Source organism: Streptomyces sp. DH41 (genome assembly GCF_029813785.1).
Classification (GTDB): Bacteria; Actinomycetota; Actinomycetes; order Streptomycetales; family Streptomycetaceae; genus Streptomyces.
Map to the genome: position 1 here is coordinate 1 of NZ_JARVKY010000038.1, position 57,671 is coordinate 57,671.

The 57,671-nt window shown below is 71.6% G+C and carries 28 protein-coding genes and 1 pseudogene (1 of these 29 running past the window's edge); 12 read left to right on the top strand and 17 right to left on the bottom strand.

What is annotated here, in order from left to right; all coding sequences use genetic code 11:
• Window positions 1–123: 123 nt before the first annotated feature.
• From QC283_RS36805 to QC283_RS36820, 4 genes are all read right to left on the bottom strand, one after another.
• Window positions 124–1,038 (bottom strand): class I SAM-dependent methyltransferase, encoded by a 915-nt coding sequence (locus QC283_RS36805; RefSeq protein ID WP_279566143.1) that lies wholly within the window; start codon window positions 1,036–1,038, stop codon window positions 124–126.
• 81 nt (window positions 1,039–1,119) lie between these two features.
• Window positions 1,120–2,223, bottom strand: a complete 1,104-nt coding sequence (locus QC283_RS36810) for an NAD(P)-dependent alcohol dehydrogenase (RefSeq protein ID WP_279566144.1) — start codon at window positions 2,221–2,223, stop codon at window positions 1,120–1,122.
• Window position 2,224: 1 nt separating this feature from the next.
• Window positions 2,225–3,625, bottom strand: coding sequence for an aldehyde dehydrogenase family protein (locus QC283_RS36815; RefSeq protein WP_443032744.1), 1,401 nt, complete (start codon window positions 3,623–3,625; stop codon window positions 2,225–2,227).
• An 11-nt stretch (window positions 3,626–3,636) separates the two neighbouring features.
• Window positions 3,637–4,389 (bottom strand): (5-formylfuran-3-yl)methyl phosphate synthase, encoded by a 753-nt coding sequence (locus QC283_RS36820; protein ID WP_279566146.1) that lies wholly within the window; start codon window positions 4,387–4,389, stop codon window positions 3,637–3,639.
• A gap of 661 nt (window positions 4,390–5,050) precedes the next feature.
• Between QC283_RS36820 and QC283_RS36825 the strand changes: the two genes are divergently transcribed.
• The gene (locus QC283_RS36825) at window positions 5,051–5,209 is read left to right on the top strand and encodes a DUF6003 family protein (RefSeq protein ID WP_279566147.1); all 159 of its coding nucleotides are present in this window, start codon (window positions 5,051–5,053) and stop codon (window positions 5,207–5,209) included.
• 51 nt (window positions 5,210–5,260) lie between these two features.
• Here the strand turns inward: QC283_RS36825 and QC283_RS36830 are convergent, their stop codons facing one another.
• From QC283_RS36830 to QC283_RS36850, 5 genes are all read right to left on the bottom strand, one after another.
• Window positions 5,261–5,770 (bottom strand): SRPBCC family protein, encoded by a 510-nt coding sequence (locus QC283_RS36830; RefSeq protein ID WP_279566148.1) that lies wholly within the window; start codon window positions 5,768–5,770, stop codon window positions 5,261–5,263.
• Between the two features lie 482 nt (window positions 5,771–6,252).
• Window positions 6,253–6,666, bottom strand: coding sequence for a DUF4190 domain-containing protein (locus QC283_RS36835; RefSeq protein ID WP_279566149.1), 414 nt, complete (start codon window positions 6,664–6,666; stop codon window positions 6,253–6,255).
• 271 nt (window positions 6,667–6,937) lie between these two features.
• On the bottom strand, window positions 6,938–8,482 hold the full coding sequence (locus QC283_RS36840) for a fused MFS/spermidine synthase (RefSeq protein ID WP_398017733.1): 1,545 nt from the start codon (window positions 8,480–8,482) through the stop codon (window positions 6,938–6,940).
• A gap of 339 nt (window positions 8,483–8,821) precedes the next feature.
• Complete coding sequence (locus QC283_RS36845) at window positions 8,822–9,955, bottom strand: hypothetical protein (protein WP_279566150.1); 1,134 nt, start codon at window positions 9,953–9,955, stop codon at window positions 8,822–8,824.
• A 155-nt stretch (window positions 9,956–10,110) separates the two neighbouring features.
• On the bottom strand, window positions 10,111–11,943 hold the full coding sequence (locus QC283_RS36850; RefSeq protein WP_279566169.1) for a thiamine pyrophosphate-requiring protein: 1,833 nt from the start codon (window positions 11,941–11,943) through the stop codon (window positions 10,111–10,113).
• A 567-nt stretch (window positions 11,944–12,510) separates the two neighbouring features.
• Here QC283_RS36850 and QC283_RS36855 point away from each other — a divergent pair.
• The 4 genes from QC283_RS36855 (at window position 12,511) to QC283_RS36870 (ending at window position 20,762) form a co-directional block, all read left to right on the top strand.
• Window positions 12,511–14,706, top strand: a complete 2,196-nt coding sequence (locus QC283_RS36855; RefSeq protein WP_279566151.1) for a discoidin domain-containing protein — start codon at window positions 12,511–12,513, stop codon at window positions 14,704–14,706.
• Between the two features lie 130 nt (window positions 14,707–14,836).
• The gene (locus QC283_RS36860; protein ID WP_279566152.1) at window positions 14,837–17,002 is read left to right on the top strand and encodes a discoidin domain-containing protein; all 2,166 of its coding nucleotides are present in this window, start codon (window positions 14,837–14,839) and stop codon (window positions 17,000–17,002) included.
• A 69-nt stretch (window positions 17,003–17,071) separates the two neighbouring features.
• Window positions 17,072–18,151: a DUF1996 domain-containing protein gene (locus tag QC283_RS36865; RefSeq protein ID WP_279566153.1), complete on the top strand. Its 1,080-nt coding sequence runs from the start codon at window positions 17,072–17,074 to the stop codon at window positions 18,149–18,151.
• Between the two features lie 178 nt (window positions 18,152–18,329).
• Window positions 18,330–20,762 carry a glycoside hydrolase family 3 protein gene (locus QC283_RS36870; RefSeq protein ID WP_279566154.1) on the top strand — a complete coding sequence of 811 codons (2,433 nt, stop codon included), beginning with the start codon at window positions 18,330–18,332 and terminating at the stop codon, window positions 20,760–20,762.
• 277 nt (window positions 20,763–21,039) lie between these two features.
• Here the strand turns inward: QC283_RS36870 and QC283_RS36875 are convergent, their stop codons facing one another.
• Window positions 21,040–22,362 carry an ROK family protein gene (locus QC283_RS36875; protein WP_279566155.1) on the bottom strand — a complete coding sequence of 441 codons (1,323 nt, stop codon included), beginning with the start codon at window positions 22,360–22,362 and terminating at the stop codon, window positions 21,040–21,042.
• A gap of 181 nt (window positions 22,363–22,543) precedes the next feature.
• On the opposite strand from QC283_RS36875, the gene QC283_RS36880 reads away from it, so the two are divergent.
• Genes QC283_RS36880 through QC283_RS36895 form a run of 4 tightly spaced genes read left to right on the top strand, consistent with a single transcriptional unit; the run spans window position 22,544 to window position 27,148 of the window.
• Window positions 22,544–23,860, top strand: coding sequence for an ABC transporter substrate-binding protein (locus tag QC283_RS36880; protein ID WP_279566156.1), 1,317 nt, complete (start codon window positions 22,544–22,546; stop codon window positions 23,858–23,860).
• Between the two features lie 14 nt (window positions 23,861–23,874).
• Entirely contained in the window at window positions 23,875–24,870 is a 996-nt protein-coding gene (locus tag QC283_RS36885; RefSeq protein WP_279566157.1) for a carbohydrate ABC transporter permease, read from the top strand.
• A gap of 28 nt (window positions 24,871–24,898) precedes the next feature.
• Window positions 24,899–25,738: a carbohydrate ABC transporter permease gene (locus QC283_RS36890; protein WP_279566170.1), complete on the top strand. Its 840-nt coding sequence runs from the start codon at window positions 24,899–24,901 to the stop codon at window positions 25,736–25,738.
• A gap of 54 nt (window positions 25,739–25,792) precedes the next feature.
• Window positions 25,793–27,148: a GH1 family beta-glucosidase gene (locus tag QC283_RS36895; RefSeq protein WP_279566158.1), complete on the top strand. Its 1,356-nt coding sequence runs from the start codon at window positions 25,793–25,795 to the stop codon at window positions 27,146–27,148.
• Window positions 27,149–27,260: 112 nt separating this feature from the next.
• On the opposite strand, the gene QC283_RS36900 is transcribed toward QC283_RS36895, so the two are convergent.
• Entirely contained in the window at window positions 27,261–28,286 is a 1,026-nt protein-coding gene (locus QC283_RS36900) for a LacI family DNA-binding transcriptional regulator (RefSeq protein WP_279566159.1), read from the bottom strand.
• A 399-nt stretch (window positions 28,287–28,685) separates the two neighbouring features.
• Here QC283_RS36900 and QC283_RS36905 point away from each other — a divergent pair, with 399 nt between their 5' ends.
• Complete coding sequence (locus tag QC283_RS36905) at window positions 28,686–29,306, top strand: SRPBCC family protein (protein WP_279566160.1); 621 nt, start codon at window positions 28,686–28,688, stop codon at window positions 29,304–29,306.
• A gap of 37 nt (window positions 29,307–29,343) precedes the next feature.
• Window positions 29,344–31,656, top strand: a complete 2,313-nt coding sequence (locus QC283_RS36910; RefSeq protein WP_279566161.1) for an FdhF/YdeP family oxidoreductase — start codon at window positions 29,344–29,346, stop codon at window positions 31,654–31,656.
• Window positions 31,657–31,806: 150 nt separating this feature from the next.
• Here QC283_RS36910 and QC283_RS36915 read toward each other — a convergent pair whose 3' ends face one another.
• Entirely contained in the window at window positions 31,807–32,274 is a 468-nt protein-coding gene (locus QC283_RS36915; RefSeq protein ID WP_279566162.1) for a MarR family winged helix-turn-helix transcriptional regulator, read from the bottom strand.
• Between the two features lie 207 nt (window positions 32,275–32,481).
• On the opposite strand from QC283_RS36915, the gene QC283_RS36920 reads away from it, so the two are divergent.
• The gene (locus tag QC283_RS36920; RefSeq protein WP_279566163.1) at window positions 32,482–33,768 is read left to right on the top strand and encodes an MFS transporter; all 1,287 of its coding nucleotides are present in this window, start codon (window positions 32,482–32,484) and stop codon (window positions 33,766–33,768) included.
• 539 nt (window positions 33,769–34,307) lie between these two features.
• On the opposite strand, the gene QC283_RS36925 is transcribed toward QC283_RS36920, so the two are convergent.
• From QC283_RS36925 to QC283_RS36945, 5 genes and pseudogenes are all read right to left on the bottom strand, one after another.
• A complete protein-coding gene (locus QC283_RS36925) occupies window positions 34,308–34,973 on the bottom strand; it encodes a type VII secretion system-associated protein (protein WP_279566164.1) in 666 nt (221 codons plus the stop codon).
• Window positions 34,970–55,888 carry a lonely Cys domain-containing protein gene (locus QC283_RS36930; RefSeq protein WP_279566165.1) on the bottom strand — a complete coding sequence of 6,973 codons (20,919 nt, stop codon included), beginning with the start codon at window positions 55,886–55,888 and terminating at the stop codon, window positions 34,970–34,972. Before QC283_RS36930 ends, QC283_RS36925 begins: the two co-directional genes overlap by 4 nt.
• The gene (locus tag QC283_RS36935; RefSeq protein ID WP_279566166.1) at window positions 55,889–56,236 is read right to left on the bottom strand and encodes a hypothetical protein; all 348 of its coding nucleotides are present in this window, start codon (window positions 56,234–56,236) and stop codon (window positions 55,889–55,891) included.
• Between the two features lie 2 nt (window positions 56,237–56,238).
• The gene (locus tag QC283_RS36940) at window positions 56,239–56,748 is read right to left on the bottom strand and encodes a YbaB/EbfC family nucleoid-associated protein (RefSeq protein ID WP_279566167.1); all 510 of its coding nucleotides are present in this window, start codon (window positions 56,746–56,748) and stop codon (window positions 56,239–56,241) included.
• Between the two features lie 28 nt (window positions 56,749–56,776).
• Window positions 56,777–57,671: pseudogene (locus QC283_RS36945) on the bottom strand (hypothetical protein); its annotated part runs 1,171 nt beyond the window's last position; the annotation flags it as partial.

Consider the following 57,671-nt stretch of genomic DNA (forward strand, 5'->3'; position numbering starts at 1 on the left):
CGTCGAACGACGCCGCATCCAGCCCTCCAGCACCACCCGCTGGGCATCGGTCACCGACAACGGCGGAATCTTCGGACCCGGACGACTCATGCCCAACCAACGACAAATCTCCGACTCAGGTCACTAGTACGTCGGCCGGGGCTTGTCCGCGAAGACCCAGCGGTTGCCCGCGAGGGCGTCGTTCTCCTCGGGCAGCGGGCCGCGGCCGTGCCGGTGGGTGAAGTCGAAGGGGGTGCGGACCGATGTGGACCAGCCGCTGTTCGCCAGATGGGCCGCGGAGTCGGGCCTCGGCTCTCTGCTGAACAGCGTGAGCAGGTCGATGCCGAGTTGTTGGTGTGTCGACCTGTACAGCGGGCTGTCGCGGTATTCCAGCAAGTCCTTCTCCAGCTTGACCTCGAACGCCAGCGCGCTGCCTGCCGCACTCAGCCTGTCCACTGTGCTGATCAGGTAGGTCTCCGCCGCATTGGGCAGGTAGAACAGCAGTCCCTCGGCCAGCCAAACGGTGGGCGCCGTCGGGTCGAAGTCGGCTGCCGTCAGCGCGCCGACCCAGTCGGCGCGCAGATCGACCGCGATCGGTACGCGCGTCGTCACCGGTGCCGCCGACAGTGCGCCCAGCACCTTGTGCTTGAAGGCGAGGACACCGTCCCTGTCGATCTCGAAGACCACGCAGTCGGGCGGCCAGTCGAGGCGGAAGGCCCGTGTGTCCAGCCCCGCCCCGAGCAGGACCACTTGGCGGGCGCCGCCGGCCCGGACCGACCGGAGGACGAAGTCGTCGAGCACGCGGGTCCGCAGCCCGAAGTAGCGGGCGAAGCGTCCCCACAGCGGGCTCGCGTCCCCGTCCGGAGCCTGGCCCAGGCGGACCGGCCAGTGTGCGGACGCCGGGGCGGAGAGCACGAAGTGCTCCGCGTAGTCGTCCTGTACGAGGCTGTCGGGGCGATGGGTCTCGATCGCCCGTGCCGCGGCGACCAGGAGGGCGGTGAGGCCGACACCTCCCTCCACGCCGTCCACGCCGGTGCTGCGATGTGCCGTATCGGCCATGCGTTCTCCCCTGGTTCGAGTGGAGGCCGGCGTCGCTCGGGGACGGCAGGCTCAGGTGGGTGGCGTCGTGCGAGGCCTCGTTCACCGCTCTCGGCCTTCCGGGATCAGGACGGGTTTGACGACCCGGCCCGTCTCACAGTCGTGTTCGGCCTCGTTGATTCCGGCAAGCGGATAGGTGCGGATCAGTCGGTCGAAGGGGAACCGTTCGGCCTGCCAGAGGGCGGTCAGCCGTGGGATCAGCAGTCCTGGGACCGCGTCACCCTCGCAGATGTGGGAGATCCTGCGCCCGCGGTCCAGTGTTCCCGGTTCCAGCGGCAGCGCGGTGTGGAGACGTGCCACCAGGCCGAGGTGGCCGTTCGGACGCAGCGACCGGAGCGCATCGTTGATCAGTTTCGCGGATCCCGTGGTGTCCAGCGCGTACCGCGCTCCCCCGCCGGTCATCCGCTGGATACGGTCGGGAAGTCCGGCCGATGCGGCGTGCAGTGGAAGGGCGTGGAATCGCTCGGCCAGGGCCAGGCGTCCGGGGTGCCGGTCGACGGCCACGGTCACCGCGCCGGCGGCGTGCGCCGCCATCACCGCGGCCAGGCCCACCGCTCCCGCGCCGAAGACCGCGAGTGTGTCACCCGGCCCGACGCCGAAGGAGTTGAAGACCGCTCCGGCGCCGGTGAGGAAGCCGCAGCCCAGCGGTCCGAGCAGTTCGAGGGGCAGTGAGGGATCGACCCGGACGGCATTGCGGGCAGGCACCATCGCGTACTCGGCGAACGAGGACTGGCCGAACCACCGGGGAGCCATTCGCGTGCCGGCCGCGTCGGTGAACCGGCCGGCGTTCTCCCTGCGCCCTCCGAAGAGGTTCAGCGAGGAGAAGGAGTCGCAGTAGGCGGGGGACGCGCCCATGCAGCTGCGGCAGTGGCCGCAGGAGTCGAAGCTCAGTACTACGTGGTCGTCGACGTTCAGGCCGGCGCAGGCGCCTCCCGTCTCCACGACGACTCCGGACCCCTCGTGGCCGAGCACGGCCGGGAGCGGTGAGCGGCCCGCCGAACCACGGACCGCGAGGTCCGTCCGGCACATCCCGCAGCCCGCGATCCGGACCAGGAGCTCGCCCTCGGCCGGTCCTTCCTTCAGCATCACCTCCTCGACGGTGAACGGGTCCTCGTACGAGCGCAGTACGGCCGCACCGAACTTCACTTCATGCCTCCTCGGGCCGGTGCACGACGAACGGGCTGAGGTTCCCGTAGAGACCCCACGGTCCGCCCGCGACGCCGACACCGCTCTCCCCGACACCGGCGAAGGGCTGTGCGAGGGACAGTTCGGCGTGGTGGTTGATCCACGCGGTTCCGCACTCCAGGCGGTCGGCCACCGCCGCGGCCCGGTCGAGGTCGGTCCCCCACACCGAACCGCCCAGACCGAAGGCGGTGCCGTTGGCCGCCTCGACGGCCTCGTCGAGGGTGTCGTACGGCAGCACCGGCAGGACGGGGCCGAACTGCTCCTCCGTCACCACCGGGCTGTCGGCCGGTACGTCGGTGAGGATCGTCGGGGCGAAGAAGTACCCCGGCCGGTCCAAGCGGTGCCCGCCGGCAGCGGCACGGGCGCCGTCTGCCAGGGCCCGGGCCGTGTAGTTCTCGACTCGGGCCAGTTGAGGGGCGTTGTTGACCGGTCCGAGCTGCGAGTGGGGGTCGAGGCCGGGCCCGACGACGGCCGTCTTCGCCCGGTCCGCCAGCACCTCCACCACTCGTGCGCGGAGACGGACCGGGGCGTAGACGCGCTTGACCGCCATGCAGACCTGCCCGCAGTTGCGGAACGCCGCCCAGAACAGCCGGTCCGCGCTCGCCTCGACATCGACGTCGTCCAGGAGGATGGCGGCGTCGTTGCCACCGAGCTCCAGGGTGACCCGCGCGAGTGAGGCCGCCGCGCTCGCGGCGACGGCCCGGCCCGTGGCCGTCGAACCGGTGAAGGTCACGTGCCGGATCCCCGGATGTGACGCGAGCCGGGCGCCGAGTGACTCTCGCCCGGTGACGATTGTCAGTACCCCCTCGGGCAGGGAGCTGGAGAGGACGGACCCCAGCAGCCGGGTGGCGAGGGGCGTGAACGGGGAGGGCTTGAGCAGCATGGTGTTGCCCGCGGCGAGCGCCGGCGCGAACTTCGCCGACGCGAGCTGCAGGGGGAAGTTCCACGGAACGATGGCGGCGACGGGCCCGAGCGGTCTCCACCGGAGCTCGCTGCGTACGGGGCGGCCGTCCGTGATCGGCCGGGACCTGGCGTCCAGCTCGGCGAAATAGCGGAGCCGAGCGGCCGTACGGGCTACCTCCGCGTACGACTCCGTCAGCGGTTTGCCCTGTTCACGGGTGAGCAGTGGGGCGAGCTCGGCCGCTGCCTCCTCGACGGCGTCCGCCGCCGCGAGCAACGCGGTTCTGCGGGTGTCTGGCTCGGCCCGCCAGCCGCGCCAGGCCTCGTGGGCCCGGTTGACGAGCGCGTCCAGGTCGTCCGGCCGGCGGTCGGGAGCCTCGTCGAAGGCCTCACCCGTAGCCGGATCGACGACGGTGAGGTGCCCGCTCCGGCCACCGGGCGTTCGGAGGGACTGTCCCGTCACCACGGCGAGGGTCAGTTCGCCGTGGAGGCGGCCGCGTGCTCCCGGACATGCCGGTCCATCTCCGCCCGGAACGCCGCCACCAGGTGTGGCTGGATCCGGCCGGCGTTGCGGTCGCCGCCCTCGCAGACGGCACCGCGCACCCCGACGATGTCCGTCTCGATACGGGCCAGTTCTCCCAGGTCGCCGACCTTGACGCTGCCCGCGAGAGCGGCGCGGAGCCCGGCGTCGTGGGCGCGGCGCACGAACTGCGCGCAGACGTCGGGCGGAAGATGGTCGAAGAGCCGGGTACCGTCCTTGACCGCGGTGTCGAGCATGGCGGCGTCGCAGCCGGAACGGCGCGCGATGTCGGGCAGCGCGAGCGGGTTGACGCAGCCGATGCGGTGGGCGTCGGCGTAGCCCGAGGCGACGACGAACGCGTCCGCCCGGTAGTCCTTCACCGCACGGACGACCCCTCGCATGACGTCGACGGCCTGTTCGGTTGTCGTGCACCCGTAGAGGCCGACCTTGATGTAGGTGGCTCCGGAGACGGCCGCCCCGAGCGCCGCCTGGGCCACCGTGCCGGGCTTGTACGGTACGTCCCCCACGGTGGCGGAGACCGGCTTGTCCGCCGGCACCGCCGTGCGGATCTCCCTGATGACCCAGGGGAAGTTCGCGCCGAGGGAGCCCTCGTCGGGCTTCTTGACGTCGACGATGTCGAGGTGCTCGGCCGCCTTGGCGCAGTCGAGGGCCTCGTCGACACCGTCGGGAGAGATGAGCAGCAACAAGGTGGAATCCTTTCCCCTGCCTGTCCACCTGCCGAGGGCAGGTGTGCGGATTCGCCTGGCTCACGTGCGGTCCGCACATCATTTCCGGGGGTGCCTGGCCTTGGCAGGGCGCGCGGAGTGACGAATGGGTCGCTGCCACGACGTGCCCGCGCCCCGCGCAACGCGCCGTCTGCGCCGGACCGGCGGCGCGCGGGCGGGCCGCCGGTCCGGCGGGGCCGACGATGCGCTACTGACACCCACGCCCGCCACCCGGCTGGTGCGGGCCGGGGATCCGCCGGTCCTTCCCGGGTTCGTCGCGCGTTTCCGCCCCTCGGGTCGTGTCCACGGCGCCGGCGCGGGCCCGGGTCGCTCATGGTCGCCGCCGACGCCGAAACCCGCGGGCTGTTGTCGTCGGCGGTCCGCGGCTGGAGCTGCAGGCTGCCGGTCTTCGCGCCCGGTGGTGGGCCGACGGGCCCGGGTCTCGGTGCGGTGTGAGGCGAGGCGGAAAGGGCAGGGCCCGGCAAGCCTGTTGGCGACCGTGCGACGCGCCGTCGGCTCCTTGCCGACGGGGCCGGGTCCGGCGTCCGGCATGCTCGTGATCCGGACTCAGGCCGGCATGGGCTGCTGTCCGTTCCGGGTCTGCGCCTGCTACCACCCGAGGAGACGCCTGGCATCCCGGAGTATGCCGGGTGGGCTGCCCCCCGCCGAGCGAGGAGGAACTCAGCCGCGCGAGGCGCTCCTGACACGTGTACTCGCGGCCGGTGTCCCGGCGCACCGCGTCGCGGAGCTGACCGGCGAGGAGTTGACGACCTTGACGACCGTCAAGGCGATCACCCGCTGAAGGAGACCGGGCACGGAGACGAACGAGTGCCGCAGTGCCGGTCAGGGTCTGTCACAGGGTGTGGGCCTGCTCCAGCTCACGCTTGAGGTTGCGCAGGGTCGTCTCGACGTTGCGGACCTGGAACTCGGCGAACGTCTTGCCCGAGGTGACGAGCCGGTCAAAGGCGTTCGCCGCGAACGCGGGCCACGCACGCCGGTCGTCGGTCCACGTCTCCGTCACGCGCGTACTGTCGCCCACTGGCTCGAATCGGTACTCCCAGGTGGCGATCGGGCCGGACAGGCGCGGGCGGCTCAACCCGATCGCGTGGACGCGGAAGGCGAAACGCCTCCCCGGCTCCGCTGCCGTGACCGTGCACCGCGTCACCCACTTGAAGGCGCCGCGCCTGTTGCGCCCGACGAACGTCGCACCCACGGCGGCACTCCCTTCCGTCGAGCCCGTCGTCACGCCCAGATTCTCCGGGCTCCAGCGGCCCATGTCTCCTGGGCGGCTCACGGCCAGGTAGGCGGCGTCCGGCGAGACATCGATGACGATGCTGCCGCTCACGGTGAATGTACGAGCCACTGCTTTGCCTCCGGCCGGGAACAGAGAAGGTTACTGTCGAGTAGGTGCATGCTACGCGCCGAGGAGGCTGCAAGAGGGCCGGCTTCCGTTCTCCGCGTGAGGGCAATCGCCCCGGACGGGTCCTGGTCGACGCGACCGGTTACGGCCACCGCCGCGCGTGAGCGTCAGGGAGGAGGCCCTGCACGAAGGTGGCTGATTCGAGGAGGCACTCCTCTGCTCCTCCCGCCACCGGAGGCGCACAGCGGGACCGGCCTGGCCCTGACACTGCGCCACGGGAACCCCACCCGTCCCGAGATCCTGCAACCTCTGGACGTCCACTCCTACGACAGCATGATCAGGCTCGGCCGTCTGCTTCCGCGCCAGCTGGAAGAAGCCGGCAGCCGTGTTCGAGGAACTGACTACGAGCGGCGCTGCTGGACGGACGACGCCGAGGCGGCCGATCGGCTTCCCAGGAGGTGATCCGGACGCGACAGCTACTTCGGTCAGTTGTTGACATCCTTGTTGAAGTCTTCGGCGCACGCGTTCCGTTCGCTCTGCGTATCGGCGTGTTGGACGCAGTCGTCGAAATCCTTGAACTCGTCCGAGTTGAGGATCGACGCACCGATCGCGATGATCACGACGGACGCGATGGCTCCCAGCACACCGAGCACCGCGCCGACGATGGACATCTTGCCGTGCGGCGCTCTTGCGCCTCGTGCCTTGCGAGCTCCGACGATGCCGAGTATCAGGGCCAGGAGTCCGAGCACCGCACCGCCGACGACGGTCCAGAAGAGAAGGACAGCCAGGATGCCGAGAACCAGTGCGGCGACAGCCGGCCCGTTACTCCGTCTGACGCCGGTGTCACGATGCGTCTGTGAGGTCTCGGCCGGGGTCGCGGGATGTTCCGGGAAGGACACGTCGTCACGCTCATCTCTTGTCTGGTTTCAGGGAGTTGCCGTACCAGCCAAGTGCCCCGGAGCGGACTACGGATGCCTTCTTCTCGTCCAGACACTCAGGAGCTCCCAGGGCGATGTCCGACGGTCGCTTCGTGAGGCTGTGCGGTAACGGGGAGCACCGCCACGCCTGCCGCAGGACGAGTCCCGGAGTCAGTCGTACGGGTGCTGATGGTTCGGGGGCTACGACCTTGCGATGCTCGGCATCGACCTACGCAGTACCAGGCCGGCTTGGTCAGTGGCTGCTCGGTGGGCTGTAAGGCTGGAGAAGCTGGTCGACGGGCGCGTAATCGTCGGTGAGCGGTCGGGCGTCGCCGATCCAGGAGGTCAGGTCGTCGCCGGTGGTGATCTTCCAGCCGGTTTGCCGGGCATCCAGCGCTTCCTGGGCCGCGCGTAGGCCGACCGGTCGGTCGGAAGCGAGCACCACCATGTTGCCGCCCTGGGAGGTCGTGGTCTTGGCGAAGCCGATATCGGTCGGTTCACCGACCAGGGCCACATACTCGAAGATCTCGCCGAGGGTGGCCACCTCGGCCCGCGCGAAGGCCAGAGCACCGTGATCGATGAGGTTGGCAACGTACAGGCCGTCCTCGTCGAGCACCCGCCGTACGTCCGTCATCGCCTCCACCGTAGTGAGGTGCCACGGGACGCTGACGCCCCCGAAGGCGTCGCCGACGACGAGGTCACGACTGCCGGCGTCCAGTCGCCGCAGGGCGAGCCTGCCGTCCTCGGCGCGTACGTCGATTCCGGCTTCCGCTCGCAGACCGAGTTGGTCGCGGTTGATGCGCAGGACCCCGCTGTCGATCTCGGACACGAGACTGCGCGTACCGGGCCGCGTGGCCGCGAGGTAGCGGGGGTAGGTGAGCCCGCCGCCGCCCAGGTGGTGGGCGGCGAGCGGCTCACCTTCCGGAAAAGCGGCGTCGACCACCGACGCGATCGCGCGTACGTAGGTGAACTCCAGGAAGGTCGGGTCGTCGAGGTCGACGTAGGAGTGCCGCAAGCCGTCCAGCACGAGCGTGCGGCCGCTGGGACGGTCGGGATCCGCGACGACCCGTGCGCAGTGGTACCGGGTCTCCGCGTCGCAGGCACCGGGCGCGACCCTGGTGGCGAGGCCGCCGGCGGTGATCACGAGGACGAGGACAGCGGTACTGATCCATCGACGCGTTCGCCACTCGATCAGCGCGGAGCCGACCACGAGAAGTGCGCCGAGCCCGATCAGGATGCCGCTGACAGGCAATCGCGACACGAGGACGAACCCGGTGAGAACGGTGCCGACGATGGCGCCCAGGGTGCCGACGCCGGACAGCCGTCCGACAACCGTTCCGGTCTCGGCGAGGCTGGTGAGGCGCAGCTTGGTGACGATGGGCGTCACCGCGGAGAGCAGCGCTCCCGGCAGGAGAATCGTCAGCGACGCGATCAGCAACAGCAGCGCTGGGGCCCACTCCGCGGTGGAGCGCAGCACAGCGGGGGTGAGCGCCACGACCGCTCCGGACACCCCGAGCGAGGGGCCCAGCAGCCGGCGTGGATCGACGTGGTCGGCGATGCGCCCGCCCAGCCAGGAACCGAGGGCGATCGCGGTGAGGGCGATACCGATCACCGTGGTGCTGGTCTCGAGGGTGAGGCCGAGGTAAGGAGCCAGTAGCCGCAAAGCGACGATCTCGACCACCAGGACCGCCGACGACGACCCGAACACGAGCACGGCAGCCGCACGGGGGCCCAGGCCGTGGTGGCGGGGCATGTCTTCGGCGGGAGGCGAGGAAGACGGTCCTGTCACGGGCGACATCCTTGCACGCGGCTCACCTGCTGACAGGAGTTGAGGAAAACCGGTCGCCTTGCCTCCCGGCTCGCCGGAGGCGGCCTCGCTGGACGCCCGGTCCTGCGGTTGTGCTCGCCCAGCGGACTGCGCCACGTTTCCGGAGTGCGACGTGATGGTCACCGCCCAGACGGCCGCCCTCGGCCCGGAGGGTGAACACCGGCGTTCTCCCGACCGCTCATGCGCCGACCCACGTGCGGCGAGAGCGCACTGGTCCGCCAGTGCCGGCCCCGAGGCCTGACGGACAGCCGGGGCCCTCCTCAACAGAGGTTGGCCACGGCTCCTGTACGCCCCCGCCCCTACGTGCGCCTACGCCGCGTCCGCGGGCAAGCCCTCTTCCGGGAGAACCTCCTCTCCGAAGTCCTCCTCGCTGAATCCCTCCTCTTCCATCATCGCGGCGCCGAACCCGCCCAGGATCTCCTCGATGTCCATCTCGGTGGCGCCGGACGGGGCCGTGACCGTCTGGCCCTCGGTCATCCGCACCACCAGGCCCAGCTTCTTCACCTCGGCGTTCTCGGCGAGCGCTGCGAGGTCGACGTACACCTCGCTCAGCTCGCCGTTCTCGAGCGTGAAGTCTGCCGTGACCTTGGCGTCGGGGACCTCCTTGAGGTCCTTGTCCGTGGGCAGTTCCATGCCCGGTGGCAGCTTCTTCGCGAGCGGACGGATCTCGCCGAAGAGCTCTCCGATCAACGTACGGAACGGAGCGGTGGCGGTGATGCGCTCGGCACCGTCCTCACCGTCGGCGGTCTCGAAGTCGACTTCGCGGGCGACGGTCTTGCGGAGCGCCTCCAGCAGTTGCTTCTGCGTCCTGGCGTCGAGCGTGGGCTCCGGCACGGGCTCCGCCCCTGGCTCGGCGGTGGTCTCCGCCATCTCCTTGGTGTTGATCTTCACCCATTCGCCGTCGAGCGCCTTCTTGAACCCGAGCGCCCCCGGGGGCAGGTCCTTTGCCGACGGCAGGGGGGCGCCCATCGCCTTGCCGAGGAGCTCCGCGTCGGAACGGATGTACGTGTAGTCACCGACCATCCGGTACTCGACGATGTCGCCACCGTGAGTGCGGACCTTCATGGCCATTCCGACGAGGTCCTTCTCGCCGGACTCGTCGATCGGTTTCCTCGACTGCGCTGTCACACTGATCTTCGCGCCACTGATCAGGTCGGCGACCTCGTCGGGAATCTCCTCACCGGGCTCCGGGTTCGACGAGGCGTCCAGTGCCTTCAGGCTCTGGGCGTCGGTGTCGAGGTCGAGCTCGAAGGAGATCGTCTTCTCCTTGCCGAACTTGTCGAATGCCTGGTTGAGCTTCTGCCCTGCGGAGAGCTGCTCCACGGTGCCGCAGGCGGCCGAACCCGCGAGGACGGTGCCGACGACTGCGGTAGCGGTCAGGGTCTTGCGTATGGCGGTGATGATGGTCTCCTCGTCAATACGATCACGCGTGATCGTCGACAAGACTCCTGACGGCGCCCAATGGTTGCCCTGTACACGACCGAGCCAGGAGCGTCCCAGTCATCCGGTCTCCTCCTCATCGCCAGGAGCACTGTTCGCCAGTTCAGGCCAACGGCTGACGCCGGTGAGAGAGGGCCGCGCCCGGTCTGCGGTCGCTGTCAGTCGCCGGGGCGACTGCTGTCGTCGGTGGCACCGGGCCGGTCGCCGCGGTGCCGGTTGCCGGGCAGCATTTCCTGCACCTTGGCCTTGAACCCCTGCTTGATCATGGAGCCGCGATCGCTGTCGCCTCGCAGGATCGCGGTGGCGGCGGCCTCGATCTGGTCCAGTTCGGCGTGCGGCGGGATCGGTGGCACGGCCGGGTCGGTGCGGAAGTCGATGACGAACGGGCGGTCCGCGGCCAGGGCCTGTTCCCAGGCCGCCTCGACGTGCTTGGGCTTCTCCACCCGGACGCCGTCCAGGCCGATACTGCGGGCGATCTCGGCGTAGGGCAGGTCGGGGATGTGCTGTGACTCCTCGAACTGCGGGGCGCCGGACATGGCCCGCATCTCCCACGTGACCTGGTTGAGGTCGCCGTTGTTCAGCACTGCCACAATCAGCCGCGGGTCGGACCACTCACGGTGGTATTTCGCCGCGGTGACCATCTCCATCATGCCGTTCATCTGCATCGCGCCGTCACCGACCAGGGCGATCGCCGGACGGCCGGGGTGGGCGAACTTGGCGCCGATCGCGTAGGGCACGCCCGGGCCCATCGTCGCCAGCGTGCCGGACAGGGAGCCGCGCATGTGGCCGCGGAAGCGCAGATGGCGGGCGTACCAGTTGGCGGCGGAGCCGGAGTCGGCGGTGACGATCGCGTCTTCGGGCAGCCTGCCGTCCAGGGCGTGGACCACATACTCCGGGTTGATCGGGTCGGCATCCACGGCTGCACGGCGCTGCATGACCTCCCACCAGCGGGAGACGTTCTTCTCGACCTCCTCCCGCCAGGCCCGGTCCTCCTTGCGGTGCAGTCGCGGCAGCAACCGCCGCAGCGTCTCGCGCGCGTCACCGACGAGGTTCACCTCGAAGGGGTAGCGCAGGCCGATCATGTGCGGGTCGATGTCGATCTGCACCGCCCTGGCCTGGTCCAGCTCCGGCATGAACTGCGTGTACGGGAAGCTGGAGCCGATCATCAGCAGGGTGTCGCAGTCCTGCATCAGCTCATAGGAGGGGCGGGTGCCCAGCAGGCCGATGGCGCCTGTCACGTACGGCAGGTCGTCCGCCAGCACGTCCTTGCCGAGGAGGGCCTTGGCCACGCCGGCGCCGAGCACCTCCGCCAGCCGCTCCACCTCCTCACGGGCTCCGCGGGCGCCCTGTCCTACCAGGACGGCGACCTTCTCGCCGGCGTTCAGCACGTCCGCGGCGCGCTGGAGGTCCTCGTCGGACGGCACCGGCGCGGAACGGCCCAGCCCCAGGCTGGACGGCACCATCTTGAAGGCGTGACCCGGCGGCGAGTAGTCCAGCTCCTGCACATCGGCCGGCAGGATGATCGCGGTGACGGTCCGCCTGGCGTAGGCGGTGCGCATGGCACGGTCGATCAGGTTCGGCAGTTGCTCCGGCACGGTCGCCGTCTCGCAGAAGTCCGAGGCGACGTCCTTGTAGAGGCTCGCCAGATCGACTTCCTGCTGGTACGAGCCGCCCATGGCGCTGCGGTTGGTCTGCCCGACCAGCGCCACGACCGGTACGTGGTCGAGCTTGGCGTCGTACAGGCCGTTCAGGAGGTGGATCGCGCCCGGCCCGGAGGTGGCCGCGCACACCCCGACCTTGCCGGAGAACTTGGCGTATCCGACGGCCTGGAAGGCGGCCATCTCCTCATGGCGCGCCTGCACGAACTTCGGGTTGTTGTCCGCACGTCCCCAGGCCGCCAGCAGGCCGTTGATACCGTCCCCGGCGTAGGAGAAGACATGGTCGACATCCCAGTCGCGCAGCCGCTGGAGAATGTGGTCCGACACCTTCATGCTCGCCATGGGCGGCGCTCCGTTCCTGCTTCGGTGACTTCCGCACGGCGGCGGACGGCAGCGCACGGGTAACCCTGGCAGTCGCGGGGAAACGCCGTAGCCGAGCCATCGCCCTTCTGGCCGCCTCCGGCGCCTCGCCGCGCGCGGGAGTTCTTGTCCGGTACCGCCGACGCAACTCGTCGCTCCCGCCCGGCGGTGAACGGGTCCGCGCATTCCTCGTTACTGTGCGCAGCGGATACAACCCTTCGGACGGCACCGGCACTTCGCGCATCAGGACCTTCGTCTCCAGCTGCCCACCGCTCCCCCACGACTTCGGCTGAAGGCTCCTGTGGCAGGGCCCGACTGCCGCGAGACGGTGAGCAGCGGTTGCCGCGGCGAGCTCACCGGGGGCGGCCGACCGCTTCTCCCGCGACCGCTCAGTTCTCGCCCTCGATCCCTCCGAGAGTCACCCGCCAGGCTTAATGAAAGCCAAAAGAAAAGGGTTGTCAGGAACCTTGACCGCGCCTGTCATGCCGGGCAAGGCTCCGGAGAGCGCTCTCCCACCCATCCGCGTCAAGGAGTCTCTCCATGCCCACTGTCGGCATACCCCCGGCGGCGCCGGTGTCGCGCAGACCCGGTCGCCGCGGGCTCGTCGGCGTCCTGGTCACCGCCCTGGCCGCCGCCCTGCTCGCCGTCGTCCCCGCCACCCGGGCCCAGGCCGCGCCCGTGCTGTTGTCCCAGGGCAAGCCGGTCAGCGCCTCCAGTCAGGAGCACTACGGCACCCCGGCGACCGCGGCCGTCGACGGCGACAACGGCACCCGCTGGTCCAGCGCCGCCGCCGATCCGCAGTGGATCCGCGTCGACCTCGGCGCCCCCGCCTCCCTCAGCCGGGTCGAGTTGCGCTGGGAGGCCGCCTACGCCAAGGCGTACCGCATCGAGACGTCCCAGAACGGCAGTGACTGGTCGACGGCCTACTCCACCACCACCGGCACCGGCGGCACGGAGACCGTGAACGTCTCCGGCACCGCCCGCTACGTCCGCATGCTCGGCACCGCCCGCGCCACCGGATACGGCTACTCCCTCTGGGAGTTCAAGGTGTACGGCACCACCGGCGACGGCTCCGGCCCCGTGATCCCGGGCGGCGGCGACCTCGGCCCCAACGTGCACGTCTTCGACCCGTCCACGCCCGGCATCCAGGCCAAGCTGGACCAGGTCTTCGAGGAGCAGGAGTCGGCGCAGTTCGGCGCCGGCCGGCACGCCTTCCTCTTCAAGCCGGGCACCTACGACAACCTCAACGCCCAGATCGGCTTCTACACCCAGATCCTCGGTCTCGGCCTGCGTCCCGACGACACGACGATCAACGGTGACGTGACCGTCGACGCCGGCTGGTTCAACGGCAACGCCACCCAGAACTTCTGGCGCGGCGCGGAGAACCTCGCCGTGAACCCGGTCAACGGCACCAACCGGTGGGCGGTCTCGCAGGCCTCCTCGTTCCGCCGGATGCACGTCAAGGGCGGTCTCAACCTCGCGCCCAACGGCTACGGCTGGGCCAGCGGCGGCTACATCGCCGACAGCAAGATCGACGGCCAGGTCGGCAACTACTCGCAGCAGCAGTGGTACACCCGCGACAGTTCGATCGGCGGCTGGTCCAACAGCGTGTGGAACCAGACCTTCTCGGGTGTCGAGGGCGCTCCCGCCACCAGCTTCCCCGAGCCTCGCTACACCACGCTCGACACGACGCCGATCTCCCGCGAGAAGCCCTTCCTCTACCTGGACGGCGCCGAGTACAAGGTCTTCGCGCCCGCCAAGCGGACCAACGCCCGCGGCACCACCTGGGCGAACGGCACTCCGCAGGGCGAGTCGATCCCGCTGGACGAGTTCTACGTCGTCAAGCCCGGCGCCACCGCCGCCACCATCAACGCCGCCCTCGCCCAGGGCCTGCACCTGCTCTTCACCCCCGGCGTCTACCACGTCGACCAGACCATCAACGTCAACCGGGCCGACACCATCGTGCTGGGCCTCGGCCTCGCCACGATCATCCCGGACAACGGGGTGACCGCCATGAAGGTCGCCGACGTCGACGGCGTGCGACTCGCCGGCTTCCTCATCGACGCCGGACCGGTCAACTCCCCGACTCTTCTGGAGATCGGCCGGCAGGGCGCGTCCGCCGACCACGCGGCCAACCCCACCACCGTGCAGGACGTCTACATCCGCATCGGCGGCGCGGGCGCGGGCAAGGCGACCACCAGCATGGTGGTCAACAGCCACGACACGATCATCGACCACACCTGGGTATGGCGGGCCGACCACGGCGAGGGCGTCGGCTGGGAGACCAACCGGGCCGACTACGGCGTCCGCGTCAACGGCGACGACGTCCTGGCCACCGGACTGTTCGTCGAGCACTTCAACAAGTACGACGTCGAGTGGTACGGCGAACGCGGCCGGACGATCTTCTACCAGAACGAGAAGGCGTACGACGCCCCGAACCAGGCCGCCATCCAGAACGGCACGACGAAGGGGTACGCCGCCTACCGCGTCGACGACTCGGTCGACACCCATGAGGCATGGGGCCTGGGCAGCTACTGCAACTACAACGTCGACCCGAACATCCGCCAGGACCGCGGCTTCAAGGCGCCCGTCAAGCCGGGGGTGAGGTTCCACAGCCTCCTCGTGGTCTCCCTCGGCGGCATGGGCCACTACGACCACGTCATCAACGACACCGGCGCCTCCACGGTGCCCGCCGGCACCACGACCGTGCCGTCCACCGTCGTGTCCTATCCCTGACCGGACCGTCCGTCGGCCACGACTCCCCTCCGGGCCGGATGAACCCCCACGCCCCGGCCCGGAGGGGTCATCACGCGGTGCTCCCGCATCCCTCACCTCGTCGGCTCTCCCCAACCCGCCAGGAGCAGATGTGTCCACAGCACTCCCGTACCGCAGACCATCCGGCCGCCGCGCCGTCCCCCTGCTCGCCCTCGGCGCGCTGGTGGCGTCGTCGCTCGCCCTGGCCGCCCCGCCCGCCGAGGCCGCTGAAAGCCTGCTCTCCCAGGGCAAGTCCGCCACCGCCTCGTCCCAGGAAGGCGACGGATACGCCCCCTCGGCGGCCGTCGACGGCAACCTCACCGGCACCCGCTGGGCCAGCCAGTGGAGCGACCCGCAGTGGTTCCAGGTCGACCTCGGACAACGGGCCGACCTCAGCCGTGTCGTGCTGACGTGGGAGGGCGCGTACGGCAAGAGCTATCAGATCCAGGCGTCCGACAACGGCACGGACTGGCGGACGCTTGAGACCGTGACCGGCGGTGACGGCGGCACGGACGAGGTCGCCGTCTCCGGCTCCGGCCGGTACGTACGCATGCTGGGCACCGAGCGGTCCGGCGGCTACGGCTACTCCCTGTGGGAGTTCCAGGTGTACGGCACCACGGACACCACTCCGCCCACCGCGGGCGCGGTCGAGGTCTCCGGCTCCCAGGGGAACTGGCAACTGACCGTCGGCGGCCAGCCGTACACCGTCAAGGGCCTGACCTGGGGCCCTTCCATCGCGGACGCCCCGAAGTACATGCCCGACGTCAAGTCCATGGGCGTCAACACGATCCGTACCTGGGGCACCGACGGCGGCACCGAGCCACTCCTCGACAGTGCCGCCGCCAACGGCGTCCGCGTCGTCAACGGCTTCTGGCTGCAGCCCGGCGGCGGTCCCGGCTCCGGCGGCTGCGTCGACTACGTCACCGACACGACGTACAAGAACAACATGCTCACCGAGTTCGCCAAGTGGGTGGAGGAATACAAGAGCCACCCGGCGACTCTCATGTGGAACGTCGGCAACGAGTCGGTCCTCGGCCTGCAGAACTGCTACAGCGGCACGGAGCTGGAGGCGCAGCGCAACGCCTACACCGGCTTCGTCAACGACGTCGCCAAGAAGATCCACAGCATCGACCCCGATCACCCCGTCACCTCCACCGACGCCTGGACGGGAGCGTGGCCGTACTACAAGCGCAACGCGCCCGACCTCGACCTGTACTCGATGAACTCCTACGGCGACATCTGCGGCGTCCAGGAGGACTGGGAGGAGGGCGGCTACACCAAGCCGTACATCATCACCGAGGGCGGACCGGCCGGTGAGTGGGAGGTGCCCGACGACGTCAACGGGGTCCCCGACGAGCCGACCGACGTGCAGAAGGCCGAGGGGTACGCCAAGGCCTGGGACTGCGTCACCGGCCACCAGGGCGTCGCGCTGGGCGCCACCCTCTTCCACTACGGCGTCGAGCACGACTTCGGCGGTATCTGGTTCAACCTCGTGCCCGACGGGCTGAAGAGGCTGTCCTACTACGCCGTCAAGAAGGCGTACGGCGGATCGACCAGCGGTGACAACACTCCGCCCGTCATCACGAACATGGCCGTCGACCCCGCCTCGTCGGCCGCGGCGGGCGAGGAGTTCACCGTCCGCGCGGACGTGCGCGACCCCGACGGCGATCCGGTCACGTACAAGGTCTTCCTCAGCGGCAACTACGCGAGCGGCGACAAGCGCCTGGTGGAGGCCGAATGGCGGTCCACCGGCAACGGCACCTTCGCCGTGAAGGCCCCGGAGAAGCTCGGCGTGTGGAAGGTGTACATCCAGGCCGAGGACGGCCGCGGCAACGCCGGCATCGAGACCAAGTCGGTGAAGGTCGTCGCCCCGCCGGTCACCGGCACGAACGTGGCGCTGAACAAGCCCACCACCGCGTCCTCCTTCCAGCCGTCGTACGGCGACTGCCCGTGCGAGCCCACCAAGGCGACGGACGGCAGGACGGACACGCGCTGGGCCAGTGACTGGAGCGACCCGCAGTGGATCCAGGTCGACCTCGGCACCGCCACGCCCATCCGCAAGCTCCAGCTCGTCTGGGACCCCGCCTACGCCAAGTCCTACGACGTACAGGTCTCGGACGACGGCACCACCTGGCGCACGGTCCACACCACGAGTGCCGGCAACGGTGACGTCGACACCATCGACGTCACGGAGAACGCGCGGCACGTGCGACTGCACCTGACGGCGCGTGGCACCGGCTGGGGCTACTCGCTGCACGAGTTCGGCGTCTACAGCTGACGGCGAAGGGCGTCCGGCGGCGCCCTTCGCACCAACCCCCACTTGGCACCTCGGCGGGCAGGAGGCCCCATGAGACCACCTTCGAAACTTCCCGCGCTGCTGCTCGGCAGCGCCCTGATCGCAAGCGTGCTCGGTGTCGGCACCGTCGCCACGGCGGCCGACCCGGTCGGCGCCCCGGCCGCCTCGGCCGGCGCTCACACCGGGCACACGACGGCGGTGTCGCCCCGGGCGTCCGCCGACGATCCCGACGGCGACGGGTACATACCGGCCGTTCCCCCGGTGACCGGCGTGACCCCGTCCGAGGCCACCCCGCCCCCGCGCTACCACAAGGAGTTCCAGGCCAACTGCGCCGTCACGCACACCGCGCCGGACGACCCGATCGTGTACCCGGGGCAGCCGGGCAAGTCGCACGACCACACCTTCATGGGCAACACGACGACGAACGCCGGCAGTACGACGGCGAGCCTCTACGGCGGCGACACCACCTGTCTCGCGCCGGCCGACGCCTCCGCGTACTGGATGCCGTCCCTGTACAGGGGGGACGAGAAGATCCTCCCCGTCGGCCCGCAGGTCATCTACTACAAGGCCGGTGTCACCGACTACACCAGTGTGCGGCCCTTCCCCAAGGGACTGCGCTACGTCGTCGGCAGCCCCATGCAGAGCGCCCAGGAGTTCCGCGATCACAAGGGTTTCGTCGAGGGCTGGGAGTGCGGTGACAGCTTCTTCAACGTCGACATCCCGGCGAGCTGCCCGAGTCGGCCCGACGTCCAGCTCAACATCCGTTTCCAGGCGCCGAGTTGCTGGAACGGCAAGCACCTCGACACGCCCGACCACAAGAGTCACATGGCCTACCCGGTCGTCAAACCCGGCACCAACGACAACATGTGCCCGGCCTCCCACCCGGTCGCCCTGCCGATGATCGAGTTCAAGATGGCATTCCCGGTCAACGGCGACATGAGCGACGTCCGCCTGGCCAGTGGACGCGGCTACTCCTTCCACTACGACTTCTTCAACGCCTGGGAGGAGCGGACCCTGAAGGCACTGGTGGACCACTGCATCGTGGGCGGCCTCCAGTGCGACACCCGCGGCTACGACCAGAACCACCCGGAGCGCGGCGCGGTGCTGAACGCGGACCACCGTCTGCCCTGACCCGGCCGGTTCCCAGGGGCCTGACCACCCGCTCGGCGCGGGCGCCGTCGGGCCCCTTCCGCTGCCCGCGCACCCCCGTCCGCCGACGGCCCGGGGAGGGCTTGACGGAAGGGAGAAGCTCGTCGAATGGTTGGGAGAGCGCTCTCCCAGACCGGTGGGCGCGGGAAGTGGGGCGGGAATGGACGACGAGACACTCGACCGGCTCATCGGCGGGCTGAGCCTCGAACAGAAGGTGCGCCTGCTCACCGGCGCGACGACCTGGCGCACCGCCGGCGAGCCCGGGATCGGGCTGCGGGAGATGGTGACCTCGGACGGGCCGGCCGGGGTGCGTGGCGAGGCATGGGACGAGCGGCGCACCTCGGTCCTGCTGCCCTCCGCCTCCGCGCTGGGCGCGATGTGGGACGAGGAGCTGGTGGAGCGGCTCGGGGGCCTGCTCGCCACCGAGGCCGCCCGCAAGGGCGTCGACGTGGTGCTGGCCCCCACGCTCAACCTCCACCGGAGTTCGCTGGGCGGCCGGCACTTCGAGTGCTTCTCCGAGGACCCGGAACTCACCGGCCGTACCGGTGCCGCGCTGGTCCGGGGCGTCCAGGCCCTCGGGGTGGCGGCCACCGCCAAGCACTACGTCGGCAACGACTCCGAGACCGACCGGCTGACCGTCGACGTCCGGGTGTCCGAACGCACCCTGCGAGAGGTGTACCTCGCCCCCTTCGAGGCGGCCGTCGAGGCCGGCGTGTGGCTCGTCATGGCGGGCTACAACGCCGTCGGCGGCACGACCATGACGGCCAGCCCGCTCCTGGCGGAACCCCTCAAGGAGGAATGGGGGTTCGACGGAGTCGTCGTCTCCGACTGGGCGGCCGTGCGCACCACCGTGGAGACCGGTCGCGCCGCGCTCGACCTGGCGATGCCGGGCCCGGACAGTCCCTGGGGCGGGGCGCTGGTGCGGGCGGTGAAGGACGGCCTGGTCCCCGAGGAGGCGGTCGACGACAAGGTGCGCCGGCTGCTCCGCCTCGCCGGCCGCGTGGGCGCGCTGGAACCGCGCCGCCCACGCCGGGCGCCGATAACGTCGTCCAGGGACACCCGGGCGCTGCTGCGCGGTGCCGTCAGCGCCGGTTCGGTCCTGCTGCGCAACAGCGCCGTCCTGCCGCTCGACCCCGCCGGGCTGTCCACCGTCGCGGTCGTCGGCGTGCACGCCGCGTCCCCGCGCGTCCAGGGAGGCGGCAGCGCGGGCGTCTTCTGCTCCGACGTGGTCACCCCGCTGGCCGGCATCCGTGCCCGTCTGCGGGGCCGGGCGCGGGTGGTGTACGAGCCCGGTCCGTCACCAGAGGCACCGCCGGCCCCCCTCGGCACGGACCGGTGCACCGACCCGGTTTCGGGCGCCCCCGGCGTACTGCTGCGCGTGCTGGACGCGGCGGGGCGGGAGCTGTACGCGGAACACCGGCTCTCGGGCCGGCAGCTGGAGCCGGACCTGCCCCCCGGCGCCCACACGGTGGAGATCGGCGCCGTGCTGCGCGCCCATCAGCCGGGAGAGTGGACGTTCGGCGTCGGAGGCTTCGGACGCATGACGCTCACCGTCGACGACCGCACGCTCCTGGACGGGGAGTTCCCCGGTGACACGGACGACCCGGCCGTCGTCCACGTCAACCCGCCCCTGCGCACGGCACGGACGGTACTGACCGCCGGGCGCCCCGTACACGTGGTGGCCCGGCGCGAACTGGTGCCCGGACGCGGACGCGCCACCGTCGTCGCCGCGGCTCCGCCGGAACCCGACCCGGCGAGCGCGCTGGAGGACGCGGTGCGGGCGGCCCGGGACGCCGACGCCGCGATCGTGGTCGTCGGCACCACCGAGCACGGCGAGACCGAAGGCTACGACCGCGCCGGCCTGTCGCTCGGAGGGCACCAGGACGAACTGGTCCGCGCGGTGGCCGCCGCGAACCCGCGCACGGTCGTGGTCGTCAACAGCGGCGGTCCCGTCGAGCTGCCCTGGCGCCGGGAAGCGGGCGCCGTACTGCTCACCTGGTTCCCCGGCCAGGAGGCCGGCGCGGGGCTGGCCGACGTCCTGTTCGGCCTCGCCGAGCCCGGCGGCCGGCTCCCCACCACCTGGGCGGCGTCCCTGTCGGACGCACCCGTCACCCGTACCCGGCCGGTCGACGGCCGGCTCGACTACGCCGAGGGACCGCACATCGGCCACCGGGCGTGGCTGCGGACCGGAGGCGAGCCCGCCTACTGGTTCGGCCACGGACTCGGCTACACGACGTGGGAGTACACGGCCGTGGACGCTCCCGCGCACGTCGCGGCGGGCGAACCCTTCACGGTTCGGGTGACGGTGCGCAACACCGGTACCCGCGCCGGGCGCGAGGTCGTGCAGGTCTACCTGGCCCGTCCCGGTTCGGCGGTGGAACGTCCGGTGCGCTGGTTCGCCGGATACGCGGCTGTTCGGGCGGAGGCGGGCCGGACGGCGAGTGCCGAGGTGGTGGTGGGCCCGCGCGCCCTGCGGCACTGGTCGGAGAGGGACCACGGCTGGGCCACGGAGCCCGGCCCCTACCGGCTCATGGTGGGCAGGTCGGCGGGGGACACGCGGTGGGAGGGGAGGGTCACGGTCAGCGGCCCCTGACAAGTGGTGGGGGCGGTCCAGGACACGCGTTCGCCGGGCCGCGACACCGGGCCGGGGCCCGCGCGGTGCCGCGGGGAACCTCCCCGGGCGCCGCGCTCTCGGCCGGTGTCCGGGCAACACGTGGCCCGCGGTGGTGGCCGACCGCGCACGGGGCCCGAGCTCGACGCGTGCACGGGAACGCCACTCGAAGCGGCGGCAGACATGGGACACGGCCGGTCCGGCTGCCCCCGGAGAGCTCCATCGAGGCCGCAGGTACCGCACACCGTGCTCACCGTGCTCACCGCACCGAGCGTTCCCGCAGGGCAGTACGCCACGCCGGGTCCTGTTCCACCGCTTCGGCCTCCTCCGGTCGGCCGCCGCGCGCGAAGAAGCCGGCGAGCGGCAGGACCGCGGCGCCCACGGTGACGGCGTCCGGCCCCAGGGTGCCGAGGTCGATGCGGACCCGGGCGGCCGGGTGGGCGAGGGCGTACGACGTGGCGTGGGCCGTCACCGAGTCCAGAAAGCGCCGCCCGAGCTGCAGTCCGGCCCAGCCACCGACCAGGATGCGTTCGGGCTGGAAGAGGTTGATCAGGTCGGAGAACCCGGCGCCGAGGTACTCGGCGGTCTCCTCCAGGACGGCGAGGGCCGTGGCATCGGGCTCCGGGCCGGTCCCTGCCGCGTCCGGATCCGGGTACGCGGCCGCGAGCATCGCGGTGAGCGCGGTCTCCTCGTCCGCGCCCGCGGGCGGCCGCCCGCCCGCCTCCGCCCAGCGTTGGAGCAACGCCTCCGCGCCCGCGTACGCCTCCAGACAGCCGAGGGCGCCGCAGCGGCACCGGCGCCCGCGTACCCGCACCGTCAGATGCCCCCACTCCACGGCCCGGGCCGGACCCATGTCGTCACCGACGACGCAGGCGCCGACGCCGGAGCCGAAGAGCACCACCGCCACGTTCTGCGCGCCCCGGCCGGCGCCGAACCACATCTCCGCCTGGCCCAGCGTCTTGGCGCCGTTGTCGATGTAGTACGGCACGGTCTCGGGCAGGATCCTGGACTCGCGCAGCAGCCGCTCCAGGGGAACGGCGTCCCAGCCGATCGTCTGGCCGTGCACGACGGCGCCGTCCTCCGGGGCCCTGGCGACGATGCCCGGCACTCCGATGCCGACGCCGAGCAGCCGCTCCGCCGCTATGCCGGCCTCGTCCAGCACCTCGCGTATGCCCTCGCGCAGGTGTGTCACGACGACGCCGACGTCGTAGCGGTCGAGGCGGCTCGGACCGTCGGTCTCCAGCGGTTTCTCGGCTCGTGCCAGCTCGGTGAGGGCGAGGTCGAAGAGTTCGATCCGCACCCGGGTCTCGCCGATGTCGACGCCGATCATGTACCCGCTCCCCGCGCTGACGCGCAGCAGGGTGCGGGGCCGGCCACCGGCCGAGTCGACACTGCCCGCCTCCTCCACCAGCCCTTCGGCGACCAGCTCGGAGACCACGTTGCTCACCGAGCCCGAACTCAGCCCGGTGGCCGGCCCCAGGGAGAACCGGCTGAGCGGGCCGTCGAAATACAACCGTTGCAATACCGCGGTGCGATTCTCCCGCCGCAGGTCACGCACTGTACGGCCACTGCGCACTTTCACCCTGTCCCCTCGCTCCGAAGTCGTCACCGCAACTTACCTGTGGCCGAGCTCTTGACGCGCTCTTCCACCTGAAGCTTAACTCACATCCTAAATTAAGCCGTGGCGGTTTGAGGGGCGCAGAGCGCTGCCCCGGCCCGCCTCCACGAGCGATCTCGTCACCTCCCGGAAGGCCTCTGGAGTCATGCGCAGAATCAGAGCCACAGCCGTCGGCGCCGTCACCCTCTCGTTCGCCCTCACCCTGGCGGCCTGCGGTGGGGGGTCGACCGGCACCGAAGGTTCCAACGAGCAGCCGAAGACCCTTACTTACTGGGCCTCGAACCAGGGCGCGAACCTGGAGGTGGACAAGAAGGTCCTCCAGCCGGAGCTCGACAAGTTCGAGAAGGAGACGGGCATCGAGGTGAAGCTGGAGGTGGTGCCCTGGGGGGACCTCCTCAACCGCATCCTCACCGCCACCACCTCCGGACAGGGCCCGGACGTCCTCAACATCGGCAACACCTGGAGCGCGTCGCTCCAGGCCGGCGGCGCCCTGCTGCCCTGGGACGCGGAGAACTTCGAGGTGATCGGCGGCAAGGACCGCTTCGTGGAGTCCGCACTCGGCTCCACCGGCGTCCAGGGCCAGGACCCGGCCGCCGTGCCGCTGTACTCCATGGCCTACGCGCTCTACTACAACAAGAAGATGTTCGCCGACGCCGGCATCGAGAAGCCGCCGGCGACCTGGGAGGAGCTGGCCGAGACCGGCAAGAAGCTCTCCAAGGACGGCAAGTGGGGGCTGGGCGCCGAGGGCTCCAACCTGTCGAACAACATCCACCAGGTCTTCGTCCTCGCCAAGCAGCACGGCGCGGACTTCTTCAGCGCCGACGGCAAGGCCGACTTCACGTCCGACGGCGCGGTGGCGGCGGTGAAGCAGTACGTCGACCTGATGGCCAAGGACAAGGTCGTCGCGCCGGGCAACGCCGAGTACGCGCAGAACCAGTCCCTGAGCGACTTCGCCAAGGACAAGACGGCCATGGTGCTGTGGCAGACCGCGTCGGCCACCTTCAAGTCGCAGGGCATGAACGAGGACGAGTGGGGCGTCGCCCCCGCCCCCGTGCAGTCCGGCGAGCCCGGCCCGGGCAAGGCCACCAACTCCATGGTCGCCGGCATCAACATGGCCGTCTTCAAGAACACCAAGAACATCGACGGCGCCAAGAAGTTCGTGAAGTTCATGACCAGTGACGAGGAGCAGGTCATTCTGAACAAGGCGTACGGTTCCATCCCGCCGGTCAAGGCCGCCCAGCAGGACCCGGCCTTCAACACCCCGGCGCTCTCCGTGCTCAGGGACACCCTCGCCACCAGCGCCACGGCGCTGCCGCAGGTCCCCGAGGAGTCGCAGTTCGAGACCGTCGTCGGCACCGCCGTCAAGGAACTCTTCGTCGACGCCGCCGCCGGCCGTGCGGTGACCACCGCGTCAGTGCGGGCGGCGCTCGAGAAGGCCCAGCAGCAGATGCCCAAGAAGTGAGCACGGACACCGCCATGACTACCACCGCTGCCCTGAACGCAGGCGAGCGGACGGCACGGAAGGACGACCCCGGGGCGGCGCCGCGCAGACGCCGTCCCGGGCGGCTGCGCCGCGTCGGGCTGCCGTACCTGCTGCTGCTCCCCGCACTACTGCTCGAACTACTGGTCCACCTCGTGCCGATGGTGATCGGCATCGTCGTCAGCTTCAAGGAGCTGACCCAGTTCTACATCCGCGACTGGGGCACCGCCCCCTGGGCCGGCCTCGACAACTACTCCCTGGCAGTCGACTTCGACGCCCCCGTCGGCGAGGCGCTGCTGAGTTCGTTCCTCACCACCTGCCTGTTCACCGTGCTGTCGGTCGGCCTGTGCTGGCTCATCGGCGTGGCCGCGGCGATCTTCATGCAGGAGACCTTCCGCGGCCGGGGCATCCTGCGCACGCTCTTTCTCGTCCCGTACGCACTGCCCGTCTACGCCGCCGTCATCACCTGGTCGTTCATGTTCCAGCGGGACAACGGCCTGGTGAACCACGTGCTGCACGACCAACTGGGCCTCACCGACAGCCCCCCGTTCTGGCTGATCGGCGACAACAGCTTCATCGCCCTGCTCGTCGTCTCGGTGTGGAAGGGCTGGCCCTTCGCCTTCCTCATCATCATGGCCGGGCTGCAGAACATCCCGAAGGACATCTACGAGGCCGCCGCCCTCGACGGCGCCGGTGTCTGGCAGCAGGTCCGCCGCATCACCCTGCCGGCACTGCGCCCGGTCAACCAGGTCCTCGTCCTGGTGCTGTTCCTGTGGACCTTCAACGACTTCAACACCCCGTTCGTCCTGTTCGGCAAGGCGGCACCACAAGCCGCGGACCTGATCTCCATCCACATCTACCAGTCCTCGTTCCAGACCTGGAACTTCGGGACGGGCTCCGCGATGTCGGTGCTGCTGCTCCTGTTCCTTCTGGTGGTGACGGGCGTCTACCTCTGGTTCACCTCCCGAGGAAGGAAGACCACCGATGCCTAGCCCAGCCGTCCGCCGGCCCCGCTCCCCGATGGCCGCCCCGCGTTCCTTCCTGTGGAGCCGGCGGATCTTCCTGACCCTCCTCACCGTCTTCGTGCTGCTGCCGGTGTACGTGATGATCTCCAGCTCGCTGAAGCCGCTGGAGGACGTGTCGGGGAAGTTCGCGTGGATCCCCTCGGGCCTCACCGTCCGCCCGTACTTCGACATCTGGGACACGGTCCCGCTGGCCGACTACTTCATGAACTCGCTGATCGTGGCCGGTGCGGCGACCGTCTGCTCCGTCACCATCGCCGTGTTCGCGGCCTACGCGGTCAGCCGCTACTCCTTCCGCGGCAAGCGCCTCTTCACTGTGACGGTGCTGTCGACCCAGATGTTCCCCGGCATCCTGTTCCTGCTGCCGCTGTTCCTCATCTACGTCAACATCGGCAACGCCACCGGCATCGCGCTCTTCGGCTCCCGCGGCGGTCTGATCCTCACGTACCTCACCTTCTCGCTGCCCTTCTCCATCTGGATGCTGATCGGATACTTCGACTCGGTACCCAGAGACCTCGACGAGGCCGCCAAGGTGGACGGCTGCGGGCCGCTCGGCGCCCTGTTCCGGGTCATCGTGCCCGCCGCGATCCCCGGCATCGTCGCCGTCGCCGTCTACGCGTTCATGACCGCCTGGGGCGAGGTGCTCTTCGCCTCCGTCATGACCAACGAGACCACCCGCACCCTCGCCGTCGGCCTGCAGGGCTACTCCACCCAGAACGACGTGTACTGGAACCAGATCATGGCCGCCTCACTCGTCGTCAGCCTGCCCGTCGTCGCCGGCTTCCTGCTCCTCCAGCGCTACCTCGTCGCCGGCCTCACCGCCGGCGCCGTCAAGTAGCCGCCGGCTCACACCACCGGCACCCCGTTCCCGCCCACCCCAGAGAGGCTCTCTGTGTCCGAATCGCTCGACCTCGCCGCCTTCCCCACCGACTTCACCTGGGGCACGGCCACCTCCGCCTACCAGATCGAGGGCGCCGCCACGGAGGACGGCCGGGCACCGTCGATCTGGGACACCTTCTCCCACACGCCGGGCAAGGTCGCGGGCGACGACCACGGCGACGTGGCCTGCGACCACTACCACCGGTGGCCCGAGGACATCGCCCTGATGAAGCGGATGGGCACCGACGCCTACCGCATGTCCATCGCCTGGCCCCGCGTGATGCCGACCGGTGCCGGACCGGTCAACGCGGCCGGCCTCGACTTCTACGACCGCCTCGTCGACGCCCTCCTCGACGCCGGCATCACCCCCAACATCACCCTCTACCACTGGGACCTCCCCCAAGCCCTCCAGGACCGTGGCGGCTGGACCGTACGGGACACCGCCGAGCACCTCGCCGACTACGCCTCCGTCGTCGCCGCCCGGCTCGGCGACCGCGTCACCCGGTGGGCCACTCTCAACGAACCCCTCTGCTCCGCCTGGATCGGCCACCTGGAGGGCCGCATGGCACCCGGCCTGACCGACCTGACCGCCGCCGTGCGCGCCTCGTACCACCTGCTGCTCGCCCACGGTCTCGCCACCCGGGCCGTCCGCGGGGCGGTCCCGGGGGCGCGGGTCGGCCTCGTCACCAACCACTCCCCCGTCGAGGCCGCGTCGACCCGCCCGGAGGACATCGCGGCGGCGACCCGCATGGACGGCCACACCAACCGCTGGTGGCTCGACCCGGTCTACGGCCGCGGCTTCCCCGCCGACATGCGCGAGCTGTACGGCGTGGACCTGCCGGAGCGCGCGGGCGACCTGGACACCATCGCAGCCCCCCTCGACTGGCACGGCCTCAACTACTACTTCCCGGCGACCGTCGCCGACGACCCCGAGGGTCCCGTCCCGTACGCCCGTGAGGTCCGGCTGCCCGGCGTACCGCGCACCGGCATGGACTGGCAGATGGACGCCGGGGGTCTGGAGGCTCTGCTGCTGCGCCTGACCGACGACTACGGAGTCCGCGAGCTGTACGTCACCGAGAACGGCTCCGCCTTCCCTGACACCGTCTCCCCCGACGGCTCCGTCCACGACCCCGACCGGGCCCGCTACCTGGAGCAGCATGTGAACGCCTGTGCCCGGGCGGTCCGCAAGCGCGTGCCGCTGGCCGGCTACTACGCCTGGTCCCTGCTCGACAACTTCGAGTGGGCCTACGGCTACGACAAGCGCTTCGGCCTCGTCCACGTCGACTACGCGACCCAGGCCCGGACCGTCAAGACGAGCGGTCTGCGGTACGCGGAGATCATCCGTGCCCACCGGGAGTCCCACGCCTGACCGTGCCGGCTCCGGGTGCCCGGCCGCCGGCTGCCACGAGGGCACGCCCGGCGGCGGGGCCCGCCCGGTGCTGTCCGGCCGGCGGCGTCCGGCCGGGGGAGGGCGCGCCGGATCAGGCGGACTCGCGTACGACCAGCTGCGGTTCGAAGACGAGGGTGCGCGGTTCGGTGCGGGTCACGGTGCCCTGCACCTGCTCGCCGAGCATCCTGGCCATGGCCGCCGCCATGTCCTCCACCGGCTGGCGCACGGTGGTCAGCGGCGGCCGGCAGGTCACCGCGACGCTCGAGTCGTCGAACCCGACGACGGCGACGTCCTCCGGTATGCGCCTGCCCAGTTCCCGCAGGACCTGGCAGGCGCCCTGGGCCATCAGGTCGTTGGCCGCGAACACGCCGTCCACCTCGGGGTGGTCGTGCAGCAGTGTGGTCATGGCCGCCGCCCCGCTGTCCAGGGTGAAGACGCCCTCGGCCACGGGAGGGCTGTCATGCCCCGCACGGGCCAGGGCGTCGCGGAATCCGGCGAGGCGTTCCCGGCTGGCCCTGAGATCCGGCGGAGCGCCGATCACCGCGATACGGCGGCAGCCGCGAGCCAGGAGATGCTGTCCGGCCAGGCGTCCCCCCGCACGGTGGTCCAGATCGACGCAACCGACCGGTGTCGCCCGGGCGGGACGTGCGAACAGCACCGTGGGGACCCGGGCGGCCAGGAGCATGTCCGGCAGAGGGTCGTCCGGTCGCACGGAGACCACCAGCGCACCGTCCGTACCGCCCTGCCCCACGTAGTCGACCACCTGCCTTCTCGCCGCCTCCGACTCGGCGAACAGCAGTATCGGTTGCGTCGAGCGTGCCCGGAGGTACCCCACGACGCCGTTGACGACACGGCCGAAGAACGGGTCGGCGAACACGCGGCCGGCGAAGGCGTCACCCGCGCCGGAGACGATGAGGGCCACGGCCCCGGTGCGTCGGGTGACCAACGCCCTCGCCGCCCGGTTCGGCGTGTAGCCCGTCCGCTCGATCGCGCCGCGGACCAGGTCCTGGATGCTGGGATCGACGTTGCGTACGCCGTTCACGACCCGCGACACGGTGGCGCGGGAGACCCCCGCCTCCCGCGCGACATCCTCCAGCGTCGGGGCCTGCCTGTTCATGGGGGAACTCTAACCGCCGGGCACTCTCACGGGCACAGGGCGGCAGACGGTCCTGCGGCGTACGGAGGCGGCGACGCGTCCGCCGGAACGCCAGAGGGCAGGGCTTCCCCCGGGCCTCGTCCACAGTCTGCACAGGGAACATCGTTCGGCTGACTGTCCCCTCCACGAACGCACCCGTGCCGGACAGGGACACATCCGCCCGCATTCCCCCCTCCCGCAGACGGCGGCAAAACGGGGCTTCGCGGGCGGCGGCGGCACAGGGAGCCGGCGCGCCCGGGGACGCGGACGTACCGGGGGTGACTCGAAGCGCCCGATGTGGGAACCGGAAGGGGAGCCCTGACGCACGCGGGGATCCCGGGTGCCTGGACGCCTGGATCCCTCACCGGAAAAGAGACCACGATGGCGCATGAATACGACGCCCGGCAGGCCGTGCCGCACACGCCGGGGATGCTCACCGACGGTGGCGGGGTCACGCGCCGTCGCCCGCTGCGCGAGCGGCACGTCGAGGAGACGGTCGAGGTCGCGGTGCCGGTGCGGACGGCGTACAACCAGTGGACGCAGTTCAAGGCCTTCCCTCGGTTCTCGGCCGTGGTGCGTGGCGTCGAACAGGTCAGGCCCACCGTAACCGCCTGGACCATCGGCTACGGCCCCCTGCGCCACCGCTTCGCAATCGAGACGGTGGAACAGGACCCCGACGCCTACCTGGCCTGGCGCGGTCTGGAGCAGAGCCCCCGCCACCAGGGCGAGGCCGAGTTCCGACCGATGGAGTCCGGCGGCACCGCGATCACTGTCCGGATGTTCCTGCGACCGCGGGGAGCCGCGAGAATCCTCACCCGCCCGTCCTGGGCCGCCCGGCTGACCTCCCGGCTGGTGCGCGGCGAGCTCATGAGGTTCAAGCTGTTCATCGAAGGGCTGGGGCAGGAAGGCGGGGCCTGGCGCGGCACGATCCGCGACGGCCGCGTGCAACACGATCGACCGGAGCCGCCCAGGAGCCGCGTGGCCCAGTGGCCCGTCGGCTGACCGGTGTGCCGGACACGCGAGAGAGAAAGGCGAACCCATGCAGAACCCGGCCGGCGAGGAGCCGGAGTCCAGTCTCTCCGTGACACCGCCGAAGAAGTGGGCGGCCGGAGTACCCGCGGTCGTTCACGCGCTGGAGTACTCCCTGGAGCAGACGTCCCCGCGCAAGACCGGGGTGGACCTGCTGACCATGAACCAGGTGGGCGGGGTCGACTGCCCCGGCTGTGCGTGGGCGGACCCTGCCCCGGGCCGGCGCCATCGCAACGAGTACTGCGAGAACGGCGCCAAGCACATCAACGACGAGGCCACCACTCGCCGGATCACCACCGACTTCTTCCGTGAGCACAGCGTCGCCGACCTCGCCGGCCGCTCCGACATGTGGCTCAACCAGCAGGGCCGGCTCACGGAGCCGATGATCAAACGGCCTGGCTCCGCGCACTACGAGCCCCTCAGCTGGAACGACGCCCTGGGCGTCCTCGCGCAGGGACTGAAGGCGCTGGCCTCCCCCGACGAGGCTGTCTTCTACACCTCGGGCCGCGCCAGTAACGAGGCCGCCTTCGTTCTGCAGCTGTTCGCCCGCGCCTTCGGCACCAACAACCTGCCCGACTGCAGCAACATGTGCCACGAGTCCAGCGGCTTCGCCCTGAGCGAGACCCTGGGAACAGGCAAGGGCACCGTCAGTCTCGACGATCTCCACCACGCCGATCTGATCTTCCTGGTCGGGCAGAACCCGGGCAGCAACCACCCGCGTCAGCTGTCCGCCCTGGAGGAGGCCAAGCGTAACGGCGGCCGGATCGTGGCGGTCAACCCGCTGCCGGAGGCCGGGCTCCGGCGCTTCAAGAACCCGCAGAAGCCCCGCGGGGTCGTCGGACGCGGCACCCAGATCGCCGACCGCTTCCTGCACATCAAGCCCGGCGGCGACCTCGCCCTGTTCCAGGCACTCAACCGTCTGCTGCTGGAGGCCGAGGACGCCCGGCCCGGCACCGTCCTGGACCACGGCTTCATCAAGGCACACACCACCGGTTTCGAGGAGTTCGCCCGGCACGCCCGCACGGTGGACTGGGACGACGTGCGGGCGGCGACGGGACTGACCCGCGAGGAGATCGAGAGGGTCCGCGACGAGGTCCTGAAGAGCGATCGCGTCGTCGTCTGCTGGGCGATGGGCATCACCCAGCACAAACACGGCGTGCCCACCATCCGGGAGATCGTCAACTTCCTGATGCTGCGCGGCAACCTGGGGCGCGCCGGCACCGGCGCCTGCCCGGTGCGCGGCCACAGCAACGTCCAGGGCGACCGCACCATGGGCATCTGGGAGCAGATGCCGGACAGCTTCCTCGACGCCCTGCGGAAGGAGTTCGGCTTCGACCCTCCGCGTCCGCACGGCCTGGACTCGGTGAACTCGATCAAGGCGATGCGCGAGGGGCACGTCAAGGTCTTCCTCGCCCTGGCCGGCAACTTCGTCCGCGCCGCTCCCGACAGCGAGGTCACCGAGGAGGCGATGCGCTCGTGCCGGCTGACCGCGCACATCTCCACCAAGCTCAACCGCTCGCACACCGTCTGTGGTGACACCGCGCTGATCCTGCCGACCCTGGGCCGCACCGAGCGTGACGTCCAGGCGGACGGCGAGCAGTTCGTCACCGTCGAGAACTCCATGAGTGAGGTGCACACCTCCCAGGGCCGCCTGGAACCGGCCTCCCCCATACTGCTGAGCGAGATCGCGATCCTGTGCCGGCTCGCCCGGCTCACCCTGGACGGCAGGGTGGACATCCCCTGGGACACGTTCGAGGGCGACTACGGAACCATCCGCGACCGCATCTCCCGCGTCGTGCCGGGCTTCCACGACTTCAACGCACGGGTGGCCCGGCCCGGGGGCTTCCAACTACCCAACCCGGTCAACGAGGGCGTCTTCAACAACGCGGTCGGCAAAGCCCTGTTCACTCGCAACGAGGGCGTGGTCCCCCGGTCGCCCGAAGGCCATCTGCTGCTGCAGACGCTGCGCTCGCACGACCAGTGGAACACCGTCCCGTACACCAACGACGACCGCTACCGCGGCATTCACGGCAGCCGCCACGTCGTGCTCGTCAACCCGGCCGACTTGAGCGAACTCGGCCTCGCCAAGGGTGATCACGTCGACCTGGTGAGCGTGTGGGCGGACAGCTCCGAGCGCCGGGTCGAGAACTTCGAGGTCGTGCCCTACCCCGTCGCCAAGGGCTCGGCCGCCGCCTACTACCCCGAGACGAACGTCCTGGTTCCGCTGGACAGCGTCGCCGACATCAGCAACCAGCCCACCTCGAAGGGCATCGTCGTCCGCCTCGAACCCGTCCTCGACCGGACGCGGACCACCCACGCCTGACCCGGCCGCACGATCCCGACGGGGCCCCGTGACGACAGCGGGCCCGGCTTCGCCTGGCCGGCGAGCCGGCGGTTTCCCGGCGGCGGAGTCGATCGGGACAGTCTCCAGCAGCGCTTCGGTGATGGCCTTCGCTGACGCTCGGGCGCCGGTTCACGCCGGCTGGATGGCACCCGGCAGCTCGTGGACGGCCTTGACGAGGGGAGCGAGTGAGGGGTCCTCGGCTGCCTCGCCGAGGGCCTTGCTCAGGGCGGTGTTGTGGGTGGGACGGGCCTCGTCCAGCAGGCGTGCACCGGCCTCGGTCACATCCGTGTAGATGCCGCGACGGTCGGTGGGGCACAGGTAGCGCGAGAGCAGCCCGCGCTCTTCCATCCGGGTCACCAGCCGTGTGGTGGCGCTCTGGCTGAGCACGACGGAGTCGGCGACCTGCCGCATCTGAAGGTGGCCGCCTTCGCCGTCGTGCTGCCTGCTGAGTACGTCCAACAGCGAGTACTCGCGCGCACTCAGCTTGTGTCCCGCCTGGAGCGCCCGTTCGACGCGGCCTTCGATGCGGCCGTGCAGCAGTGAGAGGGCCGACCAACTGTGCGCCAGTGCGGTCATCGCCGGGTCAGTGGCGGTCATGAGCAGCTCCCTCGGTCGGGTCTTGCGAGCGGTGATACCACGCCGACAGGGGACTGCCGGGCATATCACTCAGTTCACTATACCCGCGCTTGCAGTTATCCAGCGCGTGCAACTATTGTGAGCGCTCATAAGGCGCGTACACATCTTTCGATCCGATCCGGGCGCGCGCCATCCCCCTCCCCCTATGCACCGTCTAAGGACCTCGTCATGCCGCTCGCACTACTGGCCCTGGCCATGGGCGCCTTCGGAATCGGCACCACGGAATTCGTGATCATGGGGCTGCTGCCCCAGGTCGGCGCGGATCTCGGGGTATCGCTGCCGACGGCAGGCCTCCTGGTCACCGGTTACGCCCTTGGCGTCATGATCGGCGCGCCGATCATGACCGTCCTGGGCACCAGGATCTCCCGCAAGAACATGCTCATGTTGCTCATGGGCCTGTTCATCCTCGGCAATCTCGTTTCCGCCGCCGCCCCCGGCTTCGCCGTCATGCTGATCGGCCGGGTAGTGGCCTCGCTGGCTCACGGCGCGTTCTTCGGCATCGGCTCCGTCGTCGCCGCCGAGCTGGTGGCGCCGGAGAAGAAGGCGGGCGCCATCTCGATGATGTTCACCGGTCTGACCGTGGCGAACGTCGTCGGCGTACCACTGGGCACGTTCGTGGGCCAGAGCGCGGGCTGGCGGGTGACGTTCGTGATCGTCGCCGCGCTCGGCGTGCTCGGCCTGGCGGGCGTCGCCAAACTCGTCCCCGACATGCCCAAGCCGGAGGGCGTGCGGCTGCGGCACGAGGTCGCGGCCTTCAAGAACGTCCAGGTCGTGCTGGCCATGGCCATGACGGTGCTCGGCTTCGGCGGCGTGTTCGCCGCGATCACCTACATCGCGCCGATGATGACCGACGTCGGCGGCTTCGCCGAGTCCTCCGTCACCTGGCTGATGGTGGTCTTCGGGCTCGGCATGGTGGCGGGCAACCTCATCGGCGGCCGGTTCGCCGACCGCAAGCTCATGCCGATGCTCTACACGGCCCTGGGCGGCCTGGCGCTGGCACTGCTGCTGTTCACCTTCCTGGCCTCCGTCAAGGTCGCGGTCGTCGCGGCCGTCTTTCTCATCGGCGCACTGGGCTTCGCCACCGTTCCACCGCTGCAGAAGCGGGTCCTGGACTACGCCCACGGCGCCCCCACGCTGGCCTCGGCGGCCAACATCGGCGCCTTCAACCTGGGCAACGCGTTGTCGGCCTGGCTCGGCGGCGTGGTGATCTCCGCGGGGTTCGGCTACACCGCGCCCAACGCCGTCGGCGCCGTCCTGGCCGCCGCCGCGCTGGTGCTGGCCGTCGTCTCGCACCGGCTGGAACTGCGCCCCGGCCGCGGCACGGCGACGCCCACCGACCGCGAGCCCCTCGCACACGGCCTCGAAACCGCGGCACCCGCACCCGCGGACCCGGCCTCCGCCCCGGCCGCCGACTTCGTCGATCTGCCGACCGCAGCGAGCACCGCCCGCCCCTGACCGCCCGCGACACGCGGACGTCCATCCCCATGCGGATGAGGCGCATCTCGGTGTCGATGCTGAGGCTGTTGCCCAGCATGGCGATGGCGCAGGACGATCCGCGGGCGACGATGGCACGTACCGGCGGCTGCCCGGGTGTGTCGGTGAGGCCGGGGATGGGCACCAGGTCCCCATGCTGGTCGGAGGAGCCGGTCTCCTTCGGGTGCAGGCGGACCGGGGTGTTGTGCCTGGCGTCGCCGACGCGGGTGACGTACTTCCTCTCGTGGGTGCTGGCGATGCGGTAGCTGCCGTTGTTCAGGCGCGTGAAGTGCCACAGCACCGCCGCGCGACCGCGTACCCGCACCGCGGCGAGGTCGCCGCCTACCTCACCGCCTACGCCGACCGCCCGGACGGCGAGATCCCGCGGGGCCGCCGCGCCGGCGCGGGCCGTCGTGGCGGCCTCGGGGACGTTCGGCCGACCGTACCGGCCGGTGCTGCCGGGCCTGAGGAGTTCACCGGGCGCCAGGTGGACGTGGTCGGGGCTGGAAACCGAAGCGCTGTCAGGGCAAGTGCGCCCTGAGCTGATCCGACTCCAGAACGGTGCCCGCGGGGCCGGCCGGGTTGACGTAGAGCGCGTGGCCGGGTGGCAGGCGGTCCAGGAGCGTCGGCACGGTGACGAGGTCGCGGGCGAGGGCGCCGACACCGTCGAGGTGGGGTGATGCGGTGAAGACCGGGACCACGAGCCTGCCGTCCGCCACGGCGGCGCTCACCGGGGCTCCGTCCGGCAGGGCGAGCACCGCCACCTCGGCGGTGGCCAGAGCCCGTAGGACGTCCTCGGCCGGTCCGTAGCCGGTGACGGCGAGCTGAAGGGCCGCGTCGACGTCGTCGGTGGGCTCGGGCCAACCGAGCGATTCCGGCGAGGGGCGGTATGCCTCGTTGTCCTCCCACTCCTCGATCTCGCCGGTCACTCCCGTGCGCCAGCGGCCGACCACCACCCGGTCGGGCGGCACGCCCTCGCCGTCCCAGCCGGGGTCGATCATGCTGATCCAGTGCTCCGGCGCGAGTCGTGCGGCCTCGACGATGTCCTCGGGCGGCGTGGGCATCGCCGCCCTTGGCTCGTTCTCGTTCACTGGCACCTTGTTCGCCGTCGCCTTGTTCGCCGTCACCTTGTTCGCCGTCACCTTGTTCGCCGTCGCCTTGTTCGCCGTCGCCTTGTTCACTGTCATCCGGCTTTCCACTCGTCCGCCTGCTTCGGCCACCGGGTACCTGGACCACTTGTCCCCAGGGGTGGCAGTCCGAGACTCGCCCGTAGCCGGGCGGCGAGGCGCGCGACCGTTCGGGGGTCCGCTCCCTGCGCCGCCAGGAGGATGGCGAGCCGGCGCACCGCGGCGCGGAACGCGTCCCCGGCGTACCGCCAGTCCGCGAGCACCCGGTCCGGTTCGCCCGGAAGGAGCAGCCCGAGGGCCGCTTCCCAGGCCTGGGCCGCGTTCGTGTTCGCGTTCGTGCTCTCGAAGTCGGTGAAGGCCGAGCGCCAGATCCGGCGCGACGCCGTGGCCGCGATGGCTTCGACGACCTCCGGCCAGGGGCCGGGGCGTGCCAGCAGCAGCCGCACCTGGTCGAGCGGTGCCAGTCCGCTGCCCCGCACGCCTCCGCCGAGTTGCGCCTCGACGTCCATCCCCGGGGTGATCTCGATGCCGGCGTCCCGCAGTTCGGCCAGGACGACGATCTCGGCACCGGGGAACCCCGGCGGGCTCCCGGGCAGGTCCACCGCGCTCACCTGGCCGGCGATCCACTGACGTCGGGCGTCCTCGGACGGCGGCGCCTGGGGCGGGGTGTCGCCGTCCGCGACGGCGTCAGGGGCGGGTGCGAGGGGCTGGGCCGCCAACTCGGGCGGACGGGTCCGCGACCAGTGCGCTCCCGTGTCGTCCTGGGGCGGGGTCATGACGAGAAGGCTCTCGTTCACCGTCGGCCGCCGGTCGAGGAGTTGGAGGGGCCGCGTCGGCAGCCACACCGTCCGGGCGGCCCCCGACCTGGCCGCGACCGCCGCGGCCAGGTCCGCGTCCTGTGCCCCCGCACCGACGGGAACGACTGCGACGTCGCGGTCCAGGCGCGCCAGGACCGGATCGTGGAAGAGCAGCTCGGCGATCTCCTCGTACGGCACCGAGCGGGTGGTGCCGTCCGGCCAGGGCATGTCCACCCGTCCAGGAGTGGTGCCGCGCATGTCCAGTACGTAGGCACCGGGGTGGGTGCTGCTTCCCGCGTCCTTCCTGTGCCAGGGCGCCAGGGCCCCTCGGCTGCCCTTCAGGCCGCCGTCGGGCGAGATCACGTAGCGGTCCGCCCAGAGGCGGACGGGTGCGGCCGTCCTCGTCCAACTCCGGCCGGCGCTCGTGCCGTTCACCGACGTGATGAGGGTGCGGTCGTCGAGCGCGCCGTTGCGTTCGAGGTCGTACGCGGCGAGCGCGGTGGGGTCGTGGGCGTCGCGGCCGCGGGCCGCCGTCGTGGCCGCCAGCAGGAGGAGGTCCTCCCGCGGGGCCTCGTCCCGTGGATTCTCGCCGGTGGGCAGGTGGAGCGCCTTCGTCGTCAGGACGTCGGGGTCGGGGTGGTTCTCCACGCTCTCCACGGCCTGGACCATGGCCCACAGCGCGTGCTGCCGGTCGGTCGCGGTGACGGGCTCCGACGTGCGCAGTCCCAGAACCTGGCGGGTCCACCGTTCCGGGCCGTGCCGGCCGATGAGTTCGCGGGCCCGGTCCACCGAGGGGAGGGGGGCGAAGTCGGGCAGCGCGGACCGCGGGCCGGTGGACAGGCGTGCCGACGCGGCCTCGAGCGTCGTCCGTACGTCGTCGGGATCCGGCGGCGCGGGCCGGGTGCCGGCGGCGGTCGTCAGGCCGTGGTGTGCTCGGGTGACCCGGTCGAGCAGGTCGAGCGTCAGCTCCCCGTACTCCCGCAGGTTCCCGTCCCCGCGGCGCATGATCTCCAGGGCGCCGATGCCGCGCAGCAGCCGGCGGTACGTGCCGGCCGGGTCGTCCTTGTCGTGCTCCACCTCGACGCCGAACGTCGAGCGGAGGGCTCGGACCAGTCGCAGCGCCGTGTCCCTGGCCATGGCCGGAGTGAAGTCCGGGGACGTCTCCAGGCCGGCCTGCCCGGCCAGGGTGTCGAGTTCGTCCGGGGGAGGTTCGGGACGGACCTTCACCATGTCCACCGGGTCGTTGGCCGGTGTGGTGGGGATGCCGTGGTCGTACAGCTTGCCGTTGGCGTAGCGGCTCCAGTGCTCCCTGTTCGGGGCGTAGACGTCGCGCCGTGTCACGTTGGAGACGTCCTGGGCGGCCGACGAGACGGCGAGCGGGTCGGGGACGAACGGGCGGACGCGCTTCAGGCCGGCGGCGGTGTGTCCTTCCGGCCCGCTCCCCCAGCAGGACAGGAACACGATGGGGGTGTCCCGGTCCAGTCGGGTCACGCTGCGGCGCCGTCGGAGGTAGCCGCCGGTTTCCGTACCCCGGACCGGAACGTTGTTCTGGAACATGTTCTCGACCATGAGGGTCTGCCCCGGCAGGCCGTGGACCATGAAGAAGTAGGGCTTTCGGCCCTTCCACGGCACCGGCCGGGGATCGCCGATCGGCTCACCGGTGACCGGGTCGTAGGCCGACCACTCCGTCGACCGGGTCAGCGTCTGGAGCCACGGTTCGCGCCGGATCAGGTCCGAGCCGTTGACCACCGCGCGGCCGACGGGCCGGCCCTCGTCGGTGAGGGTGACCGACTTGACGTCCGCGTCCCGGAGGGTCCGCCCCTCGATCGTGCGCAGGAAGCCTTCCCCGGATTCCGTCCGTGCCTCGTCCGGCCCCAGGTCGTCGGGCTCACTGGCGATCCACTGGCCCAGCGGCTCCCCCAGCGGCTCACCCGGCGACTCGTCGCCGAAGGCCCGGTCGTCGGTCACCTCGACGCGGTGCCGACCGGTGTCGGGGTGCGGCTTCAGGGCGACCTCGCCGCTGTGCGACCACAACGTCCTGCGCGTCCGGGCCGCCGCCCCGCGCGGCAGGTCCAGTCCCATGGCGCCGGCGTTCGGCGAGACGAGCACCACCTCGGCGGCGTCCTCACGGCCCGCCAGTTCCTCGTCCAGCGCCAGCAGTTCGGCAAACTCCTCGGGAGACAGACGCCACCGTTTACTGCCGTCCGGCAGGGCCAGCCCGACCCTCGTGTGGTCGCCGTCCTTCGTCCCGATCACGTACGGGAGGGGAGCGTCGGGCCGTCGCGCCCACGGCGACGGCTGGGGGTCCCGGTCGTCGCCGGCCACGACGTCGTACGAGGAGACGTCCATGTCCCGGGCGGGCCGGCCCGTCCAGTCCCGGCCCAGCGGGGTGCCGTCCGGGGCGGTCAGGCGGGTGGCGTCGGACAGCAGACCGCTTCTGCCCAGGTGGTACGCGGTCAGTGACGTCCGGCTGGTCGCCCGGCCTGCCGCCATCGCCTCGTCGACCAGCTCGTACAGGGCGCGTACGCGGTTCGACAGGTCGTCGGCGTCGAAGCGCACCGGTGCGGGAGCGGAGTGCGTGAACTCACCGTCCGCGTCGCTGTCCGCGTCGCTGTCCGAGTCACTGTCCGAGTCGTCGTCGGAGTCGGGGTCGTCGTCCGGGTTGTCGTCGAGGTGCAGGAGGCTCCTGGCGAGCCGGTCCGGGCCGGTGAAGTAGTCCGCCTTGCCGAAATCTTCCGGGCTCAGTTCCGCCAGCCGGGCGGCGGCCTCCGACAAGGGGGAACGGTCGACCGTGATGACCGCCTGTCGTCGTGCCGCCCGGCCGGTGGCGCCGTCGATCGGTCCGACGGCGCCGATGTCCCGGCCGCCGCTCTCCACGGTGATCGGGAAGTCCTCGGCGCGGACCGTGCCGCCGCGTACTTCCTCGACGTCGCGCACGGCCCGCTCGTTGAGTTCCAGCTGACGCCGGATCTCGTCGAGAAGGAGGTTTCGCACGGCGTCCGCCCGCTGCCGGCCCACCGTCTCGGCGTGCTCGACGGCGTCACCGGACAGCGCGAAGCGCGGGCCGTTGCTGTAACCGGTGACCGTGATCCCGGGGAGCCGGAGACCGGCCCTGAGGTCCCGCAGGGTGGACACCACGATCTGCTCGGCCAGGTCGGCGAGTTGCCGGCGCTGGTCCGGATCGGTGACGTCCCGATGGCGATGTTCGAAGGCGACCCGGGACCGGGCCTGCGGAAGCGTCGGGGCGGACTCGGCGGGTCCGTCGTCGTCCGACGCCGTCACGCTCTCGGGCTCGGCCTCAGGCCCGGGCCCGGTGTCGGTGTCGGTGTCGGTGTCGGTGTCGGTGTCGGTGTCGAGCGGATCGTCTTCGGCGTCGGGCTCCGGCCGGGGCGCCGGGTGGACCGGGTCGTGCTCCTCGGGGCCCAAAGGCATCGACTGGAGCTTCGGCGGCTGGGAGACGGGTTCCGGCGGAGCCGGTGGGGGTGCGGGGCCGGTCGCGGCGGTCTTCACCTGGTCGGTCCGGACGACGACGCCCAGCCGTGCGCTGAACAGGGCCGCCACGTTGGCCAGCCAGTCGGCGGCTTCGGCGGCGTCCAGATCCGGACGGACCGTCTCGCTCATGTACCGGCCCGACTTGTCGTTGACCACCCAGGAACGCAGCTTCGCGCTCCAGCGGAACTCGCCGGACACGCGGCTGCGGCCGGGCAGCGTCCGGCCGGCCGTCTCCCCGCCGTCGTCGACGAACCCGGCGGCGATTCCGGTGTGGCCCAGCCCGTCCAGCGTCTTGCGCAGCGCTTCCGCCGTCAGTTCGGGGTCCTTCTCCCGCATTCCCGCCAGCAGCGCGTCGAACTGCTCCGATGTGACGATCCCGCTCAGGTCCTCCGTGCCGAGGATCACCCGCCCGTCGTCGGTGACCGTGTACAGCCACACCGCGTCCCGGTTCCCGGTGATCAGCAGGTCGGGATCGACCTCGTCCAACGCCGCCCACAGGGGATTGAGCCGGACGTCGCCGTCCCGGTCGCGTTCCTCGTCCTTGATCCGCTTCGGGAGGACCGAGTCGCCGAACCGGTCGCGGGCTCCCGCGTCGCTGCCGTCGTAGTGGCCGCTGCCGTCGTAGTAGACCTCCGTCTGCCGCGTGGCGTTGTCGGGCCCAGCACCGCTGACCCGTCGGGCACCCGACGGGAGCGACCGCACCACATCGACCCGCAGGTCGAACGCGTGCGCGAGCAGGGGCAGGAAGATCTCCCCCGCCGGCGTGCCCCAGCGCCGCTCCCAGTTGACGACGGCGTCCAGGAGCGTGGGCAGTTCCGTGTCGTCCAACGGCGCGGTGCTCTGGGTGTACACGGTACTGAGCAGACGGCCCAGTGCCGTGTCGTGGAGGTCGTCGGGTACCGGCAGCAGGCCGTGCCGCTCGAGGTGTTCGAACATCCGGCGCGGGCTCAGGTCCCCGGCCTCCGCCTCCACGACGGCTCGGGCGTCCTTCGGGGAGATGCCGGGGTCGGCGGGCTGCGACACCATGCGTGCGTCGACGTACCGCCTCAGCAGTTCGGCCGGGTCGAGGGCCTCGGGGACGGGGACGTGCCGCACGCCGTGGTGGGTGAGGAGGGTGAGCATCTCCGCCCGGTCCATGGTCCGGACGCGTGCGGCGAAGGCGTCGGCGACCGTCTGCCGGAACTGGCCGATGATCTGCGGGTGCAGCCGTCCCGCGCTGCGGCCCACGTAGTCCTCCGCGTAGGACCGCATGGCATGGAGCGCGGCCTGCGCGGGGCCGGTCGGGGGCTCGCCGGTCCTGGCGCGGAGCGCGGTCTGCCGGCGCAGTTCGGCGCGTACGGCGTCGGGGTCCCCGAGCAGGTCGTACGCGGCTCGGTCGGTGGCGGCGAGGCCGCCCAGGCGGCTGCGGAGGTGCACGGGGTCGCCGGCCAGGAAGGAGTACAGGAGGCACTCCCCGGTGCCGGGCACCGGCACCCGGCGGCCTCTCGCCCGGCCGCTGCCGCGCCCCGGACCGGAGTCCGTGCTGCCGCCCCCCGGAGGCGGAGCCTGAGGCGGCTCGGACTCCGGTTCCACGGCCTTCGCCTTCTGCGTCGGGGGAACGGTGTCCTCCGACGTCGGCGGGCGCGTGTCCTTCGACGCCGGCGGGCGCGTGTCCTGCGGCAGTGGCGGGGCCGTGCCCTTCTGCGCTGTCGGGGCGGTCGGGGCGGTCGGGGCGGTCGGCAGGGCCGATTGGTAGTGACCGTCGGCGAGGCTCAGCACCACGTGTGCCCCGGAGTGCGCGGGCCTGCCGACGAGTCCCTGGAGGCCGCCGACGTCCACCGGGTCCTCGGGAGCGAAGTCCTGGAAGGAGCCGTCACTCCCGACCACCGTGACGCGCACACTGAAGGTCCGTGCGGCGAGCAGCGGCAGCAGGTCCGCCGCGGCGTGGTTCCAGCCGGCCTCCGACGCGGCGTCACCCGGTCGCAGGAGCTGGGCGATCGCCAGTGCGGACCGTGCAGCGGGAGGCAGGTCGACGGCGTGCGGTATGAGGCCTCCGAGGGCGTCGAACTCACGGCGGGCGGGTGTGCCCGCCGCGAGGTCCAGGTTCGCCGCGGCGATCTCCTGTGCGCTGAAGGCGTCGGTGTGGTCAGGGGTGACGGCGGCCAGCAGGTCCTCGTCGGCGTGGTCGGTGAGCCAGGAGGCCATCCTCCGGCGCAGTCCGGTCATCGCCTGTGGATCGTCGAGGTCGATGCCTTCCGCGGCCGGCAGCCCCGGGGCGGCGCGTTCGAGGCCAAGGGCGAGCGCGCGGAAGAAGGCGTCACCGTCCCTCGGCACGTCGTGGAGCGTGTACGTCTCGTTCGCGGGTGACGTGAGGACGGTGCCCGGCCCGGTACCGGTCCTGGTGTAGCGGGGCGGGGCAGGGGGCTCGGGTTCGGGCGTCCTGGGCGGAGCCTGATAGGTGACCTCGGGCGGCTCGGCGAGACCGTTCAGCTCCTCCCGGCCCTCCGCCGTGGCCGCGAGCCGGTGCCAGCGGGTGAGCTGGTCCGCCCCGGCCCGTACCCGGTGGTACTCCGCCGCGGCCTGCTCCGCCGTGTCCCTGAGCGCGTCCAGCTGGGCGCGCCGGGTGTCGAAGGCGTCGCGTGCCGTGTCCCGGCGGGCTGTGGCCTCGTCGAGGGCCCGGCCGGGCGCTCTCGCGGACAGCAGGGCCGCGTCGAGCCGGCCGTCGGCCGCCGCCTTCTCGGTACGCGCGGTCTCCAGCCGCAGATCGGCCGCCTTCCGCAGGTGCCCGGCGGTCTCCTTCACGTCGGCCAGACGGGCCAGGGCGGCGTCCTGTTCGGTGCGCAGGAATTCCGCCCAGCCGTCGTGCTCGGGTTCGGCGTAATCGTCCCCGGCGAAGGCGTCGGCCTCGGCCTGCGCGGCGGCCACGGCCGCGTCCGCCTTGCCGTGGTCCCGGTGCGCGTCGGTCTCGGCGTGGGTCAGGGCGTTCTGCGCGTCCTCGACCCCCGTCCGGGCGAGGTCGACCGGGCGTGCCGCCGCGCGGGCGGTCCCAGCGGCCTGGTCGAGGGCGGCCTGTGCGGCGTCGAGGTCCGCGCGCAGCCCGCCGGAGGTCCGCCGTTCCTTCCAGTAGGCCTTGTCCGCGGCGACCCACGCCTTGCTCGCGCTGTCGACCGCGTCCCACGCCTTCGAGACGCTCTCGGGGAAGTTCACGTCGGTGACGATCCGCAGCTCCCGGGCGACGTCCTCCCGGATCCAGGTGACGACGTACGCCTCTGACTCCATCGCCTGCGGGCCCGGCCTGGCCTTGGCGAAGGTGCCCCGCAGGTGGTTCGCGAGTTTCGAGTCCACGACGCCGCGGTGCACGTCGCCGACGCCGATCCAGGTGGCCGGGACGGCGAACAGGAAGGACCGGCCCGTCCGGGGTTTGAGGTTGCGCGAGGTCAGGTGGTCGTCCCCGACCGGCATGCCGTCGCCGTCGAGGTCGTTCGGGCCGGGGCCGAAGGCTCCGATCTGGTTGAGTCCGGCGTTGTGGGGCGAGTCGTACAGGAAGGCGCCGCCGAGGCTCGCGGACTGGCTGTGCTCGACGGACGACGACGTGCCGGCGTTCTCTCCGTACCGTCTGAGCACCTCCAGCTTCTTGCCGTCGGCGACCGTCAGCAGCAGCGCGCGGCTGAAGTCGGGCGCCGAGCGCAGTGTCAGCCGTCCGGTGTCGGTGCCCACGAGGGACTTCTCGGTCAGCCCCGCCACCTGGTAGCCGTCCGGTTCGGTGGTGCGCGGGAAGAACGCCGTGACCGCCGTGGAGCTGGTGCCGTCCTCCAGCGCCTGCGCCGAGCCGGTGCCGAGGCGGGTCAGTCCGGTCTCCCTGGTCCTGCGCAGGAGTTCGGTCAGGGTGAGGGCGTCGGGGCCGTCCTCGGCCTCCAGGGAGCTGAGGGAGAAGCCGGCGTCGTACGCCTTGGTGAGGAGAAGGTCGCCGGCCATGCGGATGTTCTCGATGCCGATGATCCCGCGCGGGTGCATGCCGTTCTCGGGGAAGGTGAACGGCCGTGTGACGCCGTCCCCGTCCCGGACCGTCGGTCCCTCTCCCGCTCCGGGAAGCGGCACCGGCCGGGGCGGGCCGGCCAGGGCGGGGTCGGCCGCCGGGTCGGGCGCGGGCAGCAGCCGGCCGCCGGCCGCGGAGGTGCCGGTCCCCTCCGTCTCCGTCCGCGCCGGCTCCATCAGGCTGAGCGGCACGTGCTCGCGCAGCGCGCCGACGTCGTCCTCCTCGACGATGCGCAGCCGGCCCCGGAAACGGTCGAGGGCCGTGGGATTCCCCTCCGCCGGCCTCGGGCCGGCCGGCGCGCCGGTGTTGGGCGTGTCGTCGGCCTCCAGGGTGATGCGCATCCGGTACGGGGTGACGACCTCCGCGTGGGGTTCGGTGGACGCCGCCCGGTAGATCGTGACGGTGGTGACCGTGTGACTCGACGCGGCACTCTTCCGGTTCGAGCCGCCCTCGGTGTACGTGGGTCCGGCGGCCGGGACGTGGGGGTCGCCGGTGTACACCATCTGACTGGTCAACAGGCCCAGGTCCGCGCCGGACGAGGATTCCGAGTTCCGCTGGGCGGTCTCGATGGCCCGCCGGTTCTCCTCCAGCTCCGCGCTGTGGTCGAGTCCCTCGAACACGGGCGTCCCGGGGATCAGTTCGACCCGTGCCCGTACCCGCCGGCTGCCGATCCGGACGCTGTCCCAGCCCCAGCCTCCGGCGGTGACCGGTGTCGACGGACCGGTGGTCGTCATCTCGCCCTTCAGCGCCCGCGTGGCGCGGCCCGTCACCAACTGCCGGACCCGTTCCCGGCTCTCGTCGTCGAGCCCCAGTTCCCGGATCCTCCGGTCGAACGCGAGCAGTACGTCCGTGGGGTCCAGCGCGTTCACCGCGTACGTGCCGAAGGCGGCGCCGCGCATCCAGGGCTGCGGCGTCCAGACCCGGCTCGTGTAGCGGGGGACGTCGCCCATGCCGTCGTCGATCAGCCCCATCCGGTGGGCACTCTTCTCCGGCAGATGCCCCAGCAGACCGCCCGGACTGGTCAGGTCCGTCCCCGCCGCTCCGGCGAGGGAGCGCGGCACGAGAGCGCCGGCCGCCGCGGCCGTCGCGATCCGGCCCGTGCCCAGGCGGCTGGAGAGCAGCGCGAACCAGTGCCGCACGTCGCCGGCGACCAGCACCTGGTGGGTGAAGCCCTTCCGGTTCATGTCCGCGACGACCGTGCGGACGACGCTGAGGCTGTGCGCGTGGGACGTCGAGACGGGATTGGCGACGATTCCGTACGCGCTCATGAGGCCGTGGCCCGGATTCTGGGCGACGGAGTAGACCAGTTGGCCGCCGAAGACGAAACTGGTGCTGTTGCTGATCTTGCCGGCCGCCTGGCGGGTGCCGCCGAGCGTCATCTCGGTGTCCATGGACATCGACGGTGTGAGGGCGCGCAGGTTCCCGACCGTAGTCGCGTATCTGAAGGTTCCCCACAGCTCGCCGTACGGGCCCTTGCCCAGCAGGCCGCTGCCCACCAGGCCCAGCGGCCCCGAGCTCTGGTCCAAGCTCGACGCCAGGTACTGGGGCGTGAAGGTGCGCACGATCGCGTCCCGGGTGGGGGCGCCCTCCTTCACCAGTTGCCAGGCGCTGCCCGACGCCGTCCGCAGGACGCGGTCCACCTCCGCGGTCAGCGTGGGTGACAGCACCATGTTCACGATGACGAACGGGTGCTGCTGGAACTCCCTGAACTGCGGGGTCCCTCGGTCGGCGAGCCGTCCGGCGGGCTGTTCGGTGCCGGTGCCGGCGGGCAGCACGAGGTCGCCCTTCGCCAGCGCGAGGGACCGCTCGGTGGTCATGGACGTGGGGGCGGGCTCGTCGGACAGGTACGGGTTGAGCGCCCCGTCCGCGTACGGGTCGGCCTCGGGCGTGTGCTGTACGGGGACGCCGATGAGCACCTGTCCGGTCATGGGGCCGCCGCCCCGCAGCCGGCCCGACTCCGTCCGGCCGAAGAGCACGTTGACCGGCTCGTCCAGGACCAGCAGCCCCGGCAGTCCGAGGCCGAGGCCGCGGATCAGGCCGCGGGGCCGCCAGTAGCCGCCCACGGTCGCGCTGAGGGACAGGTTGTAGCGGTACAGGTGAGTGGGCTGGTTGCTCACCGACATCGGTTCGTTGGTGACCGTCGAGCCGAAGGCGGTCTCCGCCTCCCACTGCCACCCCTGGCGTGCGCCCAGGGTCAGCCCGAGCGTGTTCCGGGGCAGGCCCGCGAGGTCGTCGACGGTGTTGTCGCGGCCCGAGAACGTGCCCTCGAAGCCCAGGTCCACGCCTCGTTTCGCGCTGCTCTGGCCGTCGAGCCGGTCGATGCCCTGGGCGCTGAAGCGCATTCCCTCGTCGGCGTCCTTGCCCTCGTACCGCCGCCCGGTCAGCGTCCCGCGCACCCGGACGGTGTAGTGGGTCTGTCCGACGGAGTCGGGGTCCGTGAGTCTGATCGGCAGGCCGATCGTGGTCAGCGCCTCCAGGTTCGCGGTGACGTTCTGCTGGGACAGCACGCCGAGGACCTGCAGGGTGTTCTGGAGCGCGATGCGGTACTTGACGGGATCGGTCCACCGGGGCGGCATGGGCAGGCTCTGCGCCGCCTGGAGCACCTGGTCCGGCTTGCGCCCCACCAGGTCGCCCAGGCGTGCGCGCCAGCCCTTCGGGGGGTTCGGCGGCAGCAACTGATCGAGGGGCACCACCAGCCCTTGGCGCAGATGCGCGAGGGCGTCCACCACGCCGTCGGCGAAGGCGTCCAGCAGGGTGCGGCCGACGCCGTCCGCCGCGTCCGGTGTGACGCGGGTGCGCAGGCCGTCGTCGAAGGTGAACTCCTTCACCCGGTGCATGCCCAGGGTGCGCGGGCGGTCCATGGTCAGGTAGGCCGGGACGAACGGCGGGGCTGCGCCGTTGCGCAGGGCGAGTGACGTCCCGTCGTCCCATCCGGCCAGCCGCCGTGCCTCGGAGCTGGTCATGCGGTCCAGGCTCCAGGTGAGGAAGCGTGTCGGCGGTGTGCTGTCACCGGCCCGCCGCACCCGCACCGACTTCACGACCAGGTAGAGGGCGGTTCTGGGCCCCTTCACCTGTCCGGCCGACTTGAGGGTGCCGGCCGCGCCGAGCCCGGCCGACCAGGTCTTCGCGTACGAGTACTGGGCGGTCGGCCCGAACTGGAGCCGCAGGTCGAAGGGGGCCGTGCCCGGATCGTGGAAGTTGAAGGCGGGACCGGCGACGGCCTGCAGCAGCAGGCTCCTGCCGTGTGCCCGGCTCCGCTCGCTGCGGACCGTCGAGGTGTTGATGTCCCGCATCTCGGCCTGGTCGGTCTCGCCGACGAGCACCGCCGCCCGCGGGATCAGTTCCTCCACCACGAAGACGCCCAGCGGTGACTTCTTCTTGTCGTCGGCGAACAGCGGCGGGGTGGTGATCCGGCCGCGCGCCATCGTGCCGCCGTGCCGCTGGAAGCTGTCGCCGGAGAAGAAGATGTCCAGCTCGGTGTAGGCCGAGCTGCCGGGGAGCGCCCCGATCCGTCCGGCCGCCCAGTCGCGGATGGCGGCGACGGGGCCGAAGCCCTCGGTGCGGACGAAGCGGTACTGGGAGTTGCGGTCCAGGTCGATCGTCCGGGGGATCCGGCCCGGCTTCCGCGCCTTCGTCACGCTGTCGGGCAGCCGTACCGAGAGCCCCTTGCGGATGCCGAAGGCGAACCGGGCGGGCGCGGCCGGGTCGGTGTCGGTGCCCGTGAGGACCCGTCCGGCGGAGTCGGTGACGCGTATCTCGTAGTGGACGTCGTCCAGATACGCCCGCGACTTGTCGAGCGTCCGGGTCTCCATCTGGTTCATGCGCTGGTCGGTCAGGGTGTAACCGACCTTGTCGATGAAGCCGAACCGCAGGGAGAGACGGCCGAAGCCGCCGAACGCCGCCGTGCCCGCCGGGCCGATCGGTCCGCCGAGGCCGTACTGGGAGTTGGCCTGCATGTTCTTGGTCAGCCCGAAGGCCGCGGCGGCCCGGTGCATACTGTCGATCTTCGTCGCGTCACCGATGCCGTCGTCGAACGGTGCCCAGTTGCCGTGGTGACGCGCCCGGACCCACAGGACACGGGCCTTTCCGTCCGCGTTGACGTACGGGAACGGGCGCCCCTCACCGTCCGCCAGCGTCTTCGGCTTGTCCCGGAGCGTCTGGCGGATGTCGTCCAGCAGTTGTGTGCCGTCGGCGGGCCGGGCGTCCGGCCTGTGCCCCAGTTCGCGGTCGATGGCGTCCAGGGCCTGTTCGAAGCCGCGCAGGACGACCGTGCTCTGACCGAACGTGCTCGGACTGGCGAGGAGTTGTTCGAGCTCGGCGGCGGTCAGACCGGATGGCAGCAGCGACTGGAGGTCGTCGACGTACCCGGGCATCTGCCGGCCGTCCGCGAACCGGGCCGGGGTGCGGCGTTTCCGTGCGGGCGGCGCCATGGCGGGGTCGAGGCGCGGGCGGTCCGGAGAGGGCGCTTTCGGCTCGGGGGGCTTCGGAACGAGGGACAACGTCCGGTTCGGCTCCTCGGCCGGAGCCCCGGCCGCGAACGTGGTGCCGGTGTCCGTGGAGGGCTTGGAGCCCGGCCTGACGGCCGACCAGTCGTCGGCCCGCTGACGCCGGCCGTCAGCCATGGGCAGCAGGGAGAGGACGTGCGGGCTCGCCGGGTCGCCCTGCGCGAGCAGGCCCACCGCGCCCGGTGATGTCCATACGCCGCGACCGGTCCCGTCGCTGAGGAGGCCCATGGCGTGCGGTGTCGGCTGTCCTCCGGGCATCGAGTGCGAGGCGGCGAGGACGACGTCGGCGGCCCTCGGGCGGGCGTTCAGCCCCGGATCCCGCGCCAGCAGCTCGGCGATCTCCTCGTACGGCACCCGGACACGGAGTCCACCGGGCAGGTTCATCGTCAGGTGGTCCGGCCCGCTCTCGCCCCGCACCAGGTACGGCGCGGGCCCGGTGGCGTCGCCGGTCCACGGCATCCGCGCCCGGCGCAGGGGGCGGTGGCCGTCGTCCGGTGCCGCCGCCATGACGAGGGCGCTGTCGACGTCCACCGTCACTCCGGACGAGTCCCGCGCCCAATGGCGGCCGGCCGGGGCGCCCTTGTCGTCGAACAGCACGGTGTCCGGGGAGAGGGCTCCCAGCAGCTCCAGGTGGAAGGCGCCCAGCTCGGTGGGATCGTCCACGTCGGCGCCTGCGGCCGCCGCCCGCACGACCAGTTCGAGCAGTTCGGGCCGCCGGGCCGGGTCCGGCCGGTCCAGGTGCAGCAGTCTGCCGGTGAGGGCGTCCGGGTCGGGGGTTCGGCTCTCCCACTCCAGGGCCTTCACCGTCGCCCAGAACAGCTCGGACCGCTCGGGCCGGCCGATGACCGCCGTGTCCGGGTCCAGCCCCAGGACATGGGCGGCCTCGTCGTTCACTTCCTGGTCCGTGAGACCGTTCAGCCCTTCGGCCACGGTGGTCACGTACGGCAGGGTCGCGAAGTCGGTGAGCACGCCGCCGGGACGCAGGCGCACGGCGTCGGCGGCCCGGGCCAACAGGTCCCGGTAGGCGCCGGGGCTCAACTCGCCGGCCACGTCGCCGTGTTCCGTCGCGCGGATCTCGCGGGCCGCGCGCTCGAACAGGTCCAGGCTGAACGGCACGACGTCGCGCAGCACCGGGTCGGCGTGGCGCATGGCCTCCAGGGCGCCGATGCCGGCGAGGAGTTCGGCGTAGCGGCTGTCGTCCTCGACCTGCACTCCGAACGTCACACGCAGCGCGCGCACCAGCCGCAACGTGCGCTCGCGGGTCTCCTGCGAAGCCGGTCCCGCCGGGTCGGTGTGCAGGCCGGCCGCGCGGGCGCGGTCGTCCAGGAGGTCGCCGGCGGGTTCGGGCCGGTGTTCCACCCACTGACCGCGCCGCCCCCGCGAGTCCGTGTGGAGGGAGTGGACGGGCCGGCCGTCCCGCCAGGTGATGCCGACCGTGCGGGTGCCGCCGTACACGGTGCGCCCGGTCTCGTTGGCGACGTGCTGGCTCTCGCTGACGGCACCCAGCGGGTCGGGGACGAATGTGTCGTCGACCCCTCGGCGCCTGCGGATCACACTCGGCGGTGCCGCGGCGGCGCACGCCTCCATCAGGACGGCGTGGTCCTCGGGGAGCCGTGCCAGGCTGGGACGCCGTTTGAGCATCCCGCCGGTCCGCTCCCGCCGGGTGCCGTGGTCCTCGTTCGACAGGGTCGGCACCCGGGTCTCTCCCGGGCGGGCGTGGGCGGCGAAGACGTACACCGGCTTGCCGGCGAACGGAACGGGATCGTCGTCCTCGGTCCACTCGCCGGTGACCTCGTTGTAGTGGTGGAGCTCCGTCGCCGTCGTCGCGTACCGCAGGTCGGCCAGCGTCCGCGGGGGTTCTGTGTCCTTGAAGACGCCCCGGCCGATCGGTCCCCGGTCGGTGACGATGGTGTGGGACAGCGTCTCCTGTTCCCAGTAGGGGGCGTTCGCGGACTCGGCGGGGTCGAGCACCTGACCGGGGGTGCTGCGGATCCAGTCGGTGCGCTGCCTGCCCGGGCCGCCGCGCAGGGAGACCACGTGCGGCTGTGCCGGGTCCTGCGGCGCGGTCACGTCCACGCCGCCGTTGGCCGACCACACGTCCCTGCCGACCCGGTCCGCGGCCCGGCGCGGCAGTTCCAGCCCGCGGGCACCGGCGCCGGAGACGAGCAGCACGACGGGAGTGCCCGCGGGAAGCCCGGCCAGCTCCGGGTCGAAGGCCAGCAGTTCGGCGAAGACGTCGAGCGGCACCTCGCGCGGGGCGCCGTCGAAGCCGCGTACGACGATGTGCTCGTGATCGCCGTCCGCCCGCACGACGTACGGTTCCGGCTCGCCCGGACGGTGCCAGGGCGCGGTGCGCACATCGGTGCGGTGCGGGCGGCCGTCGGACCTGAGTGCCGTCCTCCCGCTGCTCGTGGTATCCACGCCGGGGTGGTGAGCGGTGGTCCAGTCTCGGCCGCGGGGGCGCCCGTCGAGGCCGGTGGTCATGGCGTGGGTGGGTGACAGCACGCCCTGGCGCCGGAGATGGAGCGCGGCGAGGGCGGCCAGAGTGCCCGCCGACTCCGCCGACTCCGCCGTGGCCAGCCCCAGCAACCGGTCGCGCTGCGCGTCGGTCACCGGATCGACGGAATCCAGAAGCAGCACCCGGCGGGCCACGGCGTCCAGGTCGAGCGGGCCGGACTCCAGCAGGGGGTCGTCCCGGCGGAGCCGGTCGAGGCGCGCGAGCCCGGCGCGGAGGACGGGGTACAGGGGATCCGACAGGATGCGGGGGCCGTAGAGGTCCGTCAGCAGTTCCTGGTGCCGGTTGTCCGCGTCGGTCGGGGGAGGTCCGGACGGGACGGTGGGTGGGGGCGGGACCGACGACGGTGTGGGTGGGTCTGACAGTGTGTGCGTCGGGTCGGCCTCGGCGGTGTGTCCGAACACGTCGTCGTCGAGGTGGTCCGGCAGGGGCGGGCCGGCGCTCTGGCCCGTTCCCGGATCGGGGCGGTCCGTGGTGGTGACGCTCACGTCCCGGTCCTCGAACGTGACGTCGTCCGCTCCGGTGTCGCCGCCGGTCGGCACGCGGGTGCTCGGCGCGGCGGGGCCGCCGGAGTGGACGGCCGTCCAGTCGGCGGCGGCCGGACGGCCTGGCAGGCCGGGGAGCAGCGTGGGAACGTACGGCTGCGACGGCCCGGTGGCGGCCAGACCCACACCGCCCTGGGAAGCCCATACGGATCGGCCGGTCCCGGCGCTGATGACGGCACGCGGGTCGGTGTCCGGGGTGGCACCGGTGGCCGGTGCGGTGGACGGGGCGGTGGACGGGGCGGTGGACGGGGCGGTGGACGGGGCGGTGGACGGGGCGGTGGCCGAGCCGGTGGTCGGTGCGGTGGACGTCGCGGTGCTCGGGCCGATGGACACGGCGGTGCCCGGGACCGCCTTCGAGACCGCCAGTACGACGTCCGTGCCGTCCGTCGGGCGGGTGTTCAGCACCGGGTCCCGCGCCAGGAGCTCGGCGACCTCCTCGTACGGCACCCGGCCGCGGAAGCCTCCGGGCAGGTTCATGAGCAGGTGGTCCCGGCCGCCCCCGGCCCACACCGTGTAGGCCGAGGGGCCGCCCGGCACGCTCCACGGCGGTCGCTCCTGGCTCACCGGCCGGAAGCCGCCGCCCGGCTTCGGGGCGGCCACGACGACGCGGTCGGTCGCCATGGTCGCGTTCGGCGGGGCCTGCGCCCAATGACGGCCGACCGGCGCGCCGTCGACGTCGCGGAGCTGGGTGGCGGGCGAGAGGGCACCGAGCGTCTCCAGGTGGAAGGCGCCCAGCTCGGTCGGGTTGTCCACGTCGACGCCGACGGCCGCCGCCTGGGCGACCAGGTCGAGCAGTTCGGGCCGCCGCGCCGGGTCCGGCCGGTCCAGATGCAGGACCCTGCCGGTGAGGGCGTCCGGGTCGGGGACCCGGCTCTCCCACTCCAGGACCTTCACCGTCGCCCAGAACAGCCGCGCCCGCTCGGCATCGCCGACGGCAGCCGGGCCGCCGTCGAGTCGCAGGACGCGGGCGGCCTCGGCGTCCGGGTTCCGGTCCGGGAGGCCGCTCAGCCGCCGCGCCGCGGCGGTGACGTGGGGCAGCGCGACGAAGTCGGAGAGTGTGCTGCCCGGCTGCCTGCGCACGGCGTCGACGGCCCGGGTGAGCAGGTCGCGGTAGGCGTCGGGGCCGGGGCCGGGGCCGGGGGCATACTGCTGGTTCGCACGGGCCGCGCGTGCGAACAGGTCCATGGAGAACGGGCCGAGGCCGCGCAGGGCCGGATCGGCCGCCCGCATCATCTCCAGGGCGCCGATGCCGGCGAGGAGATCGCCGTACCGGCTGTCGTCCTCGATCGCCGCGCCGAAGGCCAGCCGCAGCGCGCGGACCAGCCGCAGCGTCCGTACGCGGGTAGCCTCCGTGACCGGCTGGACGGGGTCCGTGTGCAGGCCCGCCGCGCGGGCGCGGTCGTCCAGCAGGTCGCCGGCGGGTTCCGGCCGGTGCTCCACCCACGTGCCGCGCCGCCCTCGGGAGTCCGTGTAGAGGCGGTGGACGAACTTGCCGTCCGGCAACGTCGCGAAGCTGACCATGTGGGTGCCGCCGTACGCCGTGCGGCCGGTCTCGTTGGCGACGTGCTGGCTCTCGCTGACGACCGCCAGCGGGTCGGGGACGAAGGTGTCGTCGATGCCCCTGCGGGTACGGACCACACCCGGTGGCTTCGCGCTCGAGCACGCTTCCATCAGCACGGCGTGGTCCTCGGGGAGCCGCGCGAGGCTCGGTCGCCGCTTGAGCATCCCGCCGGTCTCCCGCTGCCGGGAGTGGTGGGCCGGGTCCGTCGTGGTCGGAACCCGGGTCGCGCCGGGCCGGGCGTGCGCGCCGAAGACGTACACCGGCTTGCCGGCGAACGGCACGGGATCGTCGTCCTTGGCCGACTCCCCGGTGGCCGGGTTGTAGTGCCACAGTTCCGACGACTCCGTCGCGAGCTTCAGTGCCGCGATCCGGCGCGGCGCCTCGGAGTCCTCGAAGACGCCTCTGCCGATGGTGGTGCCCCCGTCGGTGACGACGCTGTGCGACCTCACCTGGCGCTCCCATGCCGGGGCGTTCTCGTACTCCAGCGGGTCGAACACCTGGCCGGGGGTGCTGCGGATCCAGTCGGCGCGCGTCAGCCCGTCCCCGTACAGCAGGGAGACGACGTACGGCTGCGACGGGTCCCGCTGCGGGGACACCTTCACCGTGCCGTTGGCCGACCAGACGTCCCTGCCGACCCGGTCCGCCGCCTGGCGCGGGAGATCCAGGCCACGGGCGCCGGCGTCGGGGACGAGCAGCACCACGGGGGTGTCCGGGGGCAGCCCGGCGAGCCGGGGGTCGCGGGCCAGCAGTTCGGCGAACACGTCGAGGGGCACCTGGCGCGGGGCGCCGTCGTAGCCGCGTACGACGATCCGTTCGTGGTCGCCCTCCGCCATCACGACGTACGGATGCGGCTCACCGGGCCGGTGCCAGGGTGCGGGCTGGACATCGCCGCGTCCCAGGGTGCCGTCGGGCTGCCGGGCGACCTTCCCCACCTCGGTGAGATCGAGGTCGGGGATCGTCGTGTTCGTCCAGTTGCGGCCCAGGACGGCGCCGTCGTCGGCGGTCAGCGCCTGGGTGAGGGCCAGTGCCCCACGGATCTCCAGGTGGAAGGCGGAGAGGGCGGCCAGGCTGCCCGCCGACTCCACCTCCGGGTCCATCGCCACTCGGAACAGCTCGCCGCGCTGCGCGTCGGTCACCGGGTCGGCGGGGCCCAGGAGCAGCACCCGGCGGGTCACGCCGTCCAGGTCGAGCGGACCCTCGCGCAGCGCGGGAACGGTCTGCCGGAGCTGGTCGAGGTGCGCGAGGGTGTCCCGGAGGGCGGGGTGGAGGGGGTTCGTCGCGATCCCGTGGCCGAACACGTCCGTCAGCAGCCGGTCGTACAGCGCCTCGGTGGCCGGGTCCGGCTCAGGGTCGGACCCGGAAGCGGACTCGGAATCGGAATCGGACTGGGACTCGAATTCGGGCTTCGGCTCGGGTTCGGGCGAGTCGTTGCCGTCCTCCCAGTCCATGATCATGTCGACCGAGTCGGGCGAACCCGGCTCGGAGGAGTTCCCGGTCGGTGCCCGGGAGCTGAGCGGCGTCTCGTCGACGGCGACGGGCCGTGTGGGCGGCACCTCGCGGGAGCTGACCGGAGCGGGCTCCGCCGTGCCGCCGGTGGTGGGTGGCAGTTCCTCGGACTCGGTCCGCACGGGCCGGTAGGGCGGCGGGACGTCGGAGGCGGTCCGGGCCTCGGCCTTCGGTACCGCGGAGGACGGGTGTGACTGCTCGGACTCCTTGGGCGCGGGGGTACGGATACCGTCCGGGGCGCCCATGTCCGGGTCCGACGGCCCGGCGGCGACCGCCGGGTCGCCGGGAGGCGTGGTCTGGGGCCGTGGCTGCGGGGTGGAGTTCGACGAGGTGTGGCCCGGGGACGGGGCGGTCGACGGGGTGGGTGCGGTGCGGGTCGCGAGGGGCGTCCCCGGGTCCGGCTGTTGCCGCCCGTCGGAGGTGAACCGGGTGGTGTCGTCGTCCGTCGACCGCTGTCGTTCGGTCTTGTCCGGTGTGAAGTCGCCGCCGCCCGTCCTGGCCGGGAGCGGTTCCGGGGCGGCGGAACCGACGGTGGCGGGCCTGTTCACCGGTAGCGCGTTGTCCGTGCCGGCGGACCAGTCGGCCCCCGGGTCCCTGGTCACCGACGGGCTGAGGGTGGAGAAGACGGTGTCGGTGTCCGGGTCGTCCACGAGGGAGTCCCGGTAGGGGTCCTCGTACGTGTTCGGCAAGGCGATGGAGTACGACGGCTTGTCCGCGCCCGTCGCCCCCGGGAGCGCGTACGCGTTGACGTCGTTGCCCACACCGTGAACCGTGTCGTGGTCCGGGAGGGACGAGACGTCACTGGTCTCGCTGAAGACCGACGCGCCGTCGCTGGTGTCGCCGGCGGAGGAGACGGAGTCGTCGCTGCCCGGCCCGTACAACGGTGTGTAGGGGGTATAGGGGGTGCCCTGGTCCCGGACGTCGTGGAGGTCGTGGCTCCCATGACCGTACATGTCGTCATAGGTGTCCCTGTACGTGCCGTCGTCGTCGTACGTGTTCCCGTAGCGGTTCCCGTGCTCGTACCGGTTCCGGCCTCCGCTCCTGTCACCGTCCCGGTCGCCGCCGCCCGGCAGGTCGTTGATGTCGCCGGATCCGAGAGCGAAATTCTGGAAGAACTTGTCGTTCAGCCATTTTCCGCCGTACTCCGCACCCGTGGAGGCCGCTTCGAAGAGGAGGCCACTGAGGCCCGCGCTGACGAACGTGCCGGGGTTGATCGCGAACGTGCCCAGGAAGACGAGGCCGGTGAAGGCCTCCGCGAAGGTCTCCGCCTGGCCCTCGTTGACGAAGGTGAGCGGAAGGTCGAACGCTTCCTTCCACGCACGGTTGTCCTTGAGTATGTTGCGTACGATCGGCTCGCTGAACTGGGAGAACAGGCCCCCGAAGAGTCCAGCGAACGCACCGGCGACCGCCGACTGGCCGATGTCCTTCCAGTCGAACGCGTCGCGCCGCCGGTCGGGGTCGTCCGGCGCCGTCATGGAGATCAGCTGCGAGGCGAAGGAGACGAACGCCTCCTGGATCGCCTCCAGGAGCACCGACAGCGGCGTGGGGACGGCGCGCCCCAGCCGCTGGAGGAGCAGCAGGATGGTGAGTGCGGTGCGTGCCTTCTGGATGGCGATCTCGGTGAGCGACGTGCCGCCGGTGAAGATGGACAGCGCCGCGATCAGGGCCAGTTCGATGTTCATCAGGATGAACTCGAGAAGGATCTGGTACTTCGCCTCCGACAGCTTGATGGAGCGCTCCGCCTGCCGGGCGCCCAGGTCCCGGAGTTCGTCGGAGAACTTCTGCAGATGGTTCTGACCGTTGTCGTCGACGAAGAGCCTCATCGCGGCGACGAACTCGTCGGCGATCCGCGGCGGGAGCGAGTTCCCGGCGGTGGAGATCGCTCCCTTCATCGCATCGGACAGGTCCCTGATGTCGTCGGCCAGCCGCCGGTAGGGATTACGGCTGTCGAAGCCCAGGTCCTCGTTGCCGGTGGCGACGTTCGCGCCCACCCAGATCTCGATGAACTCCCGCAGGCCGGGCGGGAACATGATGGCCATTCAGCGCCTGTTCTCGCTCTCCGAGCCCTGCGCCTCGATGTCGTCCAGGGCCTGGGTCTGCGGCCGCCGCACGTGGTCGGCCTCCGCGGCGACCGCGTCGACCAGCGCCATGAACCCACTGGTGATGGCCAGGACCGTGTCCGCCACCTGCTGCTGCTCCCGGCGGACCTGGTCGCCGACCGCGTTGGCGAAGTCGTCGTCGCCGCCTTCCTCGCCCCACCAGCCCGAGTACGCGGCGTTTCCGTTCTCGAAACGGGGCAGCATCTCGTCGCCGTGGCGCACGGCGTCGGCAAGGTGCCTGGAACCCTGCAGAATCGCCTGGATGTCGGCGGAATAGTTGCCGGCCATGGTTACGCGCCCTCCTGCCGTTCCTGCCGTTCCTGCCGTCCGTCGTCCGTGCCGTGGGCCGCCTTGGGCCGGGTCGCGGATTCCTCGTCGTCCTCGACGATCTCGTCGCGGAGCCTGCTCATCGCCGTGGGCCCCTGCGCCACGGACGTCTCTTGGAGGAGCGATCCGAAGACGGACTCCCAGTCGACGCCCATCCGTTCGGGGGCGGCACCGCGGGCGGTCATTCTGGTGAGCGGGTCGAGCATGTCGACCACCCTGCGGGCCATCTCGGCCCGCGCCTTGTTCGCGGCCTCCAGCACCGCCGCGGAGAGCTGGGCGGCGGCCATGGTCCGGTACTTGCCGTCGAGGAACTCCAGGCTGGTCAACTCCCCCTTCGCGCCGACGGAGACCCGCACCGACCGGTCCGCCGAACGCGCGGTGACCGACGCCGCGTCCAACTCGGCGCGTGCCGAGGCCGCCGCCTGCTCCGCCGCCTTGAGGTGCGCCATCGCCTGGGCCACTCGGTCTTCCATCGGCTGACTCATCCCGGTCCCCTTCTCCTCAGCGTCCCAGGGCCTGCGGCGCGCCGCCCTCGTCGGTGCCCCAGACATCCTCGTCCTCGGCCAGCCACGTGGTCCGCTCCCGGTCCCCGCTCTCCGTCTGCGGCCTGTCCCCCGCCCCCGCCCCGCCCATGGGTCCCATCGGCGGCATGAAGGGCGTGCTGCCGCTGGTCTGCGTGGACCTGGGGACGACGCGGTGTTCCTCGTCCTCGACGGTCGGCGTGGGGGCGGCCGTCCGGCCGGAGCGGCCGACCCCGGGCTCGATGACGGTCCTGGTGCGCTCGCCGCTGTTGCCGCCGGCCTCGCCGCCCGCACCACGCGCCATCGGCGGGTACATCCCCGGCGAGCCCGCTCCCGTGCCGGTGCCGGTGCCCTCGGCGGCGCCCGCCAAGGCTCCGCCGCTCTGCGGACGTCCGAGCGCCGAGGCGAGGTCGTCCTGGTTGTAGAGGTTGTCGTCGAACGCGGAGGAATAGGCCGAGCCCGCCGAGCCGACTGAATCCGTTGAGGCTCCCTGGTGGTAGGCGGAGAGGTCGGCAGGCTCGGGGAGGTCGGCGATGCGCCGGCGGATCTGCTCGTCGATGTCCTTCTCGTCGGCGTTGATCCTGTCGTACTCGGCCTGGATGTCGCCCATCCGCTGGTCGTACTCGGCCTTGGCGTCCTTGCGCGCCTGCTCGGCCTCGCTGCGCGCCTCCTCGCGTTCCGCCTGCGCGTCGGCCTTCGCCTGGTCGTACTCGCTTCTGGCCTCGGCGTCGGCGGCGTCCGCCCGTTCGACGGCCTGCCGTTCGGCGGCGTCGATCTCCGCGATCCGCCGGTCGTACTCCTCGCGGGCCTCGCCCTCATCGGCGCCGGCGGCGACCTCACGCTCGTACTCCTGGCGTGCCTGGGTCCGCTCCTGC

Coding starts and splice junctions, on each gene's coding strand:
- QC283_RS36850 (WP_279566169.1), bottom strand. CDS start 11,943: ATGAAGGTGTCGGACCACATTCTCCAGCGGCTGCGCGACTGGGATGTC.
- QC283_RS36905 (WP_279566160.1), top strand. CDS start 28,686: ATGGCGCATGAATACGACGCCCGGCAGGCCGTGCCGCACACGCCGGGG.
- QC283_RS36890 (WP_279566170.1), top strand. CDS start 24,899: ATGGCCGCCCCGCGTTCCTTCCTGTGGAGCCGGCGGATCTTCCTGACC.
- QC283_RS36880 (WP_279566156.1), top strand. CDS start 22,544: ATGCGCAGAATCAGAGCCACAGCCGTCGGCGCCGTCACCCTCTCGTTC.
- QC283_RS36900 (WP_279566159.1), bottom strand. CDS start 28,286: ATGAACAGGCAGGCCCCGACGCTGGAGGATGTCGCGCGGGAGGCGGGG.
- QC283_RS36885 (WP_279566157.1), top strand. CDS start 23,875: ATGACTACCACCGCTGCCCTGAACGCAGGCGAGCGGACGGCACGGAAG.
- QC283_RS36825 (WP_279566147.1), top strand. CDS start 5,051: ATGCCGGGTGGGCTGCCCCCCGCCGAGCGAGGAGGAACTCAGCCGCGC.
- QC283_RS36935 (WP_279566166.1), bottom strand. CDS start 56,236: ATGGCCGGCAACTATTCCGCCGACATCCAGGCGATTCTGCAGGGTTCC.
- QC283_RS36925 (WP_279566164.1), bottom strand. CDS start 34,973: ATGACAGTGAACAAGGCGACGGCGAACAAGGCGACGGCGAACAAGGTG.
- QC283_RS36940 (WP_279566167.1), bottom strand. CDS start 56,748: ATGGAAGACCGAGTGGCCCAGGCGATGGCGCACCTCAAGGCGGCGGAG.
- QC283_RS36855 (WP_279566151.1), top strand. CDS start 12,511: ATGCCCACTGTCGGCATACCCCCGGCGGCGCCGGTGTCGCGCAGACCC.
- QC283_RS36910 (WP_279566161.1), top strand. CDS start 29,344: ATGCAGAACCCGGCCGGCGAGGAGCCGGAGTCCAGTCTCTCCGTGACA.
- QC283_RS36930 (WP_279566165.1), bottom strand. CDS start 55,888: ATGGCCATCATGTTCCCGCCCGGCCTGCGGGAGTTCATCGAGATCTGG.
- QC283_RS36870 (WP_279566154.1), top strand. CDS start 18,330: ATGGACGACGAGACACTCGACCGGCTCATCGGCGGGCTGAGCCTCGAA.
- QC283_RS36865 (WP_279566153.1), top strand. CDS start 17,072: ATGAGACCACCTTCGAAACTTCCCGCGCTGCTGCTCGGCAGCGCCCTG.
- QC283_RS36920 (WP_279566163.1), top strand. CDS start 32,482: ATGCCGCTCGCACTACTGGCCCTGGCCATGGGCGCCTTCGGAATCGGC.
- QC283_RS36840 (WP_398017733.1), bottom strand. CDS start 8,482: ATGTCGCCCGTGACAGGACCGTCTTCCTCGCCTCCCGCCGAAGACATG.
- QC283_RS36805 (WP_279566143.1), bottom strand. CDS start 1,038: ATGGCCGATACGGCACATCGCAGCACCGGCGTGGACGGCGTGGAGGGA.
- QC283_RS36915 (WP_279566162.1), bottom strand. CDS start 32,274: ATGACCGCCACTGACCCGGCGATGACCGCACTGGCGCACAGTTGGTCG.